Source organism: Colwellia sp. 12G3, from assembly GCF_002836775.1.
Lineage (GTDB): Bacteria > Pseudomonadota > Gammaproteobacteria > Enterobacterales > Alteromonadaceae > Colwellia.
On sequence record NZ_PJAQ01000003.1, the window covers coordinates 1 to 57,671 of the forward strand.

The window sequence follows — 57,671 nt, forward strand, 5'->3', positions numbered from 1 at the left end:
GGCTGCGCTCATGCTTCACTATTTTAGCCAACTACAATTTGCCCCTTAACGGGGGGTTATATTTAGAAACCTAAATCGAGTAAGGATAACTCTTGAAAAAAATCACAAAATCACTCCTCATACCTTTAGCAATATTGTTGCCTTCTCAGGCATTAGCAAATGATAACTTCACTTTCGGCTTGGGTGCTGGCACCTTTTACAGTGGTGTTGGTGTTAATGCCGGTATTCAATCTAAAAGGGATTTGAAATACATCTCTGCTGGTTGTGTTAGCTACTCTTCAATTTACGGTGGTACATGTGGTGTTGGTGTTGGTTGGGTCAAAACGGACTTATTTGACTTTCAAACCCCTAAACATGGTGCAAGTTTATATATTGGCGTCGTTGGGAGTGAGTATGACAACTTTGATCATGAGGCTGTATATGGCGCTGGTTTAGGATATCACTACTTTCTTAGAGGCATGGGAAATCCCGGATTTAATTTTGGTTTTACTCTAGTCGCAGGAAATGAAAAAGATGGTATAGGTGTCGGTGGTATATTTCAGGCTGGTTATCAATTTTAAACATAACTGGCTAATTAATAAGCACAACAAATAGTTGGCTTTTTGTTTCCTGCAACATTTAACCAACTATAATTTTCCGCTTATGTAAGTGTTATTGCTATCGAGAATTGATTTGTATATTAAACATCGAGAAATATTTTTGAAGCATTTAGAGCTTCTTCATAAACTTATCGAAAAAGTTGAAGATAAGTCTGTAAATGAATTAGAGTTGCTTAATGCAAGACTTGTTGATGATATGTTTCCATTAAATGTACAAGCAAAGATCGCAACAAATTTTGCTTTAAGAGCTTGTTGTCCTCTTTCTGGTAAAGAATATAAAGAGTTAGAGGGTGATATTGATAGTTTTTGCGGACTTAAAGCGTATGTTGTAGCCACAATTGATTATATTAATAATTTATCTAGTCCAACATTAGAACAATTAAACCTCAACGTTCAAGACATTGCTGGGTTTAAAGAAATCTCTATGCCAGCTACAGAGTATGTGTCGTCATTTGTGCTCCCCAATTTCTTTTTTCATATCAGCATGGTGTATGCTATTGCAAAGAACAACGGTGTTACAGTTACGAAAGGTGATTTCGATGGAATACACCAGTATCCAAAGGGATTTAGCTGGGAGGCATGACAGCACTAACTAGGCGTTTAAACAGACAAATAACGGTTGGCTGCGTTTGTTCCTCACTATTTTAGTCAACATTAGTTAGCCCTTTATTTGGGCGTTAGGTTATCAAGTATATCCTTGGTTTCCCGCAGAGGTATAAATATGAATGATTACTTTTGGTTTTCGGCTCTGGTAGCTATTAATTCATTGCTAATTTTGGTACTTGCAATGAATGTTTCTAGGCTTAGAATTAAGCATAAAATATCGTTAGGTGATGGCGGTAATAAATGTTTAATGGCTGCAATTCGAACTCATTGCAATGGAGTTGAGCAACTACCAGTTTTTGCAATTGTAATACTCGCTCTTACTTTTTTAAACGTTTCAGTAAACATACTATCTATTTTGGTAATTGGCTTTACTTTAGCGAGGCTTTGCCATGCGTATGGCATGCTATATCAATTATTTTTAGCAAGAAGACTTGGAGCAGGTTTTACTTATATTTTTCAAGTAGCTGCTGCTGTTACCGTTTGTGCCTATTTACTAACCTAACACGAAAATAAACAAGGATAAAAATTACAGTTGGCCAGCGTTCGTGCCGCGTACATTATAGCTAACCACAATTTACCCCTTAGCAAAAAGTTAGACTTTTATATAATTACAGTGAACATAAATATTATGACAAATAAAAATTACAAATTAGAAAAAGTAGGATTTGTATTAGTTTTACTTATGGTTTTGTTACAGGGGTTTTATGGTACTTTTGCTTTCATTGAACCCGCCCTATTTTCTACAGTAAGAGGTACTGAACTTTTTTCGGGTATGGATGCTGATTGGGTAAAAATATATGGCTCACGCACTATTTTTATTACCTTACTTTTTGGTTACCTTTTATATACTCGAAATTATATCGTTTTAATGTGGGGCGCATTATTTGCGATTGTTATGCCAATTACAGATGGACTACTTGCATATGAAGCTCAAGTACCATTTAAGGTTGTTGCTAAGCATATTGCCACTATTGTGTACTTATTAATTATATTCTTTGTCTTAAAAAAGATTATTGCCAACAAGGCCTAACAAAGTAATTAAACGAAAAATTAACCGTTGGCTTTACTCCTTCGTCACTTAATCTAGCCAACTATATTATTGCCTGTTAACAGGGCGTTAGAGTTTTTATCAAGGATGGTGTTCAATTGAAAAATTTAGTTATTCTCATCGTTATTTGTGCCGCTGCTTGGCAGTTCTATTTTAAAGGAAGCACTCTAGTAGAATCAACTCATACCAAAGCTGTATCTGAATTTGCAAACAGTGATGCGATGAAAACATTAGCTAAAGCTAAAGAGATAGCTAAACCTAAAGTCACCTATCAATGCGATGGCCGACAGCATTGTTCTCAAATGAAATCATATGAAGAAGCAAAATACTTTATCCGCTATTGCCCTAATACGAAAATGGATGGGGATGGGGATGGGAATGGTATTCCGCGCGAGAAACAGTTTAATAAGTAGCGGTACTTTCAAACCTCTAACAAGGCAATTAAACGGTAATGATTACCGTTGTCTGGCTCCATTTCACATTTTAGCCAACTACAATTTGTCTCTTATCAAGCGTTAGCCCTTTAGATAAACCATATGATTTTGGAGAGTATTTTGAGTAATGAATGGGACGAGTATGCTGAAGACTGGGATATAGATCCTACGGTTGAAGAGTATGCAAAAAATGTATTTTCAGAGCTTTTAGATAATATCAATATTGATGGTCTATCCGTGCTTGATTTCGGCTGTGGTACAGGGGCATTAACTCAGCTTATTAGTCCTACCGTTAAAAGTATCGTTGCGATAGATCCCTCTTCAGAAATGATAAAGCGTCTGGATAAAAAGGCGCTTGATAACGTATGTTCTATATCTGATTACCTCTCCGAAGAACTTATCGAAAGACTTCCTGAATTTAAAAATAAATTTGATCTTATTGTGGCTTCTTCTGTGTGTGGTTTTCTGCCTGATTATGAGGCAACGTTGAGTTTACTAAAATCACTTCTAAAAAATGGTGGTGTGTTTGTACAATGGGATTGGCTTTCAGAAGATGATTCTTCTGGTAAAGGATTATCTGAAAAACGAGTGAAACAAGCATTTGAAGTAAATCAATTTGTAAATACGAATATATCGAGTCCTTTTGTAATGAATAGCTCAAAAGGTAGCATGCCTGTTTTAATGGCTATTGGCAAAAATGCCTGACAAGCACTTAAACAGGCTTTAGCTTCAGGAATAAAGATGAGTACTAATCATAAGCCAATATTTACATTGCTAATCTGTATTCTTACTATGAGTGTTTCTTTTTACGTTGCTCATCAAATAAATAAACAGGACAAAAAAACATTGCTTTTGCTCCTACATATCTTATGTTAATCAATTATTATTTGCCCGTTATTTAGGTGTTAGCAGAACAATTAAGGTGTATCTTATGGAGTGGTTATCTAGCACTCAATTGAAAGGTAAATTCGTCACACTGGAGCCATTAAACATGTCTCATGTTGAAGGTTTAAAAGAAGCAGTATTAGATGGAGAGTCTTGGCAACTATGGTTTGCTAGTGTCCCCTCTCCTGATGTCATGGGAAAATATGTAGATGAGGCTGTACTTGCTTCAAAGAATGGTGATATAGCGTTTGCTGTAAGATGTAACAGTACAAATAAAATAGTGGGAACAACGCGTTTTTATAATGTAGATGCAAAAAACAAACGAGCAATGTTGGGGTATACATGGTATTCCTCATCAGTAAGGCGAACCCCCGTTAATACCGAATGTAAATTACTTCTACTTACTTATCTATTTGAAACTCACTTGGCATTAGCTGTTGAGTTTAGAACACACTTTTTTAACCACGGTTCTAGAAAAGCCATAGAGAGACTAGGAGCAAAACAAGATGGCATTCTTCGAAGCCATCAGATTTTAAAAAATGGGACGATTAGAGATACCGTTGTATATTCAATAATTAATTCTGAGTGGCCAGCGGTAAAAAGTAATTTACAGAGTAAATTATTCTAGCAAGCTATTAAACAATAACAAAAGGTAGTTAGTTTTTGCTCTTTCGACGCTAATTTTAGGCAACAAGAAGCTAACGCCTGGGCATGAAATAGATCTTACCGAGGCAACTTTATAGCCATACGATTAAAGACAGGTAACACACTAATAAATTAGGTATTATATCCATCGAGGTACTCTTATGATTTTATGGCCATGTATATTAAAACTAGACGGCGATGATGAGCTCATTTATTTAAATTCTGAACCTGATTTCACCTCTGAATGTATAGAGCTGATCTTTACTGAAAATGACTATGTCATAGACTCTTTAGGTTGTACCTATTTAATCGAATCACCGTCAACAAGACTTGAATTAATTAACACCAATAAAGTTTTACTCACTCCTGAGGTCTCTGATTTAATACGACGTCATGAGTTTAAAAAAGCGTCACTTTGCCTTACTAAAATTCACTTTTTAACCGTATCAGCTGCGATTAAATCATTGTCTCATTGAGAATATAAATATAAATATAAAGGTTTTGTATGAAGCGTAGACAATTTATAAAAACCTCGATTGCTATTGGTGCAACGAGCTTGGTCGGTAGTGGTGGGATTTTTTTGTTAGTTGATGACGCGAATAAAGACGAACTTAATATAGTCTCAGCATTGAAAAAATTAGATGTTTTATCGGATAATGAACTTGTGAATACCGGTCCGTGGGAACTATATAAAATATTTACTCATTGTGCACAAAGTGTCGAATATTCAATGTCAAAATTTCCAGAACATAAATCTAGTCTTTTCAAGAGTACCATTGGAAAGTTAGCATTTTCAGTTTTTTCATCTAAAGGTAAAATGACTCATGGGTTAAGTGAGCCAATTCCCGGCTCACCTTCAATTGATTCAAGCCTTGACACTACAGCGGCGTTGAATAATTTGAAAAAATCATTAATTGATTTTAAAAACTATAAAGGAAAACTCGCCCCACACTTTGCCTATGGTGAATTAACAAAAAGTGAGTATGAAATAGCCCATGTTATGCATTTTTATAATCATCTTCAGGAAGTAAAAAGCAAACCAGTAAGCTAGCTAGACTCCTAACCGCTGACTAAGAAGCAACTTTGAGTGTATTAAAGTCACTAAGACAAGAAGATGGGCCGTTGTAAAATAGGATAGGCTTTCAAATGATGATTCATCAGATATGGGGTTGCCGAAGAAGAGGGTTAATCAAAACTAGAAAATTACGTTTATCTATTTTAATCCGCCCAGCTGTATTTTCCGCTTAAACATAGCATTATTTTTTTGTTGAACTTTCTATTTCTTGTATTTGATTCGCTATTTTTTCTGCTTCAGCTGTAATCATTGAGTAAGATTTAATATCACCATTTCGTTGTGCATGCATAGCTTGCTCAAGTTTGGCTTCATAAAGTTTATTTAATTTTTTTACCGGGTCTTTCTTAAATATTGAGAACATTTAGATCACTTATCAGTTGGTTATACAGGCTAATACGTATATAAACGGATTATGGTTTTTATTATTTTCACTTTAAACTAAAAACATGACAATACAATTAAAATGACATGTAACTCTTGCCAAAATTCTACTTCGATTCGCATTATATCCAACAATAACTTAGTCTGCTATTTTGCCGTTAATGTACACGTTAGCCCCCTACTCCCCTTTTTGTTTAAATCGTCGAATGAATTTACCAAGGCTTTTTATCTGGGATTTTGCTTTCCAAATAAAATCAACATTACTAGCACGTTTATCCTTTAAAACAGTGAGTTGGGTAAAGTTTCAGGGGTTCGAATCGAACAAAGAACATGTTAAGATTGTTGTTGCTCAAGGAGCAGTCTGTAGAATGGGTCTTGGTTGGGTATCAATTTTAAATAGTACAAATAATTCAAGGTGACACGCAAAATTTGTCATGCTCATTCATCACTGATTTGAGCAACGATGACTTAGCCCATTAAACTGGGCAGTATATTTAATCAAGAAAAAATTAAATTCATTCACTTAGGAGTATTTATGAAAAAAGAAATAGATAAGCTCGCTTGGCTGTATATTCAAGATGGAAAACTATTGAGCGCTCGATCTAAAAACAAACATTTATTTTATATCCCTGGTGGTAAACGAGAAATAGGTGAATCGGATGAACAAGCATTGGTGCGAGAAATTAAAGAAGAGATTTCTGTCACGTTAATTCCCAGTACAATCAAGTATGCCGCAACGTTTAAAGCGCAAGCAGATGGAAAAAACAATGACACTATTGTAAAGTTAACGTGTTATTACGCTGATTTTCATGGGACTCTATCACCTGATGCAGAGATCGAAGAAATTGATTTTATCAGTTATAAAGATAAACACCTTTGCTCTCTTGGTTCTATTCAAGCTATGGACTGGCTCAAGATTAACCGTTTAATAACGTAGGTAAAAATACCTATCAAAGAATGTAATCTCCATAGCTAGTTTTAGGTAAAGCAAGCGCCTACCCCTGAAATATTTATCCTGTGCACAATAAAATCACAAACTTAATGGTATTGGTATAATTAAACGGTCAAATAATATTTATGAGTATAATTATAGTTTCAGATGTTTTTGGTATTACTCCCTCATTAGTAACACTTAAAGATAAACTAGGCGCTAATACGATTATTGATCCCTACAATGGACAACGTATGGACTTTAAAAATGAAGCTGATGCCTATTCTTTCTTCGTAACCACCGTAGGGCTTGATAGTTACGTTTCAAGAATATTCAACGTATTGGAGTTACTTGACGGTCAAACAACGCTTATTGGTTTTAGTGTTGGGGCTTCCGCTATTTGGCAGTTATCCCTGAGTAATAACAATAATCGCGTTAAGCAATCCTTTTGCTTTTATGGTTCACAAATCAGAAATTTCACTCAAATAGAACCATGTTTTGAAGTGAACTTAATATTCCCTAGAAGTGAACCTCATTTCGATGTATCTGAGCTAATAGAAAAGCTTACAAAAAAGCCAAATGTTAACATAACAAAAGTTGAATACTTGCACGGTTTTATGAATTATCACTCAAGTAATTTCAATGAAACTGGTTACAAAGAACATGTTATTTTATTGCAAAGAATTGCCAGCTAAGCGACTCACTTTAACAACTGACGATTGTACTAAACGCTCCCCTCCTCCCTAACAGCAAGATATTAATCAACATACCGCATTTTTTGTGCGTTTATTCTTATCAAATTCTGTAACCTTATTTAATTTAATTGGTATAAACTGTTAACTTATCAATTCAATTAGAAATATGGATATCTCATGGAAGTTAAAATGTTTTCTAAAATTTTACGACCAAAAATTGGTTTTTTACCTAAATCGGATACCGCAACAGATCACGGTTTAGAAGGTGAGATTAATCTTTGGTTAGCGACACAACCCGATATAAAAATTCAGAATATCACTCAATCTCAAAGTGGCGGTTCATTTCAGCCATCAACAATTGTGATAAGTATTTGGTATAAATAAGGTAGGGAGAGTTGGGGTATCATAAAAGTTGGCAAAATTTTTTTACTCTCAAAAATGCCCCATCGATAAATTAACTACCTGCTTTACTATTTAGGACGTTTTAAAATGATAGAAGTAATAATCCTCGCTATCGCATTAAGTATGGATGCCTTTGCCGTTTCTATTGGATTAGGTGCAACCAAGCAACAAAGTAAAATCGCTCATTTAGGTATAGTAGTGGCTTTATATTTTGGTTTATTTCAAGGATTAATGCCAATTATTGGTTACTTGGGTGGTAAGGGCGTAATCAGTTGGGTTGAGTCTTATACACCGTGGATTGCCTTTTTATTGCTATTCCTTATTGGGGCAAAAATGATTTTTGACTCGTTTTCAGAGGGGATAGAAGAAGATATAAGCAAAATTACTCATCGTGTATTATTAATGCTAGCCATTGCTACCAGTATTGACGCTATGGCCGCTGGATTTAGCTTAACGCTTTTACCCGTAAACCCCTTTATTGCTTGTTTAATTATTGGTGTGGTTACTTTTGCTTTTAGCTGGTTAGGCGTTTTAGTAGGTGCTAAAGGGGGAACATGGTTAGAAAGTAAGGCTGAATTTGTCGGTGGTATCACTTTAATTATGATGGCAATAAAAATACTTATAGCATCATGACTCTATAGTCTGCGAATAAAGATGAAGTAATCAAAAATTGTAATGAGTAACTATGATGAATAAGCAGTTTAGAGAAAGTAAATATCTTAACGAATCAGGGTCTAAGACAGGATCTTGGTATCTCAATCGTATCGATTATTTTCAGTTTCACGGCTACCCTAAAATAACGCAGCATAAGGTGTTGTCATTTGTTGTCGGTATTGTCGCTTTTATTTTATCGCTTAAACTACTGAGCTCAAGCCTCATAATATCAGCGTTACTTATCTATTTAGCTTACGTTTCACTGCTAACATTTTCTTTATTAAGAAGTAAAATTTGTCGCTATAAAGGTTACTTTCTTTATCCAAAGCGTATTATCAAATATTTTAGTGCCTTAGCGGTAACGGTAGATTTAAATGACTTTGATTCTATAGCGACCCTGAACAAAAAGTAAAACACTGAGCTATAGTATACCCGTTCCACTTGAAGATGCTCGTTTCAGGAAACCTGAGCGAATCATAATCAAGGCACATTTTTTGTTAATGGTTATTCCCTTAAAAACAAATGTAACGACGAATATGGTTTGCTCAGGTTTCCCTCGAAGGGCTGGTTTATAAACGCTTTATGCTACGTTATTGATTTCGACAATAGAATAACTATTCTCTTCAATCAATGCCTTGCCTAAAGGCGTTTATAATTCCAGCTGAATCCTGCATCTTCAAGTGGAACGGGTATATGTATCCAATAGGAGGGCTTATTTATGATACCCCGCGAAGTGATCAATTATGTAGAATTACCCGCAAAAAATATTCCCGCAACCAAGGCTTTTTTTGAACGCGCATTTGCTTGGTCATTTATTGATTATGGTAAAGAGTATACTGCCTTTAGCAATTCGGGCATTGAAGGTGGCTTCTTTTTGTCTGAACTTGTTTCAAGTACAGCAAATGGCGCTTGCTTGCTAGTTTTACTGAGCGATGATTTAGAGGCGACAGAGCGACGAGTTAGGTGTGCTGGTGGGACGATTAGCCAAGCTATTTTTTCTTTCCCTGGAGGAAGGCGCTTTCATTTTACTGAGCCTAGCGGCAATGAATTGGCGGTTTGGTCGCCAGTGAAAGCCTATATTGCTTAACGATATAACTTAACTATATAACTTAACTTCACGTTTCATTGTTGACCTTAATTGAAGCAAAAAAGCCACTTGATTAAAACTAATTAATGAAGTGACTTTTATATTTGATGTTTTGGCTGAGTATTTATCGACGTGTGTTTACTTACCTTTACTTATCGGTAAGTTATTACTGGTCCATTCATTGAAGTCACCTGATAAATGATCTAACTGATTAAAACCATTTTTTACCAATACTTGCTTAGCAACTTCTGCTCTTCTTCCTGAACGACAATAAATAACGACTTGGGTATTTTTAGCACCTGACAACTCGGCTAATCGCGCCTCAAGCTCTTTATGTGGAATGTTTACCGCATTAGCTATATGACCTTCTTCGAATTCTTCTACAGTTCTGACATCAAGCACGACAACCTGACTGTCATTTTTCATAAGCTGTTGTAATTGGCTTTGACTAATATCTTCGGCGGCAACTTGCCCTGTAGAAACTAATGCCAAAGCAAGCACTATGGTAGCGGCAATTTTTTTAATGAATATAACTTTCATGTAATGACCTTTATTATTATTTGAATTAACTTATTAACACTAAATACTATACAGTAATGTTAAGAAAACAGCTTAAAATTACTTAGCTAATCGAATGAATCGATTTCCTTTTAGTAAATACCATAATGATAGCACCAAGCAATGCACTTGCACCTGCCATCATAAACGTATTACTCGCACCTTGTCCGTCTAGCCAGAGTACACCAGTAAGATAAGCACCAATGGCACCACCAACACCATACACGCCACCTAAATAAATCCCTTGCCCTCGACTTTGCTGCACCTTAGTAAAATGCGAAGAAATAAATTTCATGCTAGCACTATGATAAATGGCAAAACTAGCTGCATGGCCTAATTGTATTATCGCAAGCCATGCTACTGAGTCAGCAACTACTGGTATTAAGAACCAGCGAATAGCCGTAATTCCTAAGCTAAAGACTAATAAGGCGTTTAACGAAAAGTGTTTAAATAATGTGCCCATATAAATAAAGGCAATAACCTCTGCAACGACGCCTAATGAAATAAATAAACCAACGGCTAATCCGGAGTACTCAAGGTCACGTAAAAACAAAGCAAAAAAGCCGTAATAGGGAGCAAAACTTATTTGTAATAGTAGACCTGCAACAAAGAAACATATGAATCGTCCATCTCGAATTTTCTCAAAGATAGGCGCGGGTTCGCTGGCATTTTGTTTTACTGATTTAACTGGCTCTCTGGCGGTTAAAAGCAAGGTACTGATAAATAAACACACTAAAGTGATAACACCTAATGTGGTAAAGACTTGATAACCCAGTGCACTCATCGCCTCCCCTGCCACTACCGCTAAAACAATAAAGCCTAAACTTCCCCATAATCTAATACGGGCATAGATTTTACTGCTTTGCTTAATCGAGTTTAACGTGTGTACTTCTAATTGCGGTAAGATGGCTGTCCAGAATAAAGTGAACAATGCCAAACAAAAGGTAATTGGCCAATAAAGGGTAAACCAATAAAGTAAGCTAAAACTAATCAGTGCTAACAACGCACCGAGTCGAATAATAAGTAAAGGTTTTCCTGTTTTATCTGCAAGTGTTGCCCATAAGCTTGGTGCAACAATTTTTGTCGCGGTTATGATGGCAAGAATTTCTCCCACTTGACGAGAGCTAAACCCCTGTCCATCAAGAAAAATCGCCAAATAGGGTGAGATTAACCCCAATAAGGCAAAGTAGAAGAAGTAATTCGAAGATAACCGAACAAACATCACGTTAAAAAATACCAACCGTGTAGCCTTATGATGATTAAGAAGTGGAGATATTGATTTAAAAAAATAGGCTGAGTGCTTAAAAAGCACTCAGCCTATTTTATCTGCTTGGTTTTAATTTACGCTTCAATGTTTGGTGTATTACATTTAACATCAGCATTTTGTCCACGATGACGTAGGAAGTGATCCATTAAAGTCAACGCTAGCATCGCTTCAGCAATGGGCACAGCACGTATACCAACACAAGGATCGTGACGACCTTTAGTGATGATGTCAGTCGCTTCACCGGTTAAATCAACCGTTTTACCACTTACGCCGATACTTGATGTTGGCTTAAGTGCTAAATGAGCAATGATTTGCTGCCCTGATGAAATACCGCCTAAGACACCACCAGAATGATTAGTTGAAAAACCTTCGGGAGTAAGCTCATCCCTGTGCTGAGAGCCTTTTTGATTTACTACCGCAAAACCATCGCCAACCTCAACACCTTTTACTGCATTGATACTCATTAAGCCATGGGCAATATCAGCATCTAAACGGTCAAAGATAGGCTCGCCTAAGCCGACAGGTACATTAGTGGCTACAACAGTCACTTTAGCGCCTATTGAGTCTTTTTCTTTGATGATGCCACGAAGGTATTCACCAAGTTGTTCAATTTTAGTTTCATCAGGGAAGAAGAATGGATTATCTTCTACGCTTGCCCAATCAACGGTATTAACATCAAACGGAGTACCATTTGGGCCACTAGCAACAATATCACCAATTTGGGTAACACAGGCTTGAATGGTCATCCCAAATTTTTCAGCTAAATATTTCTTTGCAACTGCGCCAGCAGCAACACGCATCGCGGTTTCACGTGCAGAAGAACGACCACCACCTCGGTAATCACGTAATCCGTATTTTTGCCAGTAGGTATAATCTGCATGACCCGGACGGAAGCTTTGGGCAATATCGCCATAGTCTTTTGAACGTTGGTCAGTATTTTCAATCATTAAGCCAATGGGCGTGCCGGTAGTTTTACCTTCGAATACGCCCGAAAGAATTTTCACTTCGTCTGCTTCTCGCCGTGCTGTGGTATATCGAGAAGTACCAGGGCGACGTCTGTCTAAATCAATTTGTAAATCCGCTTCAGACAATTCAAGTCCCGGTGGGCAACCATCAATAATAGCGCCTAATCCTAAACCATGACTTTCACCAAATGAGGTGACTGTAAATAACTTTCCGAAGGTATTACCTGACATTGAACATTACCGCCTATTAATTTATTTTTAAAATTACGAGTTCTAGCTGTTTTTCGTACTATCTATAGTCCACTGTCCATGTTGAACTGCCGACTTAGATAACTGTTAATTTTTACGTTTATGTTATTTAAGTGCCGCTAAAAACGTTTCTGCATGTTGCTCTAGTTGCGCTTTATTAAGCATAAACACACCATGACCACCGCGTTCAAAGCTTAACCAGGTAAAGTCGACTTCTGGATAAAGCGCTTCAACATGATATTGTGAGTTACCCACTTCGCAAATAAGTATGCCGTCATCATTAAGGTGTAGAGCACTCTCTGCCAAGATAACGCGCACAATATCTAAACCATCCTCACCACAGCCTAAGCCCATTTTGGGTTCATGGGTAAATTCCGCCGGTAAGCTATCAATGTCTTCTTGATCAACATAAGGCGGATTAGTGACAATTAAATCATATTTTTGGGCAACAACCCCAGAGAAAACATCAGATTTAATTGGAATAACTTGTTCACTTAAGCCATGATTTTCAATATTCATTTCGGCAACATTTAATGCATCGACAGATAAATCGACTGCGTCAACTTCAGCATTAGGAAAATAACTCGCGCAAGCAATGGCAATACAACCACTGCCTGTACATAAATCTAAAATTCTTGCCGGTGGATTTTGCTCACTAAAATAAGGGGCAAAGTGCTTTTCAATCAATTCACCAATCGGTGAACGAGGCACTAAAACACGCTCATCGACATAAAAAGGCAATTGCGCGAAATAAGCAAGGTTAGTAATGTAAGCAACCGGTTGTTGTGTTTCAATACGTTGTTCAAAGAGTGCTAGAATATTTTGTTTTTCGTACTCAACTAAGCGACAAGACATGACATCTTCACTCATCTCTTCAGGTAAAGATAAGGCAAACATCACCAAGGTAAGTGCTTCATTCAAAGCATTGTCGCTGCCATGACCATAAAAAAGCTCAGCTTGATTAAACAAACTAGCACCATAACGACAATAATCAGCAATGGTGTGTAACTGCTCTGTAATTTCTACGAAATTAGTATTACTCAATTTATCTTCCTCAAAAGTATTCTTATATTTTGCTGCGTAAACTTGAAACTTATTTGTGAAGCCCTATTTGAGGGCTCCACAACATTAATTGTTATGTATTGGCACTAAAATGTTTTACACTGCATTGATGAAAAACAGCGCCCTAAAATCCAAACTTTCTTCAATAAAAGCCAAAGTTCGTGCGAATATTGAAGCGATCGCGAAAAACGAAAATCAGCAACATAAAATGGCTGAATCATTGCTCAAAACCAATGAACACATTAACGAAGTATTGCCGGATGAAAAACAACTTTTTGCCGATGCTGTTAATCAAGTTAAGCCGCTGGTTATCGACACAGTTCGCTTAATTAAACGTGGCCACAAGTCTAACACTTCCCTAAAAAATGACCAAGAGTATAACAAGTCAAATAAGGCCATCGCACAATTTCATTTTTCAGATGAATTTGAACCTAACTTAAATAAGCAAGGTCCGATGAAGTATGTTCGCGAGGGTGTTGACAGCTTTGAAGTTAAAAACTTACGCCGCGGCCATTATCGACCCGATTTAATTCTTGATTTACATGGCTTAGATCAGCACCAAGCCAAGAAAGAGCTAGCCGCTTTACTTTTTGCCTGTCAAAAAGAACATGCCCAATGTATATGCGTGGTTCATGGTATTGGATCACAGATTTTAAAAAATAAAGTGCCGCATTGGTTAGTACAACATCCTGATGTCATGGCATTTCATCAAGCCCCATTAGAATGGGGCGGAAATGGCGCTATATTGGCATTAATTGAATTAAAAGATAAATATAGCCAGAATTAATTATTAGGAATTAATAGTTAACATAGCTCTATGGGTGAAATCAGACGTTGCAACGTTCCTTGCATTTTCTCAATATCATAATCAATGTGCGCAATGCCTGCCGTAGCAAAAATAGGTGCATTATTCGATTGTGTTAATTGAGCCACTAAGTAGCTAACAAAAGGCATATGAGAGATGATGAGTAAGCTCTGCTCTTGTATCGTAGCATCTGAATTAGTTGTTGCTTGTTGACCTGTTTTTTTCTGTTCTGGCGCTGAAAATTGCTCATTGCACCAACCATCAATGAAGTCATGTACCTGTTTGGCATCGCCAGAGGGTGTAATAAAATCTAGCGTGGTTATAGCAGTTTTCATCATTGATGTTGCAATAGCACATGTTTGTTGCGCTCGAATATAAGGGCTAACAAAAACTTGCGTAGGGTTTATCTTCATTTTTTGCAACCAATTCGCCATCATTTTTACTTCGAATTCACCTTGTGTGGTTAACGCTCTTTGGCTGTCATCACGACTGCCCTGTGCAACAAAGTTTTGCGCTTCGCCATGCCGCATTATATAAACTTGCATTAATTCTCTCGCCGACTACTTATAGATTATGTTCGCGGATTATTTCAATTTCAGCTTTTTTACAACTTTTATTAGCTAAAGTATTGAGTCTAAGTTATTTTTGCGGCTATAGTAATAGAAATGAACTCGCATTAGTAACAACGGTTAAGAATAAATAGGTTTTTTTTATTCCTTTTAGTAATTAAGGAATTGTTTTATCTCCCTGTTAATTTCAGAAACTATCCATATTCCCGTCATACGCTTTGTCGTTTAAAGTGTTCCTAGGAGCCTTAGTGTTGAAGCAAAGTCCCAATGATTCAAAACAATATCAAGCAATTACTCTAGACAATGGTTTACGCGTGCTGCTTATTCATAACGATGAAACCGCTAAATCAGCCGCGGCTTTGGCTGTTAATGTCGGCCACTTTAATGACCCTAGAGATAGGCAAGGTTTAGCGCATTTTTTAGAGCATATGCTGTTTTTAGGGACAAAAAACTTTCCTGATGGCAGTGAATATCAAAAATTTATAAGTCAGCATGGTGGAAATCATAATGCCTGGACTGGCACTGAACATACTTGCTTTTTCTTTGATATTACCGCAACACACTTTTCATCGGCACTAGAGCGATTCAGTGAGTTTTTTATTGCCCCGTTACTTGCTGATGATTTTGTCGTTAAAGAGCGTGAAAATATCGATGCTGAGTTCACATTAAAATTAAAAGATGATATTAGGCGTTTATATGATGTTCACAAAGATACCATTAACCCTAAACACCCTTTCTCTCAATTTTCTGTGGGTAACTTAGATACGTTAGCCGACCGATGTGGGAAAAATATAAGCAAAGAAGTACAGGCCTTTTTTCAACAATTTTATCGCGCAGACTATATGACCCTAGCGCTTGAAGGACCTCAAGAGCTAGACGAACTTAAACGTTTCGCTGAGCAACTTTTCAGTCCAATCCAGCCTGCACAAGCGCCACTGCCTACAATTTCTCAACCTTTATATTTACCCATACATCAAAAAATTAAAATTGATGTCTGCCCGGTTAAAAATGATCATCAATTGATTATCAGTTTTGCTATGGAAAGCATTGATCAATATTACCAAGATAAACCAGAATCTATTCTTGCTTATTTATTAGGGCATGAGGGTGAAGGTAGTATTTTATCGTTACTTAAAAAGCATCAGTGGGCGTTAGCATTAACTGCAGGCTCAGGTATTAACGGCTCTAATTTTAAAGATTTCAATATCAGTATCGCATTAACTGAATTAGGTGAAGGCCATATTAATGAGGTAATCGATATAGTATTAACCTATATCGCTCTGCTAAAAAATACCGAATTAGCAGAACACTATTATCAAGAAAAGCAAAAGATTAGTAAGCTCGCTTTTATTTATCATGAAAAAATGCGTCCACTTGACAGTGTTAGTCAATTAGTCATCAACATGCAGTATTACCCAGAAGAGGATTATATTTTTGGTGATTATGTTATGTCGGGTATGTCTAGAACCAACATCAAAAAATTACTCAGTTACTTACACGTAGATAATATGCGACTCATGCATGTTAGCCAACAGAATAAATTTTCCAAAAATAGCTTTTGGTACCAAGTCCCATACCATGTCACACCTATTACTGAGCAACAATTAGCTCACTGGCGTGGTATTGACAAAACGGACCAATCGCATGTACAAGGCTTGTATTTACCGGACAAAAATCCTTATATTATTGAAGAACCAATAATTTATCACAGTGAAAAAAATAGAGACGCGACTCAGGAAATACCCGTACTTCCTGAAAAAATTATAAATCAAAATGGTTTAGTCGCTTGGTATAAACAAGATCATACCTTTAAAGTGCCCAAAGGTTACTTATATATAGGTATTGATTCACCTTTTGTTGTGGCCAGTGTCGCTAATATTGCTATGACGCGTTTATTTGTCGATTTGTATACAGATACCGTGATTGAAGAAAATTACGAAGCAGAGTTAGCGGGTATTCATTATCATTTATACGCCCACCAAGGTGGCGTAACGGTACAATTATCTGGGTACAGTGAAAACCAACACTTGTTATTAAATAAACTGTTAAAGCGATTAAAGAGCCATCAGGTAACAGAAGATCACTTTAGCTTGTTCAAGCAGCAGTTGGTTAAACATTGGAATAATAATGAAAAAAGTAAATCTATTTCACAGTTATTCGCTACGCTAAGTTCTGTAATGCAACCTAATAATCCTACGAGCAAAGCATTAGCACAAGCACTTAGTCAGGTAAGTTTTAGTCAATATCAGCATTTTACTACGCAACTGTTTCAACAAGTGACATTAGAAGTGCTCATTCACGGTAATTGGCGGATTGATCATGCTCAACAATTATGCGAGACCATTGAGCAAGCTTTTCAAGATAATGTAAACGAAAAATACGCCATGCTGTGCCCCGTAACAGATATGGCGAGTAAAAAAACACTCTTACTGCCCATTATTTTACCTGAGCACGATCATGCTTGTGTTATCTATACAGCGTTTGAGCACAAAGATGATAACTCTGTAGCACTTGCTATGATCACTAGCCATATATTATCACCTTTATTTTTTCAGCAAATGCGCACAGAAAAACAGTATGGTTATTTAGTCGGGGTCGGTTATGTGCCTATTAACAGCTATCCTGGTATCGCTTTTTATATTCAGTCACCCCATTGTGATGCTTTCACCTTAGCACAAGCCATGGATGAGTTTATCAGCGACAGTGTTAGTGTTCTCGATGAGATGGGTGATGAGCAATGGCAACACTTAATGCAGGGTTTAGCGAGCCAACTACAAGAAAAAGATCACAATTTACGTATTAAAAGCCAGCGTTTTTGGGCGGCAATTTGTAATAAAGATGAAGAATTTACGCACAAAGAAAATTTACTCGAAGCGGTTTTAAACTTAACGCTAGCGCAAGTAAAAACATTTGTGAAAAGCAGTTTAGTCAGCGCTTGCCAGCCTGATCGGTTTATTCTGTATTCACAAAGTGACTTGCTCGAACAGGCACAAAAACCTGATGGCGAAACAATCACAGATATTGAAGCCTTTGTTAAAGCAAGCCCGATAAAGTACTAAAAATTAAGGGTTAAAGATCAAAAAAGGCTGTTGAGGTTAATTAAATGGTTACATTTAAAAAGTCTCAACAGCCTTTTTATTATTTTTTTGATTAAACTATACGTCCTGGTTATTTGAATCTAAGCGTAATAACTTTCATCATTTTCAGCCATAGTAACTAAAGCTGCACACGGGGTATAACGTTCACCATGTTGCTCCGCCCATTGACTTAATTGCGCAACCACTGACTTAGCACCAATTTTATCAATATAGCGTAGTGGCCCACCTAAAAATGGTGGAAAACCAATACCGAAGATAGCACCAATATCACCATCTCTGGCATTGCGTACTATGCCTTCATCAACACAGCGTGCCGCTTCATTTAGCATCATGTAAGTACAACGTTTGCTAATTTCTGCTGCTGACAAGCTTCCCATAGGCTTAACACTTAATAAGCTATAGATAGTATCATCCACTAGTTTGTGTCCCGACTTAATCCCCTTAAAGCGATTAAGTAAGGTTTTAGCAAAGCTGTTCTTTTGGTATTGATAAAAGCCTTTGCGTGCTTTTTTACCCAAACGGCCATCAGCGAGTAATTTATCAAAAGCCGCTGGTGGTGAAAAACGATCACCTAAGTCAGCTTGCAAGATTGGACCAATTTTAGCGCCAACGTCAATACCTACTTCATCAAGCAGTTGCATAGGGCCTACTGGGAAACCAAATTTAACCAGCGCTTTATCTATTTTATCAATGGGCTCGCCAGCAAGAAGCAAAATAGCCGCTTCATTCATATAAGGCGCCAAAATTCGATTAACATAAAAACCCGCTTTGTCTTTAACAACAATAGGCGTTTTCCCTTGTTTTTTAGCAAAAGCTACCGTATTCGAAATTGTTTGGTCTGAGGTTTTGTCATGGGGAATTATTTCCACTAACGGCATTTTATCCACCGGTGAAAAGTAATGCAGTCCGATAACATTTTCAGGACGTTTTGCTTTAGCAGCAATTTTTCCTATTGGTAAACTGGAGGTGTTGCTGGCAAAAATAGTTTTATCATTACCGTGGGCTTCAACTTCAGCCACCATGTTTTGCTTCAAAGTTAACTCTTCAAAAACAGCTTCAACAACAATATCAAGGGCTTTAAAACCTGTGTATTCAACACTACCAGTGATCATGGCTAACTGTTTTTGCATTTCACTGTTAAGTAAAAATCGACGTTTAACTTTTTTATTCAGTATTTGATAGCTGTATTTTAATGCTTGGCTAATACCCTTGTGGCTAATATCCTTAACTCTTACAGGAATATTCGCTTTAGTGGCTGTGACAAAAGCAATGCCGCCGCCCATTAAACCACCACCTAAAACGCCTGCTTTTGCTATTTTTGTTGGCATAACATCAGCAACACCCTGCTCTTTTTTCATTGCCGTTGTCGCAAAAAACAACTGACGTAGCTGAGCAGATTCATCACTCATTACAAGATCAGCGAAATGCTCGGCTTCTAATTTGTAGCCATTTTCAGGCGAAAACTCGATACCAGTGCGAATGCAATCAATAATTTTAGCGGGCGCAGGATAATTACCTTGGGTCTTTGCTAGTACCGTTTTTTGCGCTTGTTGATAAACAATATTTCGTCCAACAGCGTTGTTTTCTAACAACTTATCCATTAATCCTTGCTTGCGCTTAGCCTGACTTTTACCGCGTTTTTGCAACGATATTGCCAGTTGCTCTGCAACGTTAAGCAAAACACTGCTTGGCACAACATCATCAACTAAGCCTGATTTAAGTGCTTGTTTAGCGCGTAATTGCTTACCCGTAAGCATCATGTCTAATGATTTTTGTAAGCCAACTAACTTAGGTAAGCGTTGCGTACCACCACTACCAGGCAATAAGCCTAATTGTACTTCAGGTAAACCCAGTGCTGTTTTAGGGTTATCGCTACAAACTCGGGCATGACATGCCATAGCAAGCTCTAAACCACCACCTAAACAGGTACCATCGATAGCGGCAACGATAGGAATAGGCAATTGCTCTAACAGAGAAAAAATTCGTTGCCCTTGACGAGATAGGGCAACAACTTCTTCACGGCTTTGACAAGCATCAAGCATATTAATATCTGCGCCTGCAACAAAAGAGTCTTTCTTACCGCTGCATAACACGATACCCGTAATCGATTTATCGGCTTTAATATCAGCTAGTACTGCATTAATTTGCTCAGCAAACTCCGCTTTAAGCGTATTAACATTTTCGCCAACAACATCTATCACTAAATGAGCGATACCATTATCATGGCGAACTAAAGTAAAGGCACTGTCTGTTGATTTGACTGAAGTAGCTTCATCACTCACTTTTGCTTGGGTAGTTTCAACAACGTCGGTGCTTACGTCAGCATTCTCTTCATTATTGTTTGAATTTGTTTTTTCAGTCATTAATCTGTCTCCAAAATCATTGCTGCGCCTAAACCACCCGCAGCACAAGCCGTAGTTAAACCAACACCACCGCCACGGCGATTTAATTCATTAAGGGTTTGGGTAATTAGTCGAGCGCCCGTTGCCGCGAATGGATGTCCATAGGCTAGCGACCCCCCCATTACATTAAACTTATCCATATCAATATCACCAATCGCTTGATCACGACCAAGGTGTTCTTGAGCAAATTTTCTACTCGCAAACATTTTCATATTTGCTAGTGCTTGGGCTGCGAATGCTTCATGCATTTCAATTAAATCTAAGTCAGCTAAGTTCATACCAGCACGTTGCAACGCAATTGGCGTAGCATAACTTGGACCCATCAACATATCTTGCCAAACATCAATAGCAGCAAAACCAAAACTACGAATATAACCTAGTGGCTTATAACCTAGCTCTTTCGCTCGGCCTTCACGCATTAATAAAATAGCCGCGCCACCATCAGTTAATGGTGTACTTGTTGCAGCGGTTACTGTGCCATGTTTGCGATCAAATACGGGTTTTAATTTAGCATAACTTTCTAAAACAGAATTTTCTCGAATACAGTTATCTTTATCAATAAAGTTTTTATAAGGTTCTGCATGTACCGCCATGACTTCAGCCGCTAATTTACCTTCCTGCCAACTCTGTGTCGCTAGCGTGTGTGATCTATGTGCTAAAGCATCTTGATCATGACGAGATATATTATATGTTTTCGCCATTTGCTCTGCCGTTTGTCCCATAGAAATACCGGTAGAGTATTCTGCTACTGCAGGCGAAACTGGTAATAAGTCTTTTAAACCGAGGCGACTAAGTAATGAAAGCTTTTGACCAAAGGTTCTTGCTTTGGTCAAATCAACTAAGGTGCGAGCAAGATTTTTAGAAACGCCTATTGGTGCGACTGATGATGAGTCAGCACCGCCAGCAATACCCACATCAACGTGGCCAGCCATAATAGATTCAGCAACGTTGACCGTTGATTGAAAACTTGTCGCACAGGCGCGCGAAACACTGTAAGCATCGGTATTAACATTCATGCCAGTACCCAAAACGATTTCACGGGCAATGTTTGGCGCTTCCGGCATTTGTACTACTTGACCAAAGACGAGTTGATCAATTATCGCCGGATCAATGTCGTGTTTTTGCAATAATTCGTTAACAACGATTTTGCCCAAGTCAACTGCTGGTACACCATGAAAAGCCGTTGCTTGTTTAGCAAACGGAGTACGCAAGCCAGCAACGATTGCTATGCGCTCACCCGTAGAAGTTGTTAGTCTTTTTATTGTCATTTATTACTCCACACACTCAGTATTTATAATTCAAATATATTCAAAACCAAGAGGTCTGACCTCTTGAAGCTACCTTGATTTTAACTAACTCTCGAAAAATTTCAATCATTACCTGAGATCAAAAAAAACTAATGACAACTTTTCACACATTATGAATCTAAAGTTCAGATAAATTTTGTTACGTATCACTTGTTTTCTTTCATAAAAACCTTATATAAAATATTATATTAACTTTTCCCTTAGTATAACGGTTAGATAAAATAGTGCTGCTATAGAGTGGCAAGATTAAGTTATCACTAAGTTTCATCTTACAACGACTAATATAAAAAGAATTTATCCCTATGGCAATTGAACATTTTTCTACGTTAAAACAACATTTATCTTCACAAATTATTGGTCAAGAAGCGTTAGTTGAGAATTTGCTTATTGCCCTTTTAGCGAATGGTCACTTAATTGTTGAAGGACCACCCGGTTTAGCAAAAACGCGAGCAGTTAATGCCTTAGCACAAGGATTAGAAGCTGACTTTCATCGAATTCAGTTTACCCCAGATTTATTACCTGCAGATTTAACCGGTACCGATATTTATCGACCAGAAGATGGCACTTTTGTTTTTCAACCCGGTCCTTTGTTTCAAAACTTAGTGCTTGCCGATGAAATTAACCGTGCCCCAGCTAAGGTTCAGTCCGCTTTATTAGAAGCAATGGCAGAAGGACAAATAACCGTGGGCCGTAAAACGTATGACTTACCTGAATTATTTTTAGTCATGGCCACGCAGAATCCTATTGAGCAAGAAGGCACTTACCCGCTGCCTGAAGCTCAATTAGACCGTTTCTTGATGCATATTGAAATAGGCTACCCTGACGCGGAAAGTGAATTAGCAATACTGAAGCTAAATCGTGGTGAAGCGTTAGAATCAAATGCTAATCATGGTGATAAAACTGCAGAGAAAAAAGAAAGTAGCTTACGAACCTTAAGTCAAAGTGAAATTTTTTCTGCGCGTGAACAAGTATTGAATATACATATGGCGCCTTCTTTAGAGAGTTATATCGTTGATTTGATTATGGCGACCCGCCAACCTGAAAAATATGATGATAAGTTAGCTACTTGGCTTGCTTATGGTGCTAGTCCTCGTGCCACCATTGCTTTAGATCGTTGTGCCCGAGCGCGTGCTTGGTTGCATAATCGTGATTTTGTTAGTCCTGAAGATATTCAAGCCGTTTTCCACAATGCGCTTCGACATAGAATTTTATTAAGCTATCAAGCTGAGGCAGAGGGTATTACTGCGAATCAAGTACTTGATCATATTTTAACCCAAGTTGCTGTTGCTTAATTGATAGCTGTTAGTCTTTAGCCGTTATAACGTAGCGTTGTAACGCTAATAACTATCCATCGCAGCACTTACTGTTAAATATAAAATGAGCAAGTAGAGTTACTTTATGTGGTTTAATCGTCAAAAAAAATCGTCTTCAAATAGTTTGGATAATGAGGTTACTCAATCCTTACTCGCTGGCTTATATAGTAATGGCATAGATTTATCGATGCAGGAACTCTTGCAGTACCAAAGTAAAAGCCGCTTGATTGACTTGGCTGGTAAAAAGAATATTCGTGGAAAACAATCGGGTAATTATTTATCCCGTAGTAAAGGCCGTGGCATGGAATTTGACGAAGTTCGTCATTACCAAACAGGTGATGATGTTCGTGCCATTGATTGGCGTGTAACTGCCCGTACAGGTAAAACCCACACTAAACTTTTTAGAGAAGAAATAGAACGACCGGTACTGATTGCCACTGACTTGAGTCAGAATATGCATTTTGGCAGCAAACTTCTGTTTAAATCAGTACAAAGTGCTCATTTAGCAGCATTGGTTGCTTGGCATGCAAAAAGCCGTGGAGATCGTATAGGTGGCTTAGTATTTTGTGATGATCAGCATATAGAACTAAAGCCGCGTAGTCGTAAAGCCGGTGTGTTACATTATTTACATGCGTTAACCACGTTAAACAACCAAAAACAACAGAAGCCAATTGAAGTAAATAATTCCGCATTAGATGATGAAAAATCGTTAAACCAAAGCGTTACAACGCCACAACATCATTTTGATCAACATTGTGCACGACTACGACATCTTGCTAAGCCCGGCTCACTTGTTTACTTGATCACCGATGGTTATGCACTTCGCGATGAAAAAAACGCTCCTCATGCATTAAGACACCTAAGCCAAATTAGTAAACATTGTGAATTAGTTATTTGCTTAATTAGTGACCCACTAGAGCAAGCGTTGCCTGAAAGTAACCTGAAATTAGCAGTAACCATTACCGATGGCCAGAGCCGACAACAGTTAACATTAGGCGATAACAATACCGCAGAGCAATACCAACAAAAAGCGTTTGCACAAGGTGAAAAAATGCAGTTACTGTTGCAATCAGCAGGTGCCCGCGTAATTCACTTTACTGCTGGTGACACCCTAGAGCAGCAATTAAAATATAGTGGGGTCTCTTTATAATGGCTATGACAAACTCTCCGACTTCGCCAGGTCAATCATTACAGTTACACGATATTCATCTACCCGAGCAGGTGAGTAATTACCCTATCGCACCCGGTTGGTGGTTATTGTTAGCACTCATTGTTATGAGTGCTGTGTGGTCTTTTAAGAAATTCAAACAACGTAGACGGTTAAATGCCAGCAAACAACAGGCATTAACAGCACTAGAGCACAACCCTTCGATGAACGCTAAAGAATGCCTTACATTATTGAAATGGGCTGCTATGCAGTACGTTAATCGTCAACAATTAGCTAAGCTTTATGGTGATAATTTTCAGGACTTTTTAAAGAAACAATTACCTGAAAAACATCAAGCGAGCTTTATTGAGTTAAGCACCGCAGCTTTTGAAGCTCAATATCAAGCTTCGCCAACCAAAATAGCAACAGCAACAACCGATATTGATAATGACTGTTTACAAGCCACTAAACTCTGGCTAACGCATGCGCTTCCTATTATGGGACCTCTTGGTATTGTCGAGCCTATGTCTGTTGATAAACCAGCAACCTTTAATAAATTGGTGTCCCAAAAACAAGAACAGGAGTTAAGCGCATGATAAGTTTTGCTTGGCCCTGGTTAATAGCCCTATTACCGCTGCCCTTCATCATCTATTTTTTACCCGCTAAAAAAAGTGCCAACCAGCAAAGCGCACTGATCATGCCTGTGCTTATTAATGTATCAAGTAATTCGGTGAGCGATCAGCAAAAACGCAAAGCGCCGCTGATTGTTTTATCTCTTTGCTGGGGTTTACTGGTACTGGCTATTTGTCGACCACAATGGCTTGGTGAAGCGATAGATATACCGAGTGAAGGCCGCGAAATGATGATTGCCGTCGATCTTTCTGGCAGCATGGAAATAGAGGATATGAGTCTTAATGGCCGTAATGTAAACCGTTTACAGATGCTTAAAGTTGTTCTCGGTGATTTTATCGAGCGCCGAGTGAGCGATCGACTCGGTTTAATATTGTTTGCCGATGATGCTTACATGCAAACACCGATGACCTTTGATAGAAAAACAGTGAAGCAAATGTTAGATGAAAGTGAGCTCAACCTCGTCGGTAGAAAAACAGCTATTGGTGACGCCATCGCGCTCGCAGTTAAACGTTTTGATGCAAAAAAAGAATCTAACAAAGTTTTATTACTCTTGACTGATGGTCAAAATACCGCAGGAAAAATTAGCCCTGAGCAAGCATTAGAGTTAGCGGTGGCAAAGGGGATTACTATCTACACCGTAGGTATTGGCGCCGATGTTATGCTACAGCGCTCACTTTGGGGCACACAACGTATTAACCCTTCAAGTGACTTAGATGAAAAAAGTTTGGCAAGTATTGCCGAAAAAACCGGAGGGCAATATTTTCGCGCCCGAGATAGCCAAGGCATGAGTGAAATATATAGTTTATTAGATAAACTTGAACCTATTGAGCAAGAGCAACAACAAATGCGCCCGCTTAGTGCTTTATATTATTGGCCGCTAGCCTTTGCCGCGTTAGTTTGTTTTATTTATTTACTGAGTTTACATTTCAGCTTCTTATTACCCACTAAAAGCACGAAGACAAACATAGATAAAAGTGATGTTCACGTTATGGGTGGTAAATAATATGTCAGCTCAACAGACAAACTTATTCACTGACTTTAGCCAAGCAGTTAGCGACTTCACTTTGGAAAGTTTTACCTTCGAAGGCTTGGTCAATAATTTCCACTTTATTCGTCCTTGGTGGTTATTAGCCTTTTTCGCATTATTTTTAGTGTTATTTTTATTGAAAAAAATTCGCTATTACCAATCACCTTGGCAGCATTTTTTACCTAGTCATTTAGCGAACGCTTTATTGGAGAATTCGCAGAATCAATCAAGCCAAACAGCGCAATCAGCAAACGTTTCATCACAAACACGATATTGGTTAAAACCTAGTGTTATTGGTTGCTGCATTATATTCGCCCTAGCGGGACCTGCTTGGCAAAAGTTACCGCAACCGGTTTATCAACTAGAGCGTGGCGCTGTACTTATTATGGATATGTCTTACTCCATGTATGCAACGGATGTGAAACCTAATCGATTAACCCGTGCCCGTTATAAAGCCATTGATTTACTCAAGAAGATCAACGAAGGTGATGTTGGTTTAATTGCCTATGCTGGTGATGCCTTTATTATCAGTCCATTAACGCAAGATGTTAAAAATATAGAGTTACTTTTACCTTCACTGTCACCTGATATTATGCCTGTTCCTGGGGCGAATGCCTTGACCGCACTTACCTTAGCGGATCAAACATTGAAAAATGCGGGACATATTAGCGGCGACATTTATTGGTTTACTGATGATATTGATAATGAAGAAATGTCAGATGTTTATAATTGGGCAAACAATAACAATCATAAAGTAAATATTTTAGGTGTGGGAAGTAAAACTGGCGCACCAATAAAACTAACTAGCGGTGAGTTACTCAAAGATAATAGGGGGGCTATCGTCATTCCTAAATTACCTGAAGGTCGACTATCGGCAATTGCTCAGCGTGGCCGAGGCGTTTATCACACCATGACCAATGATGACTCAGACATTAAAAAGCTAACAGCTCACTTAAGCGCTAGCCTTGATGACACCTTAGAGTCCCAGTCATCAAATAATGCAAATGAATCTAAGAGTAAGCAAGCAATGCAGGGTGATCAATACCATGAGCAAGGACCTTGGTTACTGGTCTTCATACTGCCACTGCTCTTAGGTTACTTTCGTCGCGGCACCAGTATATTGGCAATAACCTGGCTAATGCCATTGACCTTGTTGTTTAGTTTCACCACATTTAGCCCTAATAGTTATGCTGCTGAGCCTAGCAACACTCAAACTACTGCCACCTCAACATCTGCTACAGAAGCTGCTATTGCTGAGTCTAATAGCGAATCAGGTGTTAGCAACGTTAGTCAGCTTTGGCAAGATTTATGGCAAACGTCAGACCAACAAGCACAACAGCACTACCAACAAAAAGACTATCAACAAGCCGCTAAGCAATTTGAAGATAGCCAATGGCAAGGCAGTGCCCACTATAAAGCTGGTGACTATGAACAAGCATTACAAGCATTTAAGCAAGGTGATAGCGCTCAAGCACTCTATAACCAAGGCAATTCACTAGCACAGCTTCAAAAAGTTGATGAAGCGATTGAAGCCTATAAAAAAGCGCTAGAAAAAGATCCTAACTTAGACGATGCCAAAGATAATTTAGCAAAACTAGAAGCGCTTAAAAAACAGCAAGAAAAACAAGAACAGCAATCTAAAGGTGACCAAGAAAATCAGGACTCTGAAGATCAGTCAAAAGATGACAAGCAAGAGCAAAAAGATGAACAAGGTGATCAGCAAAATCAGGCCGGTGAAAAGCAATCTCAAGATCAGTCCAAAGATGAGCAGCAACAAAGTAATCCTGATGAAAAAGAAGGCGAACAACAAGACAATCAAGACGATAAGCAATCCCAAGAGGCTAAACAAAAAGAACAAGAGCAAAAAGACAAAGAAGAACAAGCTGCTCAAGCTAAAGAATCTGATGAAGAACAACAAGGCGAAGAAAAGTCGCTAGCTCAACAAGCCATAGACAGCAAAGCTCAAGAAACAGAGCAAAAACACCAACAACTATTAAATAAGGTAACAGACGACCCTTATTTATTATTACGAAACAAAATGCGCCTCGAATACCAAAAACGCCGAAATGAGGGTGCGTCCCAAGGAGTAACTAAAAAGTGGTAAGAAATTTTTCAATGCATTTAACAGCTAAATTACCGTATTATCCCCTGCAGCGTTTTATGCGAACCCTGCTAATTATGGCTACCTTTTTATTGTGCAATAATGCCTATGCTTTATCTAAAGTTACTGCAGTTGTTGATAAAAACCCTGCGATGATTAATGAGTCGATATTATTAACCGTTACTGCTGATGACGATGTTAATCGTAATGCTTTGGATACCAGTCCATTGCTTAGTGACTTTATTGTCGGTCAAACATCGGTTAGCTCACAAACCAGTATGATCAACTTTAAAACCAGCCGTATTACTAAATGGCAAGTCGTTTTAATTGCCCGTAATGCTGGGCAATTTATCATTCCAGCTTTGACCATTGAAAATCAACAAAGTGAGCCGGTAGAATTAACTATCATCGCCACTAAAGATACCGGCAGCAGTGACCAAACTGATATTTTCATTACCAGTGAGTTATCCAGTAATGAAGTTTATGTACAACAATTATTGACCTTATCGATAAAACTACACTTTGCTGTTGAACTTAAAAGTGGCAACTTAACTGAGCCAAGTTTAACGGGCGCTTCCATCGAAAAAATAGGCCAAGATAAGCAGTCTGATAATATTATCAACGGTAAACGTTACCGCGTAATTGAGCAAACCTATGCCATTACGCCTGAGCAAAGTGGTGAATTTACATTGCAAGCTCCACTATTTTCAGGTGAAATATTACAAGCCTCTAAACGCCGTTCGAGTTTTTTGAGTTTTGCCCAAACCACGCCAGTTAGCATTGTAGGCGATGAACTAAATATTATTGTTTTACCTATACCAGCCAACTACCCAAGTAATGCCCAATGGTTACCAACTGACATACTGACGCTGCATCAAGAGTGGCAAGCAGGTAAAGACCAATTTACCGTTGGCGAGCCTATTACACGTACGATAACCTTAACTGCTGCAGGTCTTTCAAAAGCACAATTACCAAAAATTGAAATGAAAAGCAGCCGTGGTTTAAAAATTTATCCTGATCAAGCTGAACTGCATGCTAACCTAAACAGTGACCGATTAGTCAGCCAAAAAGTACAAAACTTTGCCTTAGTACCCAGTGCTGCAGGGGAGTTTTTATTACCTGAAATGAATGTTACTTGGTTCAATACAATAACCAATAGAATTGAACAGGCTACGTTGCCATCACAGACTATTTCAGTACAAGCTGCTGAAGGTACCATAACGGCTAGTTTACCGAGTGACTTTAATGAAAAAACCAGCAGGATTGATCATTCGTCCAACAGTCCTGAAAATTTAGCGGAACAGGCTCATACTGAGAACACTCTAGTATCTGCTCAAGATAAACGTCTGCAATGGCTATTTCTTAGCTTATGGTTATTAACAAGTTTTGCATGGTTTGTTCATATCATTTATTTTAATAAAAATGATGCTACGCGTAGACAATCACGGTCTAAACAAGCAAAACATAAAAATAATTCAAGTAATCAGTATCTCGCCTTATTAGCAGCTTGTAAGAAAAATAATGCCGAGCAAGCGCTGAATTTAATATTGCCTTGGCTTAAGCAATTACTAATGAGTAACAACTCAGAACTAGTAATAAATAACATTGCCCAAGCTCAAGCGATTGTTCAAGAACAAAGCTTTGCCACTGCCCTTAATGATTTACAGCAACATCTTTATGGCAAGAGCGCGACTAATGGCGCACCTTCATGGCAAGGGTTGGCTTTACTCACGGCTATTCAAGTTGTTGAAAAGCAGCAAAATGCTAAAACGAAAGACTATCCGTTCTCCTCACTTAATCCTTAAGCTTTATTTTTAAAGATTTAGACCTGTCTATACTCTATTAAGTGGCTTTATTTTTTGTTCGTTGAACAATTAATTAGGTCACTTAATAAATTTTTTATCAATGATTTACTAAATAATCACTACCCTTTGAAATTAACTTCCTCATGCTAGGGTCTATAAACATATGATGACAAAACAAGTTAGATATGAGGCGCTAGTAAAGGCGCTACACGGTGATTTATATCGCTATGCCTATTGGCTCACCCATGAAAAACAAGTGGCTGAAGACTTAGTGCAAGAAACCTTTCTACGTGCTTGGCGAGCCCTTGATTCATTAAAAGATGAAAAGGCTGCTAAGTCATGGTTAATCACTATTTTAAGGCGAGAGAATGCTAGACGCTTTGAGAGGAAGCGTTTTGATATGAGCGAATATGAAGAAGCCACCATAACAGATACTAAATCAGTGACCACTGAACAAGAGTTAGAGAATCACTGGTTAAGAGACAAAATATCACAACTTCCGCCAGAATACTCAGAGCCCCTTGTACTTCAAGTGCTCGGTGGTTTTAGCGGTGAAGATATTGCCACTATGTTAGATCTGAATAAAAATACTGTGATGACACGTTTATTTAGAGCGAGAAACCAACTTAAAGAAGCTTTAGAAGCAGAGCCCGTAAAACGAGGTATTTACAATGGATGATTTGCAATTTAGACGTGCTATATATGCCGATCCTAATAATCAGGATGCTGACACTATTGCGGCGCAGCAACAAGATCCAAGCAAGAAGCAATTTGCCAAAGAAATTTGTCAATTGGATGAACGTATTAGACAAGCATTACACGTACCTGTGCCCGATGATTTATGTAATAAACTGATTTTACGCCAAACGCTAGCAAGTCACCAAGTACACAAACGTAGAACTCGCGTGCACCTTGCATTAGCAGCATCGGTCGCTATTGTCGGTGGTTTAATGCTTAACTTTATGCAGTTTTCAAGTGCATATAGCAACTTAGGTGATTATGCCCTAGCCCATGTTTATCATGAGCAAGGTAGTATTACTAACAACGCCAGCAACCAAGTTACATTAGCCTCATTAAATAAGAAAATGGCAGCATTTGATGGTAACTTTAGCCAATCTTTAGGTAAGTTACTTTTTGCTGATTACTGCCGATTTGATGGTATGAAAAGTTTGCACTTGGTTTATCAAGGAAGAACGAGCCCTGTTACTGTCTTTGTTGTTCCTAAGAACGATCAACTCAGCTTTACTAATAGCTTTAATGATAAACAGTTCTTTGGTAGCTCTATTGAGTTTAACAACAGTAACATCATTGTTGTTGCCGATAAAAATGAGTCATTAGGACAATGGCAACAAAACATCAGTGAAACGGTGTCTTGGTCTATTTAGCTATTCTACTTAGTGGTTACATATAAGAGCATCACAGCAAAATATTTTACCAACTCACAAAAAAGCCCTGATAGTTACTATCAGGGCTTTTTCTTTATTACTGCAGCAAAGCAACACATTGAGGTTTTATGGACTTGCTTTGCAATTAGCACAGAGCAAGACCTAAAGCCTGCATTAGTTTATAAAGTATTTTCAAATAATTTATAAATACGACGGTATTCATTTAACCAAGAGCTAGGTTGAACAAAACCATGAGGCTCTACGGGGTAAATTGCCGTTTCAAAATCTTGCTTTTCAAGCTCAATCAAACGTTGTACTAGGCGCACTGTATCTTCAAAGAATACATTATCATCAACCATAGGTGCGTTGATTAATAGTGGTCTCTTAAGTCCTTCAGCAAAGTAAATTGGTGAACTACGTTCATACGCAATAGCATCATCTTCAGGGGTGTTTAAGATATTTGACGTATAACCATGGTTGTAATATGCCCAATCTGACACTAAGCGTATTGCTGAGCCAGAAGCAAATAAATCAGGATCAGTGAACATTGACATTAATGTTAAGAAACCGCCGTAAGAGCCTCCATAGGTACCAACACGTTTTTCATCAACATTGGCATTTTCAATAAGCCATTTAACACCGTCACGCATATCTTCAACTTCAGGTTTCCCCATATGACGGTAAATAGCGGTACGCCAGTCACGTCCATATCCAGCAGATGCACGGTAATCCATATCGATAACAACATAACCTTGTTGTACTAACATAGAGTGGAACATAAATTCACGGAAATATCCTGACCAACCCAAGTGTGAGTTTTGTAAATAACCCGCGCCGTGCGTAAACATGACGGCACGGTTTTTCTCTAAGGTTTTATCAAAGTTTTTAGGTAAATATACTTTTGAGTAAATCGGTTCTTTTTGTTTACTTGAAGCAATGGCAACAACGGTAGGTGCAGACCAAGGCATGCTTAAAAACTGCTTTGATACGGTATGCGTGATTCTTTGCGCTTCCTCTGCACTATTCAAGCGCTGAACATAAAGCTCTGGCGGCATAGTAACCGTTGAATGCTCAATTAATAATTTTGATTCATCAGGGCTAATCTCATAATCGTTTTGACCGCCTAAGTCAGTCAATGGGGTGACATTTTTCGCTAAATCAACTTGGTAAATTTCATAAATACCGGGATGCTTTATATTCGCTTTAAAAATGAAACGCTGATTATCTTGCGCTGGGGTAACACTGCTGACTTCAAACTTACCAGACGTTAACTTAACGGCCTTACTGTTTAAGTCTTTATGGTACAAATGCGAATAACCCGACTCTTCAGATAAGTAATAAAGGCTTGTTTTATCATTAGCAAGTAACCAACCAAATTCATTAAAGCTCCAGTTAATCCAAGCATCATCATGTAATTTATGTTGAGTAACAAGTTCATTTTTATCAAAATCAACGGTTGTTAACCAGCGAGTTTTGTTATCCCACGCTTCTAACATTAGCGCTAGATGTTGACCATCACTGCTCCACTTAATCGCGTTGTACATTTGAAGGACATGAATGTGACGTGCTTTTTTCTCTGTCTTATATTTCTTTCCGTCTCGCGCAAAGTTTTCCGCTTTAACGCTTGCTAAAACATCATCATCAAAACCCGGTAAGCTGTCATAACTTAATGCTTGTTGAGTTCCTTTAACTATATCGAGTAAAAAGAGTTGCTCTTGATATTGTCTGTTATTCGCAACACGAGCACGTACTTTTTCAGCCGCAATAACGCCATCTTTAGTAATGTAGTTAGGCATGATATCAGTTTCATCACGACTCGATTTTGCTGACGTAATACTGACTAATAGTTTGTCTCCTGCTGGAGATAAACTTGCGTACACTACACGATTGTCTTTACCAAAATAAAACTTACTATCGTTTACAGCGTTATTTTCAGCGGCAAGACGTTCATTTTTAGTTTGCTTTAATTGAGTATTTCTCTGCTGTAAAGCAATGTAGTCAATTAACTTATGTTGCTCCTTTGCTAAGTAACTTTCAGGTACCGTAACGCCCGCAGGTTTTGCTGACATTTGTAAATTTGCCAGTTCTTTAATTTGACCTGTTTTTAAGTTATGTGCATAAAAAACATTGCCTATTTGATAAGCAATATCGCCGTTAGTCAAAAATAGTGCATTACCCTCTTGGTTTGAGGTAAAGGTAAGCTGTTTTATTGCATTACTGTCGAGTGTTTTTACAAAAACATCGCCATTAAAGGTGTAAACCTTATGAGTTCGCGCTTGATTTAGTTGACCGTTTTTAGCTGCAACTTTATGCTTATTTGACAACGCTACTTGTACAATCTTATTGCTATTTGACAGGTCCAGTGAGTACAAATCACGTAGTGGGTTACCTAATTGCTTTTGCTGATAATAAACAGTGTTACTATCATCTCCCCAATACCAAGACTCAGGCGCACGACCGAACCAATCTGGGTCTGACATTATTTTCTCTAACGTAATAATATCGGTTGATTGTGCATTAGTCGCAACAGCGCCTTGGATTTTATCTGGTACACTAGTATTCATTTGCTCATTAAGCTGAGTATTACTACAAGCTACTAATGACAAACTAAGCACAGCGGCAATAAGTTGTATTTTCATAAAATAAATTCTTATGTTGAGTTCTTTTATTCTTTTATTAAAGAAAGAATGAATGAGGAGTCGCCAAGTTAATCACTACGGTTGGTGGCTCTTGAATTTTTATAAGCCGTTATCCTAATCGAAATGATAAAAAATGTGTTAAATAAATCGACCAATAGCGCTTTATCTGCGGTAAAAACGCGGTAAAATATAATGGTTTACACATACTATCATCATTGGACATATTGTTATGCTTTGCCCTTGCGGTTCTACCTTGTTATTTAATGCTTGCTGCCAACTTTTCATTACACAAAAACAATACCCCAGCACCGCTGAGCAATTAATGCGATCTCGCTTTAGTGCCTATGCAACAAAAAAAGGTCAATATATTTTTGATACCTACGGTGCCACGCCTCAATTAAAGCAATCAGTGACTGAAATTCAGGCATGGGCAGATGAATGTTTATGGTTAGCATTAGTGGTACATCACACCACTGAAAGTACGGTAGAGTTTTCGGCTTATTACGTGGTGGACAATACGTTATGCGAATTACGAGAAAAGTCTAATTTTTCGCTTGAGCAAGGTAGGTGGCGCTATATTGATGGCGACATTACCCTGCATAACGAAATTACTTTTAATAACGGAACTCCCACCATTAAACGCAATGATATTTGCCCATGTAACTACTATTCAACGGCTTGGTCGGCAAAGAAGGGTAAAAAATTTAAACATTGCTGCGCTAAGTAGGCGAGCAATTACAGGTTTCAATAGGTATGATTTAATTAAGTAGTGGTGCTTTAACTACAGACTGTTGAATGCCATCTAGCCATGCCTTAGCATTAAAGGTTAATGGCTGACTAAGTGGCTTATCCGCATTACCTGACACCTGATTTTCTTGAGCTTGTTTATACTTGAGCTGAGTAAATAAGCTAGTATTTTGTAACACTTGGCTTTCGATATGCTTTTTATCATCACGAAATGCCAAAGGTTTTGGCATCATAGCATTAGTTAAATGTATCGTGGCGAGGTCGTTATCAACAATAGATTGTACCTGATTAAATTGTTTAACATCATCCGGTGTTGATAATGCTAATGGCGCTTTTTCAGGTAGATTGAATTGCTTTCTCAATGCGGTGTTTGTAACGTCAGCAACCATTGCCTCTTCTACTTGTGGCAGTAAAAATTGGCTTTGTTCACGAACATCTTCAGTTAGCATCGCCAACATCAAGGAAAAATCAGCTCGGCGGGCTTGTACTACACTTTCATTTAGCTGCTCACCAAGTTGTAACTCGTGAAGTAACACACTAGCAGATGAAAAATCAGTGGCTAATTGCCCTGCACTGTCTTTTACCACGTCATTACTTGGTGAGAAATTATTTGTTGAAAACGGTTGTGAAAGCGCTACTGCCAATGCCCTATTCTCTTATTGATCGATGTCTTGATAAATAAGTTATCGGCTAGAAGTAAAAAACATTTAGCCGATAAAACAATAAATTAAAAATAAATGGTTTTATCGGCTATTTACCTAGTTCAAAGGGTTAATCTAGATGAGTGACTTCTTCGATTAAACTCCCTTATTACGTCAAGTTACTTAGTTTTATTGGCCAAGTTAGTGTAAAAGATGCCCCACCTAATTCACTATCGCCGATAGATGCCTGACCTTGATGCCATTCCATTATGCGAGCGACAATCGCTAAGCCAAGACCAAAACCACCTGTTTCACGGTTTCTCGATTGGTCACCACGAGAAAAAGCATCGAAAATAACTTGTTTAAATTCATCAGACACTCCGTCACCATTATCTTCAACACAAATTTGGCATTGTTCATTTTCTAACGACAGTGTGACCCTCACTTTATCATTACCATATTTTATGGCATTACTAATAAAGTTATTAACTGCTCGATCCATAAAGTGACCATCGCAACAAACATAATCGTCAGGTAAGTTATTAACAAATTCTATTGAACTGATAAATTGATCATGACTAGCTATTTGTAACCTTATTAATTCACTTAGGTTAATTTTGGTGAAATTTATTTCTGGTTTATCATTATCAAAAGCGGCGTAAATAAGCATTTCATTAATCAACTCTTCTAACTCACAAACATCGTTCTTTATTTGTAGCTGATATTTCGCTCTTTTTTCATCATCTTTGAGGGAATCAAGCATCTGCAAGGCAAATTTTGTCCTTGCCAGTGGTGTTCTCAACTCATGTGAAACAGCATTAGTTAATTCTTTATGGGCTTCAATTAAACGCCGAATTCTAGCCGCCATCATATTAAAGGAAGCAAACATAGGCGCTATCATGGTTGACTTTGCTGCTTGTGCTTTACTGTCAAACTGTCCTTGACCAAAGGCACGTGTCGCCTTTTTAAGCTCTTCTAAATCTCGTGACATTGGCCACAACCAAATAAAAATAACCACGCCAAAGGTAGCAAGAATCATAACCCGGTAAGTCGATTTTACTCTTGGCCTAGTCGGCATTTCTAATGGGCCTAAGCTAATAACTGATTCAGAGCCTTTAAGTAAATAATGAATTTCTACCTGATCATCGAAATAATAAATATGGGCATTAGAGTGTGATAAAAAATTATGGTCGGTGTGATCAATGGCTTCGACTTCGATTAAAGATGTTAACTTTAACGGTAATTCCCAACGTTCTGCTGCATCGGCTATTATCTCTTCCCATTCTTCTTCAGGGTGTTTTTGCACATAATCCCCTGTAGCCATCATGAGTGTTTTATAACCGGTATAGGATTCAATATCTTGCTCAAGATACGAAGTCCACACTTCATCAAGTGCCCAAGAAAAAATGATAAATGTGGAAATAATAAAGAAATAAAGATTAAAAAACGAACGACCTAATTTCATCAACGTACCTTATCAAGAAAATTTAATAAAAGTGAGCTTAATAAAAAGGCTTTGTAACTACAATAAGTAAACAAAGCCTTGATATATTTAGTAACTATATTACTACAGTGACATTATGTCAGAGGATTAGCTCCATGCATCAGGAACGAACAAGTAACCTTGACCCCAAATAGTCTTGATTCTAAAAGGGGTATCCGTGCTGTCATGCAATTTTTTACGTAAGCGAGATATACGGACATCAACACTTCTGTCTAATCCATCATACTCACGACCAATTACCGCTTTATAGATATAATCACGGTTTTGTACTTCTCCCGCTTTACCTGCAAGTAACCATAACAAATCAAATTCTTGGCTCGTTAAATCGACATTTTCATCTTGTAAAGTCACTTTACGCGATGCTTTGTTTATATATAAGCCACCACAAGTAATTTCGCCTTTTTCTTCACTTTGATTAGGTAAATCACCACGGCGTAATAAAGCATTTACTCGTGCTAATAATACGCGGGGTTCAACTGGCTTGATAACATAATCATCAGCACCAATTTCTAAACCAAGTACCTGATCAAAATCAGTGCTTTTTGCTGTTAGCATTAATACCGGGCCATTAAATTCTGGACGTAAATCACGACAAACACCGAAACCATCTTTACCGGGCAACATGACATCTAAAATAATAAGGTCTGGAGAAAAAAGCTTTACGCGCTTTGCTACAGTGTCACCACGAAACTCTTGTTTCACATGGAAACCCTCACTCGTTAAGAAGTCAGTGACTAAATCAGACAATTGACGATCATCTTCAACTAATAATATTTTTTTTACGCTTGAGTTACTATCTGCCATTTTCATTTCCTTATTTATTACAGGGTACATATATTGTAATGATACATAACTGTACTAACAGTTTTCTATATTGATTTGCTCATTTAGGGTTAGCTTAAACAAGTTATTACGGTTAAACAATAGGTTCTACCAGTTGTTACGTTTAAATTACATTTTATAACAGGATGTGAAAAATAAAACTTGCGAGACGATAGATAAACACGCAAGATCATTACCTTTATTTACCAAGCAATATATGACGATATTGTTCGCTAAACGCCTTTAGGAATTCTATGAAAATCATCTCTTTTAATATTAACGGCCTTCGTGCTCGTCTTCACCAATTACAAGCGATAATCGATAAACATCAGCCCGATATTATTGGCTTACAAGAAATCAAAGTTCATGATGAAGTTTTCCCATTAGAAGCAGTTGAAGCAATGGGTTACCACGTCTATTTTCATGGTCAAAAAGCCCATTATGGTGTAGCCATGTTATGTAAAAAAGAAGCTGATGTGGTACAAAAAGGTTTCCCAAGTGACGATGATGAAGCGCAAAAACGCATGATTATGGTAACCACTACCAATGAGAAAGGCGAAAAGGTTACCGTCTTAAATGGCTATTTCCCACAAGGGGAAAACATCAGTCACGAAACTAAATATCCCTATAAACGACAATTTTATAAAGATTTGATGACTTACCTTAACGATAACCACACAAATGATGAAAATGTGGTTGTAATGGGCGATATTAATATTTCTCCGCAAGACTTAGATATTGGTATTGGTGACGTAAATAGTAAACGCTGGTTGAAAAGTGGAAAATGTTCTTTCCAACCTGAAGAAAGAGAATGGTTAACAAAGCTAATGGATTGGGGTTTTGTTGATACCTTCCGTATGCTACATCCTGAAACGACTGAGCGTTACTCTTGGTTTGATTATCGCTCGCGTGGTTTTGATGATAATCGTGGTCTTCGCATTGATGTTGTACTAGCGACAAAAGACATGGCAGCACAATGTATTGAAGCCGATATTGATTATGAATTACGCGGTATTGAGAAACCTTCAGACCATGCACCCATTTGGTCAACATTTTCATAAGGTTTATTATTAATGCACACTGAAGAATTAGCTCAATATCGTTGCCCTCTTTGTCAGCAAGCTTTAGTACTGAACGAAAAGAGCTACCGTTGTGAAAATAACCATAGCTTTGACCAAGCAAAACAAGGCTATGTTAATTTATTACCGGTCCAGTTTAAGCATTCAAAAGAACCCGGCGATAACAAAGCAATGGTACAAGCTAGACGGGCATTTTTAGATAAAGGCTATTACCAGCCTTTACTTGACAGCATGTTGACGTTATATCAACAGTATGGCGATAAAAAAGCCGCTGTTTTTGATGCTGGCTGCGGAGAGGGTTTTTATACACATCAACATAAAACTGAGCACAACAGTGTCTACGGCGTAGATATTGCGAAAGAAACAATTAAGATTGCGGCAAAACGTTATCAAGATTGCTTTTTTAACGTAGCAACACTGTCGGATTTACCCTTTGCTGATGAACGTTTTGGCTGGCTTTATAGTGTTTATGCACCCATTTTAGAAAATGAATTTACCCGTATTTTACAAAAAAATGGTTATTTATTAACGGTTACCCCTGCTGATAACCATTTGTTTGAACTTAAATCACTAATATATCGCCAAGCCAATAAACATGACACGGCCAAGCAAGTGATTGAAGACTTAACTTTGGTTGAAGAACAACGTTTAAACTACCCTATGAATTTCTCTGATAGTGACGATGTACTGAATTTATTAGCAATGACTCCTTTTGCTTTTAAAGCCACAGAGGAATTAATTACTCAATTGAAACAGCAAAAACAATTTAGCTGCCAGGCAGATTTTGTTTTACGTTTATATCAAAAGAAATAAGAATAAAAAAGAATGGCTGCACCGACCATTAACTTACGGCAACACTAAAGTAAGTAGCGATACTTATTTTGTTGTCGCATAAGTTAATTGCAAGAGTTGCGCAAGATCGATATAACGCGGTTTATAAGTTGCGAGGTTTACGATAGCATTATCATTTTGATGACCCTTGCTATGCTTTCCTTGTTCAGCGACTTGCTGTTTTACTTTCTCTAAACCATTGCGATACCAAGAAGCCAGAGAGGGTGGTAATAGTTTATCTGCTTTAACACCTGAAAAAACTAATGCCTGTACTGGCAGACTTAATAAAAACAAACCATAAACAAGCGCCTGAGGCAGTGCATTGATTGCATTACTTACAGAGCCTTGACCAAGAGGATAACCTGAGGCGACATAAAGCTGCATAATAACAGTAAACATGGCTAACGCTGGAAAATATCGACAAACAAAGCGCGCACTTTGTACGCCTCGATAATCTTCGAAATAGTGGGTTAACTCAGGCTTGTCTGGCCAAAGAGATAAATATTTTTTGCCCAATTTAATGAGTTGTACAACAGAGATATTCATAAACCTACTATAGCAGGTGGTCCCAATACTCGCTACCATTCAAAATCTTCAAGTACTCTGCAAAATGTATCTTAATTTGTAATGGATCGCTACAAACACCTTCCTATTACGAATAGAAATCATTAAAAATACAATTAAACAGTCTTTTATTGTATTGCATCAATATATACTCAACAGTCAAGCGCTATAATGAACCCGGTATTATTTTGCACATGATTAATTTTGCAACTAATTATTCGATATCTTTTCACTTTTTTAAAAGACAACAGACATGACTCAACAAAAAGCGCAGCGTAAAGACTCTATTAATACTAATGCAATTTTAGTGATCAATTGTGGTAGCTCTTCCGTTAAATTTTCTTTAATAAAGCCAGCAAGTGGTGAAACACTTTTATCAGGCTTAGCGGAATGTTTACTGAGCACTGATGCAAAAGTAACGATCAAACAACAAGGTGATAAAAAGACTTATAAGTTACCTGACCCTTTTGACCATCAAGCAGCACTCTCTGTATTGGTAGTACAATTGCAACAGCTAAATTTAGTCAAAGATATAAGCGCAATCGGTCATAGAGTTGTTCACGGGGGCGAGAAATATTCGCAACCCACATTAATCACTACCGAAGTAGAACAAGCAATTAGCCAATTGGCAAAACTAGCACCATTACATAATCCGGCAAATCTCATCGGCATAAAAGCGTGCCAAGCAGCTTTTGACTGTTTACCCCAAGTGGCTGTTTTTGATACGGCGTTTCATCAAAGCATGCCCGAAAAAGCCTACATGTATGGTCTGCCCTACTCTTTGTATAAAGAACATGGAATAAGACGTTACGGCTTTCACGGAACCAGTCATTACTTTGTTGCTAATCAAGCCGCTAAACAATTAAATAAGCCATTGGCACAATGTAATTTAATTAGTGCACACTTAGGTAATGGTTGTAGTGTTACTGTTATTAAAAATGGCGAAAGTGTTGACACTAGTATGGGTATGACACCTGGCGAAGGCCTGATAATGGGTACTCGGTGTGGCGATCTCGATACCGGTATTATCTTTCATCTAGTCGATAATTTAGGTTATTCAATTAGCGATGTTGATAAATTAGTCAATAAAGAAAGTGGCTTAGTCGGTATTTCTGACTTGAGCAACGACTGCCGTACCTTAGAAAATGCCATGCTAGAAGATAACCATGTGCAAGCAACCTTAGCACTGACGGTTTTTTGTTACCGCATTGCAAAAAGCATTGCTTCATATAGCGCCAGCTTAACGCAATTAGACGGCCTTGTATTTACTGGTGGCATTGGTGAAAACTCAAGTTGGGTGCGTACAGAAATAGTTAAACAATTAGGCCTATTGAATTTTTCACTCGATGAAGAAAAAAATCAAGCTACTCGCTTTGGTGCCTCGGGGAATATTGCCACTAAAAATTCAAGAGCGTGTTGGGTTATTGCCACAAATGAAGAGTTTGTCATTGCTGAACAATCAGCCCAGTTATTAACAAATTTAGCTAAGTAAACGCTTCAAATAAAGAATAAATAGGATTTAATTTATGCCACATAGAATTATGCTAATCCCTGTTGGCTCAGGCGTAGGCTTAACCAGCGTATCGTTAGGTTTATTACATGCTTGTCAACAAAAGGGGATTAAAGTAGGACACTTCAAACCCATTAGTCAACCTTCACGTAACAGTTTAGCTAAAAAAAACAAAACCATTGATGCCATTAGTTTATCTCAAAATAGTACTAGCGTATCGCTTAGTTATGTTGAAGGAAAAATGGGCGATGGTCTTCACGATGTTGTTTTAGAAGAAATTGTAGCCAATTTTAATGCCTTTAAAAAAGATCACGACGTTATTATTATTGAAGGTTTAGTGCCTACACCAAGACAACCGTATGCGGGTCGTATTAATCGAGATGTTGCTCAAGCACTTGGGGCAAATATTGTATTAGTAGCGAGCCCTGGTAATGATAGCGCGGAAGAATTTGAAGACCGACTTGAAGTTAGCGCAGAAACCTATGGCGGTATAAAGAACAAGCACCTCATTGGCTGTGTGATCAACAAGCTCAATTGCCCAGATCAAGAAGAATACGGTTTATTGCCAAAAGAAGAAGAAATAGAACGTGATTTTAATTTAAATCATTGGTTAGATTTATCCATTTTTAAAGGTAGGCATTTTGACTTACTCGGCACAGTTATGTGGGAGATAGATCTCATCGCTCCACGTGTTTGTGACATTAGTAACTACCTTGAAGCTAAAGTACTTAACGCTGGAGATATGGCGCATCGTCGTTTTCGAAGTGTTGCATTTTGCGCCAGAACCGTATCAAACTTGGTGAGCTACTTAGTACCGGGACGTCTTATTGTTACCCCTGGCGATAGAACCGACATTATCATTGCCACCTGTTTATCTGCGCTAAATGGCACAAAATTAGGCGGCTTGATTTTAACAAATGGCTTTGAACCTTCTGAACAGGTTTGGGAATTATGCCAGCAAGCACTTGATGCTGGTTTACCTGTTCTGTCGGTACCCTGGGATACTTGGCAAACATCACGTCATATCATGGGTTTTAATCCCGAAATCCCTAAAGACGATATCCAGCGCCAAGATAAAGTAAAACAACATGTTGCCGATAATTTAAGTAGCGACTGGCTCGAAAGCCTAACCTCTAAAAACAATAGTTATAACCTATTATCGCCACCTGCTTTTAGACATAAATTAACAGAGCTTGCTCGCCAAGCAAATAAGCTAATCGTTTTGCCTGAAGGTACGGATATACGCACGATTAAAGCAGCCGCAATTTGCTGTGAGCGTAATATCGCTCGCTGTCAATTGATTGGTAACAAAGAAGAAATACTACAAATCGCCGAACATCAAGGTATTCATCTACCTGATAATTTGTTAATAACAGACCCCGAGTCTATTAGAGATAATTACGTAGGACCTATGGTCGAACTACGAAAAAATAAGGGCTTAACAGATGTGATTGCACTAGAGAACCTCAAAGATAATGTAGTGTTAGCCACAATGATGTTACAACTCGGTCAAGTTGATGGTCTTGTTTCTGGTGCAGTAAATACTACAGCGAACACCATAAGACCCGCTTTACAATTAATCAAAACAGCTCCTGATAGCTCTTTAGTGTCATCAGTATTCTTTATGCTGCTACCTGATCAAGTACTTGTTTATGGCGATTGTGCTATTAATCCTGAGCCTACCGCAGAGCAATTAGCTGATATCGCCATTCAATCTGCTGACTCTGCAAAAGCGTTTGATATTGAGCCAAGAGTTGCCATGATTAGTTACAGTACCGGTAGTTCTGGTCAGGGTGCTGATGTAGAGAAAGTAACTAAAGCAACGGCAATAGCCAAAGCTAAGCGACCTGATCTCATTATTGATGGACCACTTCAATATGATGCCGCCATTATGGAGAACGTTGCCAAGAAAAAAGCGCCAAACAGCCCTGTGGCGGGTAAAGCGACAGTGTTTATCTTCCCTGACTTAAATACAGGTAACACTACTTATAAAGCAGTACAACGTTCAGCTGACTTAGTCAGTATAGGCCCGATGTTACAAGGGATGAATAAACCCGTTAATGATCTATCTCGAGGCGCATTAGTCGATGATATTGTTTATACCATTGCGCTAACGGCAATACAGGCGACAATGTAACATCGCATGCGGTTGTAGCTTGCTATACCGTGTTTTTTTATTAAACAGAAAATTAAATAACAAGACGGTTAAACTTATTTTTAAGCAGTTTAACCATCTTAAAACTTTATTTTTACAGAGATAACAACTCAACAGTGTCTTTTGATAACTTATCCTATCCAATAACATTTCAAGCCTAGCTAGACAAAAAACGTACTATGATTATTTTCTATATATTTCAGCATCATACACAGTTAACAACGTATTACTCACAATTCTATCCACAGGTTTTGTGGATATAAAATCTCAAGAAAACTATCACTTTTTACGATAAATCACCTAGTAAAACCTTCGTAAACAACAACTTTAGATAACTTCCCTCTAGATCTATGTATTTCAATGCACTAGCATTGAACGAGCTGATGCTAATCTCTATAAATTAAACATCAAAGCAAATATCTAGTGCTATAATTAAGTTAATATATAAATACCAACTGGGCTCATTTATTGACCTATTTGGTCCAACCTTTAAGGACATTAATGTCACAGTTAACACTCAGACTTATTAACGAACATTTTGCCATCCACAGTTTATCCGAGAGTGCGACTATTCCGAGTGAAGTATTTAGCGCGAGTATTTTTTTTATTGCAAAAACCTTCGACGAGATCTCGATTGTTTTACCGCAAAGCATTACGATTGCCAGTGATGAAGTCGAGCTAAATTGGCAAGCTTTAGAAGTAGTTGGTCCGCTAGCTTTTACCATGACGGGTATTTTGTCGAATATCTCTACAGTGTTGGCAAATGAAAAAATTAGTATATTCGCTATTTCTACCTTTGACACCGATTACATTCTAGTGAAAGAAGAATGTATGAATACAGCGATTGAAGCACTACGCGCTAACCAATATCTGGTAATATAGTGGCAAAATTAAATTCAAATAAGCAATAACATTCATACAGGATTACTATGATCACCCTATACGGCATAAAAAATTGCGATACCGTGAAAAAAGCGACTAAGTGGCTTGAAGAAAACAACGTAGCACACCAACTTTATGACTTTAAAAAACAACCGTTAACAACCGAGTTATTAACGCAGTTTGTTAGCCAAAGTGATTGGTCATTATTGTTAAACAAGCGCAGTACAACTTTTCGTAACCTACCTGACGAGATAAAAAACAACTTAACCGATGAAGTCATGTTTAACGCTGTACTTGAGCAACCGACGCTACTTAAAAGACCCCTACTACCACTAAATGGTGAACTCAATCTCGGTTTTAAACCAGACCAATACCAAACTATTTTTGCACAAAAATAATTAAAATCTACATCATTAAAAATTAAGTGAAGGTAATGCTTGTGAGTCAAATCGTACAAAAAAATCAAAGCGACGTTATTGAGCTAGCAATAGAATTAATGTCTAGAGCTTCAGTTACTCCTGAAGATGCTGGTTGTCAAAAACTGATGGCACAGCGGTTAGCAAAGCTCGGTTTTACCAATGAAAGCATGATTTTTGCTGATACCACCAACCTTTGGTCTCGCCGTGACAGCACTAATACAAAGAAAGAAGATGACGTAGTCTTTTGTTTTGCTGGTCACACCGATGTGGTTCCTGCAGGTAATCTTGAACTATGGAATACGCCACCATTTGAGCCAACAATTATTGACGGCATGTTATATGGCCGTGGCGCGTCCGACATGAAGGGTAGTTTAGCGGCAATGATAGTGGCAACAGAGCGTTTTGTTCAAGACCACCCAGATCATCAAGGTTCTATCACTTATTTAATAACAAGTGATGAAGAAGGACCATTTATCAATGGCACCACTAAAGTTATTGATACATTAGAAGCTCGTAATGAAAAAATCACTTATTGTATTGTTGGTGAACCCTCAAGTACCCACGCTGTCGGCGATATCGTAAAAAATGGTCGACGAGGCTCTATTTCGGCTGAAGTAGATATAAAAGGTAAACAAGGCCATGTTGCCTATCCAGAGCATGTGAGAAACCCAATTCACTTAGCGATGCCAGCATTAACCGAATTAAGTGAAGTACAATGGGATCAAGGTAATGATTATTTTCCCGCGACCAGCTTTCAGATTTCTAATATTAGTGCCGGTACTGGTGCTACAAATGTTGTACCTGGCCATATCAACGCCTTATTTAATTTACGTTATAGCACCGAATTAACGGATCAAATTATTGTTGAACAAGTAGAATCTATCCTTGATAAACATCAACTAGAGTATGATATAAAATGGACTTTTAATGGTAAGCCATTTATTACAGAGCATGTTGACTCAGAGCACGGATTTTTAAGCGCCGTTAGCCAAGCAATACTATCGGTGACCGGTAAGGAAACGCAACTATCAACTTCAGGCGGTACATCAGACGGTCGATTCATCGCGCCGACAGGAGCACAAGTCATTGAGCTTGGACCATGTAACGCAACTATTCATCAGGTCAATGAATCAGTTTCTTGTGATGATTTAATAAAGCTCGTTGATATTTACTATCATTGTTTGGTTAATGTTTTATGCACGCATAAAACGAGTAGTTAGTTTTTCTTTTAGTTATTTAATTAGTCATAAGGTTTCATTTAGCAATGCAAACTATCAGTCCAGCTCAATTACTGGGTCAAACCGAAGCTCACTTGCACTATGTCAGTGAACGAGTTGCCATTCATCAAGGTATGAAAGACGCCTTTGAACTTATGGTAAGCGCAGCTAAAGACGATGCTATAGAACTAAAAATTGCCAGTGGTTTTCGATCATTTGATCGACAACTTATGTTATGGAATAACAAGTTTTCGGGGAAAACATCGATTAAGAATAGTGCTGGCGACCTTGTATCTTCAAAACACTTATCTCCACTTGAATTAGTACACAGTATTTTACTTTATTCCGCCCTGCCAGGCGCAAGCCGTCACCATTGGGGTTGTGACATTGATATTTACGCGCCCAATTTATTAGCTAAAGATTATCAGCTACAACTTGAACCATTTGAATACAGTGAACAAGGGCCTTTAGCGAAATTATCCGCTTGGCTTGTTAAACACGCGCACCAGTTCGGTTTTTATTTCCCTTATGCACGTTTTCAAGGCGGCGTTGCCAAAGAGCCATGGCATTTATCTTACTGGCCGTTAGCTCAACAATACCAACAAGCTTTTGATGTTGAATTGTTAACACAAACACTAAATAAAAGCGCCATATTAGGTAAGCAAGCCATTATTGAAAATATAGATGACATTGCAAAGCGCTATATTAACAATGTTTGTAATGCACCAACAAATGTTATACTGCCTAAATAACCTGAACTTCGGATAAGCGAATTTGCCCAATAACGCTATTTAAGCGCCTATCAGCGTTATTTTCACTCCCAATAACCAGTTATTGGTTTGTAAAAATATCTTAATAGACACTTAAATTACGTCACTGGAACTTTAAGTTACTTTGTTCACCTAACTTCAATAAGTTACAAAACTCTTATCCAAACCTCAGGTTAAATAGTCATCCTAGTATACGAATTTTAGCGAATTAACTTCACCAACTTACCAAGAGGCACCCCAATGGATAATTGGTTAGCTATTTTTATGATAGTGATAACAGTCGTTATTATCATAGGAAATTTGAGTACATTTCAAAAAAGCTCAAAGCAACGAATGCGTAAAAAAAGTTTAAACGACCGCGAAGAAACACTACCCAGAACTCATAAAAGTGCTCATAAAATGGATCCTATCGACAAAAAACACCTCAATAAATAGTAAAATTAAGATATAAAAAAACTCCATCTAGTGGAGTTTTTTTATATCTGTAACGTTATATACCCGTTCCACTTGAAGATGCAGGATTCAGCTGGAATTATAAACGCCTTTAGGCAAGGCATTGATTGAAGAGAATAGTTATTCTATTGTCGAAATTAATAACGCAGTATAAAGCGTTTATAAACCAGCCCTTCGGGGAAAACTGAGCAAACCATATTCGTCGTTACATTTGTTTTTAAGGACGCTACATGGATGTAGCTTGCTAGAGAATGCAGGAGCATATTCTCCTGAATAACCATTAACAAAAAATGTGCCTTGATTATGACTCGCTCAGGTTTCCTGAAACGAGCATCTTCAAGTGGAGCGGGTATATACCTAAACCACATGGATATATTTAGGTATATACATTAACTAAATTAATCAATGTTAGAAAACATTTCTAAACGATAAACCTTTTTCTATTACAGGGAAAATTCTTTCTAATGTTTCAAGTGGCAATGGCTCACCGGCAGCATTATAAATGGTTACCGCAGTCTTATGGCCAACTTCGTCAAGCGGTGCTAATACAAATTGATAATTGGCATCATTGACATCAACCACAGGTACATCATCGCCCCAAATACTGTCCCATATACTGGTATCTGGCTTAACAAAGTCTACATAATAAATCTTTTTCTCTTCATTGAGGTCGGTAATAGTAAAGCCATTGTTTTCAAAGAATAATGGCATGTTACCCCATAAATCGTCTAAGCCCATCTCAACTACATAAGCGGGCTCTTCTACATTATTTTTACCTAAAGTCACGAGTTTCTGATTCGCACGAGTTAAGCGATCCGCACGTTGCTGAATACGGTAGTTATAATCAACGGCAGCTATTAACTCATTAAGCATCGCTTTTTCTGCGCGCTGCTTATCAATAGGATCCATTGTTTTACTGCCGCCTTTCTCATCTGTTTGAATAAAATCAACTAATGAAACCCGCAATGAAACACTTCGCCCATGAGGTTTAGCAAGTAATTGGTAACGAAAGCGCAAACTCTTAGAGAATTGAATATCAGTGAAGATCCAACCAACATCAATTTCATTGTGATACCAATCCGACTCTATGATGGCCGTTTTAATACCCTCACGTTTGATACTCGTTTCTTTTAAACTGGTCGCCCCTTCAATAACTTTACTTAAGGTAACTTCCGTATCTTCCTCAATGTACTTATAGGTGATTTTGTCTTCATCTAACTGTTCTTTAACAACCCTTTCGATAAATTCCAATAAATTTTTATCTTCCAATACCTTATCAAACCAAATAATAGCAATACCTGATTCATCAACAACACGTGAAGAGGCAGCAACAGGCATCACTAAAGAAGGTGCTCTTATATCCATGTCCTTACCAACAGGACCTTGATGGTTAATCTTATTGGTGACGAAAAAGTCTTTAGATTGTTTTGGTTTATTTAAATTAGCAGGAATAACGAGATCGTTAGCTTCTGGTTTATGCTGATAATCAAAACTACCTTGTGCTTGTTTATTATTAACAGAACTACAAGCTGTTAGTGATAAGGCTAACAGTGATAAATAAAATGCTCTACAACTCATTAAAACTCCTGTGGCTTAGGTTATTGATAGTCAAAACCCTCTAAGCTCACTAAAAAATACTAAAAAAATTTGATATAAGACAGGGCTAATATTGCGCCCCATGGTACTTGGCTGATTTTACAAACACAAGTTATATGACCACAAAAATGTAAGATGATTCCAACTTTAATCGTGATCAGTTACAATGCGTCTTTCTTGACAACTTAGGCGCAATGAATGTCAAAGTATTTAGTACTAACAGCAATGGGATCGGACCGAACTGGTTGTGTTAGTGAATTAACTAAATTAGCAAGTGAATGTGAATGTAATATATTAGACAGTCGGATGGCCATTTTTGGCTCTGAGTTTACCTTCATTATGTTACTTACTGGTGATACTAGGGCAATTAATAGGGTTGAAGCTAGAATACCTAAACTTGCTCATAGTTTAGATTTAATCACCATGATGAAGCGCACTTCTGGTCACAGAACTTTTGACTTAGTAAAGCATTACCGAGCAGAATATTCTGGCATAGACCAACCAGGCATTCTAAAATCAATGACCGCCTTTTTTGCCACACGTAAAATAGACATATCTTCGTTAAAGTCGGAAATAGATCCGAAAACCAATTATATGAGCGCCAACATATTGTTTGCTTTAACCGAAAAAATTAGTATCGATGAACTAGAGCATGACTTCTTAGAACTCTGTCAACAAACCGATGTACAAGGTTTTATCAAAAAAGCTAATGCTAATTTATTATAATTAGCGTGCCTTTAATAACAAATAAAAGTGACCTTATTATGAATACATTAAACGTTGGTGATACCGCACCACTATTTACCCTAAACAATGAAAACGATGAATCAATATCATTAGCTGATTACCTAGGTAAAAAACAAGTGCTGGTATATTTTTATCCTAAAGCGATGACCCCTGGCTGTACGGTACAAGCACAAGGCTTACGTGATATAAAAACTGAACTTACCCAATTAAACACGGTTGTGTTTGGTATCAGTCCTGATGAAGTAAAACGCTTAACTAAATTCTGCGAACGTGATGAGCTAAACTTCTCACTTTTATCTGATGTTGATCACCAAGTCGCTGATCAATTTGGTGTTTGGGGTTTAAAGAAATTCATGGGTAAAGAATACGATGGCATTCATCGTTTAAGCTTTTTGATTGGTATTGATGGAAAAATCAGTCATGTTTTTAATAAATTTAAAACTAAAGAGCATCATGAAGTTGTTTTAGCTGTATTAAATGAATTAAGTCAGTAGCTTAATAAGTAATAAAAAAGCCCTAAGCTAAGTAATATTAGCTTAGGGCTTTTTTAATGTAAATGAGCGAAGATAGTGAGTGATTTTGCTATTAATTAGTAATAGTAACCATGTAATACCAAGTTGATTAAGTTCTTTCCCACTCAGCGAGAATTAAAAGGCTTAGAGGCAAGGCATTGATTGAGATAATGGTTATTCAGGAGAATATGCTCCTGCATTCTCTAAGAACACCATCCATGTAGCGTCCTTATCAAAATCAATAACGCAGCATGTAAACCTTTTAAACTCGCCCTCTGGGAGCTTTCTCGATGTCCACTAACATCGTTAAGTTTATTTGATTTAGAATGACTAAATCGAAACAAATTTTCCTTGTTATTGAACATCGAGCAGAGCTCTGAGTTGGGAAGAAATTTAATCAAATTGGTATAAATAGAAAATAATTTTTTCAGTAACTTTGTTCAGTGTTAGTGGGGATTACTTAGTACGGTCAGCGAGATAAGCAGCATAGTCTGGAATTTCAATCGCACTTTCTTGAGTCATTAGCGCAGAGTCCATAAGAAAGTTGGCCGTTGATTTATTCGTCGCTACAGGAATATTCCAAACAGCAGCTAATCTTAACAACGCTTTCACATCAGGATCATGGGGTACCGCATCTAACGGGTCCCAGAAAAAAATCATCACATCAATCTCGCCTTCTGCGATTAACGCACCCAGCTGTTGATCACCACCCATTGGCCCGGAAAACAAACATTTTACCGGTAAGCCAATCGCCGAACTTAATAAAGTACCCGTGGTACCGGTAGCAAATAAATGGTGATACTTTAAATCATCACTTCGTTTCTGTGCCCAAGCAATTAAGTCCGCTTTTTTATTATCATGGGCAACAAGTGCCATGCGCTTATGTGCAGGCATCAGCCTTTGGGTGTACATTAATTCCATGTTACTTCCTTTAAACCTTCTCTGATTGGGCTGCAATAGCATCTTCTGATTCAGGTATTGTTGGCCAGGCATTGATTACCGCCTTGACGAGCGTCGCTAGGGGGATTGCAAAAAACACCCCCCAGAACCCCCATAAACCGCCAAAAAATATTACTGCGATTATAATAACAACAGGGTGTAAATTAACGGCCTCAGAAAAAAGTAACGGCACAATAACATTGCCATCCAATGCCTGGATTATTCCGTAAGCAAGCATAACGTAGCCAAACTCACTGCTAAGTCCAAATTGAAAAAGTGCTACCAGCATAACCGGTAGGGTTACAACAGTCGCGCCTACATAAGGAACAAGTACCGACAAACCAACTAAAACGCCAAGTAGTAAGGCATATTGTAAATCAAGGAACATAAAAGCAATCGTTGTTGATGTGCCAACGATAAGAATTTCAATCACTTTTCCACGAATATAATTCAGAATCTGCTGGTTCATTTCTTGGCTTACCTTAATAGCCATACGGCGTTCTTTAGGCAGGAAATGCGTAATACTACTCATTAATTCAGTTTTATCTTTCAAAAAGAAAAATACCATTAGCGGTACAAGAATTAAATAAACCATTAAGGCGACAATGTCAGAAATTGAGTTTAATGAAGCTTTTAATGCCACTTGCCCCCATTCAAGTAAATTATCATTAACCATAACAATAAAACTTTCAATCTGGGAGACTTGCACAAAGTCAGGGTATTTTTCAGGCAAGGTCAATAAATACCCTTGCCCTTGCGTGATCATATGAGGAACTTCTTGCAATAAATTACTGCTTTGTTTCCAAATAATAGGCATTAACCCTAATACAGCCAATAAAGAAAACCCTAAAAAAGTGACTACAACCACTATTGTTGCACTAGAACGGGACATTGAACTATTCATGAGCTTATTTACCGGAAGATCTAATAAAAAAGCTAAAGCTATTGCGACAAATACCGGCATAAGTAAACTACTAAATAAAGCAATAAACAGTGCAATACAGATTAAAATTACGACTAAAGTGACCGCGTGCGGGTCTGAGAATTTACGGGTATACCAATCACTAAATAATTTAAACATAACGACCTATTTTTAATTTTTGCTCAGTTTGATTTGCATGCATTGACCTTTATCTCGACAATGCCACTATCAATTGCATTTTCTCGATAAGAATAGCCCTGTTTATCTAACAATTTTGGAATATCATTTATAGAGCCGATATCATCAATGGTAATTATACATTGATCCCCATCATGCATTTTTTTTAGTAATAAACGTAACTTGACTAAAGGCACAGGACATTTCTCTCCTCTACCATCATATTTATAAATCATATAATATTAAAACTTCGCTTTAGTTTAATTCACTAATTTGCGACAATTAATCCATTGTACTAATTCAAGTTATCATAGCCTACCTCTATGATTAAGTCTTATGTAAATCAACTTATTGCTAGGAATATTAATTAAATGAGTTCATTAAGCCCCAAAGCTAACTTAAAAGAAATTAATGCGTATAAAAAGAAAATTAATTGGGGAGATGTTTCCGCGTTGTATCATCTGTTTTCTTCATCTTTAGGTGATTTAGATGGCATACTCACCCATGGATTTGATAGTCCTTATAAACAGATTTTAAATCCAAACGCCTGGAATTTAGATCTGTTAGGTGCAAGTAAAAGTGCTGATGGTAGTATCCAAGTAAAAAACAAACCACAGATTAGCTTACGGCATGAATTTAATGACATGGGCTACGAGCTGCATTGTTATCCTGTTATTGATGGTGAAATTGTCAGTCAAAATATGATAAATAAAGGCAACTGCCCTTTTAATCAATGGTTACCTGAAAAAATGCAAATGCTCTTTCGTATTAATAGCTTAGTAGCCTTCTCCATCCATTGTTTTCAACAAGGTGATGAAGCCGATATCGCGCTGTTAAAATTCGCGCACTATAAAGTTGAACAATTAATTACATTATTAAGCGAATCTTTCCAAATTATTACGGTCAAAAGTTATAGTATTGCCGAGTTTTATCAAGAAATAGCAAAAAGAAATGGTAATATCCTTACCTAATAAGCCTAAGTAAGCTTAGCCACGCAAGTATATTTCAATTATGACCCTAGGATGTAATATTGTTTAATCTCAAACCCATGCTTACTGCCTTGTTATTAACATTAAGTATTGCTACAGCAACTAGTTTTAATGCTAGCGCCGTTGATACCCATAACAATAAAAATAAATTACCCGATATAGGTATTTCTGGTTTCAGCGTATTATCAACTGATAAAGAGCTACAAATTGGTCAAGCGATGATGCGTCAATTACGTGCTTCACAACCACTCGTGCAAGACCCTGTATTGATTGAATACATAAATCATTTAGGTAATAGCTTAGTGAAAAATGCTCAAGGGGTTAATTATGCTTTTGAGTTTTTCCTGATCAATAATAACGAGCTGAACGCATTCGCCTTTTTTGGTGGCCATGTAGGTATTCATAGTGGCTTAATTACTACGGCTGACACCGAAAGTGAGTTAGCTTCTGTTATTGCCCATGAAATTTCTCACGTTACCCAGCGCCATTTAGCACGTCGCCTCGAATCGCAAAGCCAAACCCAAAGCTTAACCATGGCGGCAATGCTTTCTAGTGTTTTACTTACTTTAGTCAATCCAACGGTTGGCATGGCCGCGCTAACTGCAAGTATGGCGGTAACTCAACAAGCTAGTATTAACTACACTCGTGGTAATGAAAAAGAAGCTGACCGAGTCGGTATTGCCTTGCTAGCCAGTAGTGATTTTGATCCCCAAGGTGCGGCAAGCTTTTTTAGCAAAATGTCTGCGAAATATCGTTATGCTAGCAAACCACCTGCCATGTTACTTACCCATCCACTACCAGAATCGCGTATAGCCGATGCTCGACAACGTGCATTAAATTATCCAGCAAGACCTTTACCTCCAAGTCTAGATTTCGAACTAACTAAAGCTAGATTAAAAGCTCGATACCAAGGCGATGCCAAATCAAATATCAGCTTTTTTAAGCAACAATTATCTAAAAAACGCTACACTATCAAGGCCGCGGCTCAATATGGTTTAGCCTTAGCCTATTTTGAAAACAAACAAACGACTGACGCTTTGCAATTATTAGAGCACTTAAGGTTAAATGATAAAAATAATTTATTTTATGTCGATGCGTTAACTGATGTTTATATAGCAAATAATCAAGCCACTAAAGCGATTAAGATGCTTGAGCAATTAAACTTATTTATGCCTAACAATCAAGTAGTGAGTTTAAACTATGCCAACGCACTCCTCACAGTTAAAGAGTATGATCTTGCAGCACAAATATTACAGGACTTTTTATTAGTCAATCCTGGCAACTTTATCGCTTATGATATATTAACCACATTATATCGGTCTCAAGAGAAAACCGGTTTAATGCATATGAGTAAAGCTGAAGTATTTGCTTTACTTGGGGCATACCCAAAAGCAGTCGATGAATTACAAACCAGTTATACCTTTCTTGAAGAGCAGCCTTTAATGCAAAAAAGAGTGAAGGCCCGTATCTTACAATTACAAGAACAAGAAAATCGTTTAAAACGTTTATAACCTTTTTATTACCGGTAAATTACCAAAGGACAACCAATGTTTACTATCTATCACAACCCTAGGTGCTCTAAAAGCCGCCAAACTTTAGCATTACTTGAAGAACAGGCACAAAAGGTAAACAAAGACATTGCTATTGTTGAGTATTTAAAAACACCTCTGTCTCATGATGACATTAGGCAACTATTAGTACAGCTTGATTGCTCGGCACTTAACATGATGCGTGTAAAGGAAACTGAGTTTTCAGAGCAAAACTTAAAAGGAGCTAATGAAGAAGTACTCATTGACGCCATGGCTAATACACCAAAATTAGTTGAACGACCTATTGTAACCAATGGTAGCAAAGCTATTATTGGTCGTCCTCCTGAAAATGTTTTAGAATTTTTTTAACGATATAATACAGTTAACCCATTAAAATATATAAGCAGTCTTATGAATAAACAAAGAATGACAACGAGTAATTATAAAAAAGTAGCTCTAGCAGGATACTTTTCATTACTCATCTTCATGCCATTATGGCTAATCCTTCTCAGCCCCAGTGAGAGCTTAAGTGTTCCTACTGCTTTGCTGATATTTACCCTGCCATTACTATTTCCATTAAAAGGTATGTTACAAGGCAACCCTTTTACCTATGCTTGGTCTAATTTTATTGTATTAATTTATTTTTTACACAGCTTAACGACACTTTGGGTATTGCCAGCGGACAGAATATGGGCAATATTAGAGTTGATTTTTGCTAGTACGATGTTTTTTGGTGCGACTTATTATGCTAAATTCCGTGGTCAGGAACTTGGTCTGAGCATCCGAAAAAAGAAAAACGATGATTCAGATAATAAATAGCGCTAACTGTTTTGGTTAGACAAATAAGAAGGAAGAAGTAAATGCGTTTAATTATTGTAAATATCTACTTACTAAGCTCATTATTACTCGTCACATTATTAACGGCGTGTAATGGTAATTCTTTTAATGAAACGGATTATCCTGTGAATAGCATAGTACAACTAGATGATACACAAAACATAAACCAAGGCATTGATCTTCTTCTTCATTACCCTACTGACAGCGTCAGCAATATTAGCTGGCAGCAAACTGCTGGAGAGCCTGTCACTATTTTAGCGAAAACAAGTAAAGTTATTTCATTTACCCCTACTGTTGCAGGTGATTACAGTTTTACTGTTAGGTTCACCCTTAATAACGATATTCAACAAACCTTAGCAAAAAGTATTACGGTAAATGAAAGTTACCATAAAGTTACCAATCGTTTATCTCATGCTGCATTAGCTGAAAACAAGGTCTCATTTCGAAGTGAATTACACGAAACGATTGATGTAAATACATTGGTGTGGCAGCAAACGTCTGGACCTAGTGTTAGCTTAACGACAGAAAACACTGACGGCGAATTAGCCATATTTTTTGATGCACCAAATGTTAGCTCTGATACTATTATAGCCTTTAGTGTCACAGCCACTGATGTAGATAACACCAGTACCTATAGTGATCAAGTAGCGGTATTAATAGAGCCGGCTGCATCTATCGGTAGTAATGCTTATTTTTCAGACCGTAAAGCCTCGGTTTTCCCCTATAATAGCAATAGCCCTTATGCTGATAATCTAGTTTCTTGTGTTTACTCTAATACCTTAAGCAGCTCATGTACTTTAGCGAAAACACCACTACTAGCAGAAGAAGTAAAAAGCTCTTCTAGTGCCCCATCAATAGAAAATATTATGGACCGCGTTGTAGTTTCACATCAATGGATGGGCGATCGCTTTAAGGATTTTTTGACCAATAATGATACTAACAACGATATAAAGAACTTGTTAAGAGCAACGACGGCAATCGTTATCTCTTATGATGTGCGCCCTTCATTTTATTGGGCTGCTACAGGCGCCATATATTTAGACGCAGAAAACTTTTGGTTAACTCCTCAAGAGCGAGATACTATTAATGAAGCACCTGATTTTAGGGCTGATTTTGGTAACGACTTACAATTCGTTATGCCGTGGCGCTATGTCAAAGATAATGACTACGCTAGTTTCAGTTACAGTAAATCGTCCCGTGTTACTCGAACAGCATCCGAGGGTTTATTTCGCTTAACATCACTGATGTACCATGAACTCGCTCATGCCAATGATTTTTTTCCAAGTAATGAATGGTATGTACATAATAGCAGCCAACGAGTGCTTGATGCTGCTGTCAGTACAAATTTCGAGTCAGATGAATTGGCTATTACCTTACCATTAGCAAGCCAAGAGATGCGTGACTTAGGGCAAGTGAGTTTTGCTGGTGAGACAGCAAATCAAACACAAAAAAACTACTTGCCAGTCGATATAAAAGGCTTCTTCAGTCCTGATCGTGCCTCAGACTTTTATGCTTACTCAAGTTTACGTGAAGATTACGCCATGTTATTTGAAGAGTTAATGATGCAAAACCGTTTTGCGGTAATACGTGATGTCGCTATCACCAATCAGCCTATAGGTGAAAACATTACAGCGGCAGATTATATGGTCACTTGGGGACAACGTGGCCGCATTGGTGACGATAAATTAAGAGCTAGAGTCCTTTTTAGCGCCAGTCGTGTATTACCTGAATTTGACAGCCAAGTGGCAATGAACTTAGTACCGGCTCCTATTGAAATGGTTGAAGGAGACAGTTGGATTGATAATTTAACCATTAGTCCAAGCGAATCAAGTTTGAGTGATTTAACAAAAAGATTGAGAAGTTATGCTAATCCTGACGAATTTTCTCTTACATCATCAAAAACTGCAGGAGTAGAGCCGGTAAATAACTTTAACCGCTATTATCAAAAACCGTTACCTGCTCATTAGTCCGTATATTACTGAATTACCGTAAACAAGATAATACACGGCACTAAATGATATAATTTATCAAAAGGATAACCCTACAAAAAACGCG

Annotated in this window: 59 protein-coding genes; 42 read left to right on the plus strand and 17 right to left on the minus strand. The window is 37.7% G+C overall.

Annotation, left to right across the window (positions count from 1 at the left end):
• The first annotated feature begins 92 nt into the window (after positions 1–92).
• The 9 genes from CXF71_RS00825 to CXF71_RS00865 all read left to right on the plus strand — a co-directional run bounded on the left by CXF71_RS00825 (position 93) and on the right by CXF71_RS00865 (position 5,268).
• The gene (locus tag CXF71_RS00825) at positions 93–560 is read left to right on the plus strand and encodes a hypothetical protein (protein ID WP_101231101.1); all 468 of its coding nucleotides are present in this window, start codon (positions 93–95) and stop codon (positions 558–560) included.
• Between the two features lie 139 nt (positions 561–699).
• Complete coding sequence (locus CXF71_RS00830) at positions 700–1,182, plus strand: DUF1993 family protein (RefSeq protein WP_157826673.1); 483 nt, start codon at positions 700–702, stop codon at positions 1,180–1,182.
• 138 nt (positions 1,183–1,320) lie between these two features.
• Positions 1,321–1,707 carry an MAPEG family protein gene (locus tag CXF71_RS00835; RefSeq protein ID WP_101231103.1) on the plus strand — a complete coding sequence of 129 codons (387 nt, stop codon included), beginning with the start codon at positions 1,321–1,323 and terminating at the stop codon, positions 1,705–1,707.
• Between the two features lie 126 nt (positions 1,708–1,833).
• Positions 1,834–2,235, plus strand: a complete 402-nt coding sequence (locus CXF71_RS00840; RefSeq protein ID WP_232771327.1) for a DUF4267 domain-containing protein — start codon at positions 1,834–1,836, stop codon at positions 2,233–2,235.
• A 116-nt stretch (positions 2,236–2,351) separates the two neighbouring features.
• Positions 2,352–2,666, plus strand: a complete 315-nt coding sequence (locus CXF71_RS21900) for an excalibur calcium-binding domain-containing protein (RefSeq protein WP_442871909.1) — start codon at positions 2,352–2,354, stop codon at positions 2,664–2,666.
• 141 nt (positions 2,667–2,807) lie between these two features.
• On the plus strand, positions 2,808–3,392 hold the full coding sequence (locus CXF71_RS00850) for a class I SAM-dependent DNA methyltransferase (protein WP_101231104.1): 585 nt from the start codon (positions 2,808–2,810) through the stop codon (positions 3,390–3,392).
• Positions 3,393–3,618: 226 nt separating this feature from the next.
• A complete protein-coding gene (locus CXF71_RS00855; protein ID WP_101231105.1) occupies positions 3,619–4,200 on the plus strand; it encodes a GNAT family N-acetyltransferase in 582 nt (193 codons plus the stop codon).
• Between the two features lie 178 nt (positions 4,201–4,378).
• Positions 4,379–4,693: a DUF4144 family protein gene (locus CXF71_RS00860; RefSeq protein WP_101231106.1), complete on the plus strand. Its 315-nt coding sequence runs from the start codon at positions 4,379–4,381 to the stop codon at positions 4,691–4,693.
• 29 nt (positions 4,694–4,722) lie between these two features.
• A complete protein-coding gene (locus CXF71_RS00865) occupies positions 4,723–5,268 on the plus strand; it encodes a DUF1569 domain-containing protein (RefSeq protein ID WP_101231107.1) in 546 nt (181 codons plus the stop codon).
• A 205-nt stretch (positions 5,269–5,473) separates the two neighbouring features.
• Here CXF71_RS00865 and CXF71_RS00870 read toward each other — a convergent pair whose 3' ends face one another.
• The gene (locus tag CXF71_RS00870) at positions 5,474–5,653 is read right to left on the minus strand and encodes a DUF6435 family protein (protein ID WP_101231108.1); all 180 of its coding nucleotides are present in this window, start codon (positions 5,651–5,653) and stop codon (positions 5,474–5,476) included.
• A gap of 555 nt (positions 5,654–6,208) precedes the next feature.
• On the opposite strand from CXF71_RS00870, the gene CXF71_RS00875 reads away from it, so the two are divergent.
• The 6 genes from CXF71_RS00875 (at position 6,209) to CXF71_RS00900 (ending at position 9,442) form a co-directional block, all read left to right on the plus strand.
• Positions 6,209–6,610, plus strand: coding sequence for an NUDIX hydrolase (locus CXF71_RS00875; protein WP_101231109.1), 402 nt, complete (start codon positions 6,209–6,211; stop codon positions 6,608–6,610).
• Positions 6,611–6,750: 140 nt separating this feature from the next.
• The gene (locus tag CXF71_RS00880) at positions 6,751–7,299 is read left to right on the plus strand and encodes a hypothetical protein (protein ID WP_101231110.1); all 549 of its coding nucleotides are present in this window, start codon (positions 6,751–6,753) and stop codon (positions 7,297–7,299) included.
• A gap of 189 nt (positions 7,300–7,488) precedes the next feature.
• Complete coding sequence (locus CXF71_RS00885) at positions 7,489–7,683, plus strand: hypothetical protein (protein WP_232771328.1); 195 nt, start codon at positions 7,489–7,491, stop codon at positions 7,681–7,683.
• A gap of 105 nt (positions 7,684–7,788) precedes the next feature.
• Positions 7,789–8,334, plus strand: coding sequence for a manganese efflux pump MntP (locus CXF71_RS00890; RefSeq protein ID WP_101231112.1), 546 nt, complete (start codon positions 7,789–7,791; stop codon positions 8,332–8,334).
• A gap of 52 nt (positions 8,335–8,386) precedes the next feature.
• A complete protein-coding gene (locus CXF71_RS00895) occupies positions 8,387–8,767 on the plus strand; it encodes a hypothetical protein (RefSeq protein WP_101231113.1) in 381 nt (126 codons plus the stop codon).
• A gap of 306 nt (positions 8,768–9,073) precedes the next feature.
• Positions 9,074–9,442, plus strand: coding sequence for a VOC family protein (locus tag CXF71_RS00900; protein WP_101231114.1), 369 nt, complete (start codon positions 9,074–9,076; stop codon positions 9,440–9,442).
• A gap of 138 nt (positions 9,443–9,580) precedes the next feature.
• Here CXF71_RS00900 and CXF71_RS00905 read toward each other — a convergent pair whose 3' ends face one another.
• The 4 genes from CXF71_RS00905 to prmB all read right to left on the minus strand — a co-directional run bounded on the left by CXF71_RS00905 (position 9,581) and on the right by prmB (position 13,525).
• Complete coding sequence (locus tag CXF71_RS00905; RefSeq protein ID WP_101231115.1) at positions 9,581–9,982, minus strand: rhodanese-like domain-containing protein; 402 nt, start codon at positions 9,980–9,982, stop codon at positions 9,581–9,583.
• Positions 9,983–10,064: 82 nt separating this feature from the next.
• Entirely contained in the window at positions 10,065–11,222 is a 1,158-nt protein-coding gene (locus tag CXF71_RS00910) for an MFS transporter (protein WP_232771335.1), read from the minus strand.
• A 119-nt stretch (positions 11,223–11,341) separates the two neighbouring features.
• On the minus strand, positions 11,342–12,463 hold the full coding sequence (gene aroC / locus CXF71_RS00915) for a chorismate synthase (protein ID WP_101231117.1): 1,122 nt from the start codon (positions 12,461–12,463) through the stop codon (positions 11,342–11,344).
• 123 nt (positions 12,464–12,586) lie between these two features.
• The gene (prmB, locus tag CXF71_RS00920; RefSeq protein ID WP_101231118.1) at positions 12,587–13,525 is read right to left on the minus strand and encodes a 50S ribosomal protein L3 N(5)-glutamine methyltransferase; all 939 of its coding nucleotides are present in this window, start codon (positions 13,523–13,525) and stop codon (positions 12,587–12,589) included.
• 109 nt (positions 13,526–13,634) lie between these two features.
• Here prmB and smrB point away from each other — a divergent pair, with 109 nt between their 5' ends.
• On the plus strand, positions 13,635–14,330 hold the full coding sequence (smrB, locus tag CXF71_RS00925; protein ID WP_101231119.1) for an endonuclease SmrB: 696 nt from the start codon (positions 13,635–13,637) through the stop codon (positions 14,328–14,330).
• A 17-nt stretch (positions 14,331–14,347) separates the two neighbouring features.
• Here smrB and sixA read toward each other — a convergent pair whose 3' ends face one another.
• On the minus strand, positions 14,348–14,893 hold the full coding sequence (sixA, locus tag CXF71_RS00930) for a phosphohistidine phosphatase SixA (protein ID WP_101231120.1): 546 nt from the start codon (positions 14,891–14,893) through the stop codon (positions 14,348–14,350).
• A 272-nt stretch (positions 14,894–15,165) separates the two neighbouring features.
• Here sixA and CXF71_RS00935 point away from each other — a divergent pair, with 272 nt between their 5' ends.
• Positions 15,166–17,976, plus strand: a complete 2,811-nt coding sequence (locus tag CXF71_RS00935) for an insulinase family protein (RefSeq protein ID WP_101231121.1) — start codon at positions 15,166–15,168, stop codon at positions 17,974–17,976.
• A 119-nt stretch (positions 17,977–18,095) separates the two neighbouring features.
• Here the strand turns inward: CXF71_RS00935 and fadJ are convergent, their stop codons facing one another.
• Positions 18,096–20,378 (minus strand): fatty acid oxidation complex subunit alpha FadJ, encoded by a 2,283-nt coding sequence (gene fadJ, locus CXF71_RS00940; RefSeq protein WP_232771329.1) that lies wholly within the window; start codon positions 20,376–20,378, stop codon positions 18,096–18,098.
• Entirely contained in the window at positions 20,378–21,685 is a 1,308-nt protein-coding gene (fadI, locus tag CXF71_RS00945) for an acetyl-CoA C-acyltransferase FadI (protein WP_101231122.1), read from the minus strand. Before fadI ends, fadJ begins: the two co-directional genes overlap by 1 nt.
• 341 nt (positions 21,686–22,026) lie before the next feature.
• Between fadI and CXF71_RS00950 the strand changes: the two genes are divergently transcribed.
• The 8 genes from CXF71_RS00950 to CXF71_RS00985 all read left to right on the plus strand — a co-directional run bounded on the left by CXF71_RS00950 (position 22,027) and on the right by CXF71_RS00985 (position 31,135).
• Positions 22,027–23,016, plus strand: a complete 990-nt coding sequence (locus CXF71_RS00950; RefSeq protein WP_101231123.1) for an AAA family ATPase — start codon at positions 22,027–22,029, stop codon at positions 23,014–23,016.
• Between the two features lie 106 nt (positions 23,017–23,122).
• Entirely contained in the window at positions 23,123–24,187 is a 1,065-nt protein-coding gene (locus tag CXF71_RS00955) for a DUF58 domain-containing protein (RefSeq protein WP_101231124.1), read from the plus strand.
• The gene (locus CXF71_RS00960; protein ID WP_101231125.1) at positions 24,187–24,780 is read left to right on the plus strand and encodes a DUF4381 domain-containing protein; all 594 of its coding nucleotides are present in this window, start codon (positions 24,187–24,189) and stop codon (positions 24,778–24,780) included. Before CXF71_RS00955 ends, CXF71_RS00960 begins: the two co-directional genes overlap by 1 nt.
• Positions 24,777–25,820, plus strand: a complete 1,044-nt coding sequence (locus tag CXF71_RS00965) for a vWA domain-containing protein (protein ID WP_101231126.1) — start codon at positions 24,777–24,779, stop codon at positions 25,818–25,820. The genes CXF71_RS00960 and CXF71_RS00965 overlap by 4 nt, the downstream gene beginning before the upstream one ends.
• 1 nt (position 25,821) lies before the next feature.
• Positions 25,822–27,948 carry a VWA domain-containing protein gene (locus tag CXF71_RS00970; RefSeq protein WP_101231180.1) on the plus strand — a complete coding sequence of 709 codons (2,127 nt, stop codon included), beginning with the start codon at positions 25,822–25,824 and terminating at the stop codon, positions 27,946–27,948.
• An 11-nt stretch (positions 27,949–27,959) separates the two neighbouring features.
• Entirely contained in the window at positions 27,960–29,750 is a 1,791-nt protein-coding gene (locus tag CXF71_RS00975; RefSeq protein WP_232771330.1) for a BatD family protein, read from the plus strand.
• Between the two features lie 163 nt (positions 29,751–29,913).
• Positions 29,914–30,429 (plus strand): sigma-70 family RNA polymerase sigma factor, encoded by a 516-nt coding sequence (locus tag CXF71_RS00980; protein ID WP_101231127.1) that lies wholly within the window; start codon positions 29,914–29,916, stop codon positions 30,427–30,429.
• Entirely contained in the window at positions 30,422–31,135 is a 714-nt protein-coding gene (locus CXF71_RS00985) for a DUF3379 family protein (RefSeq protein ID WP_101231128.1), read from the plus strand. Before CXF71_RS00980 ends, CXF71_RS00985 begins: the two co-directional genes overlap by 8 nt.
• A gap of 179 nt (positions 31,136–31,314) precedes the next feature.
• Here the strand turns inward: CXF71_RS00985 and CXF71_RS00995 are convergent, their stop codons facing one another.
• A complete protein-coding gene (locus tag CXF71_RS00995; protein WP_101231130.1) occupies positions 31,315–33,774 on the minus strand; it encodes a S9 family peptidase in 2,460 nt (819 codons plus the stop codon).
• Between the two features lie 229 nt (positions 33,775–34,003).
• On the opposite strand from CXF71_RS00995, the gene CXF71_RS01000 reads away from it, so the two are divergent.
• A complete protein-coding gene (locus CXF71_RS01000) occupies positions 34,004–34,501 on the plus strand; it encodes a YchJ family protein (protein WP_101231131.1) in 498 nt (165 codons plus the stop codon).
• A 31-nt stretch (positions 34,502–34,532) separates the two neighbouring features.
• Here the strand turns inward: CXF71_RS01000 and CXF71_RS01005 are convergent, their stop codons facing one another.
• The 3 genes from CXF71_RS01005 to CXF71_RS01015 form a co-directional block, all read right to left on the minus strand.
• Complete coding sequence (locus CXF71_RS01005; RefSeq protein WP_232771331.1) at positions 34,533–35,165, minus strand: VC2046/SO_2500 family protein; 633 nt, start codon at positions 35,163–35,165, stop codon at positions 34,533–34,535.
• Positions 35,166–35,331: 166 nt separating this feature from the next.
• Complete coding sequence (locus CXF71_RS01010) at positions 35,332–36,627, minus strand: ATP-binding protein (protein WP_101231132.1); 1,296 nt, start codon at positions 36,625–36,627, stop codon at positions 35,332–35,334.
• Positions 36,628–36,753: 126 nt separating this feature from the next.
• Positions 36,754–37,470: a response regulator gene (locus tag CXF71_RS01015; RefSeq protein WP_101231133.1), complete on the minus strand. Its 717-nt coding sequence runs from the start codon at positions 37,468–37,470 to the stop codon at positions 36,754–36,756.
• A gap of 272 nt (positions 37,471–37,742) precedes the next feature.
• Here CXF71_RS01015 and xthA point away from each other — a divergent pair, with 272 nt between their 5' ends.
• Positions 37,743–38,549: an exodeoxyribonuclease III gene (gene xthA / locus CXF71_RS01020; protein WP_101231134.1), complete on the plus strand. Its 807-nt coding sequence runs from the start codon at positions 37,743–37,745 to the stop codon at positions 38,547–38,549.
• Between the two features lie 12 nt (positions 38,550–38,561).
• Positions 38,562–39,380: a 23S rRNA (guanine(745)-N(1))-methyltransferase gene (gene rlmA, locus CXF71_RS01025; protein ID WP_101231135.1), complete on the plus strand. Its 819-nt coding sequence runs from the start codon at positions 38,562–38,564 to the stop codon at positions 39,378–39,380.
• A 63-nt stretch (positions 39,381–39,443) separates the two neighbouring features.
• On the opposite strand, the gene CXF71_RS01030 is transcribed toward rlmA, so the two are convergent.
• Positions 39,444–39,944, minus strand: coding sequence for a DUF412 family protein (locus CXF71_RS01030; protein ID WP_101231136.1), 501 nt, complete (start codon positions 39,942–39,944; stop codon positions 39,444–39,446).
• 304 nt (positions 39,945–40,248) lie between these two features.
• Between CXF71_RS01030 and CXF71_RS01035 the strand changes: the two genes are divergently transcribed.
• The 7 genes from CXF71_RS01035 (at position 40,249) to CXF71_RS21475 (ending at position 47,350) form a co-directional block, all read left to right on the plus strand.
• On the plus strand, positions 40,249–41,454 hold the full coding sequence (locus tag CXF71_RS01035) for an acetate/propionate family kinase (protein ID WP_198559798.1): 1,206 nt from the start codon (positions 40,249–40,251) through the stop codon (positions 41,452–41,454).
• A gap of 34 nt (positions 41,455–41,488) precedes the next feature.
• Complete coding sequence (gene pta, locus CXF71_RS01040; protein ID WP_101231138.1) at positions 41,489–43,609, plus strand: phosphate acetyltransferase; 2,121 nt, start codon at positions 41,489–41,491, stop codon at positions 43,607–43,609.
• Positions 43,610–44,128: 519 nt separating this feature from the next.
• On the plus strand, positions 44,129–44,509 hold the full coding sequence (locus tag CXF71_RS01045) for an ACT domain-containing protein (protein ID WP_101231139.1): 381 nt from the start codon (positions 44,129–44,131) through the stop codon (positions 44,507–44,509).
• A 47-nt stretch (positions 44,510–44,556) separates the two neighbouring features.
• A complete protein-coding gene (locus tag CXF71_RS01050; protein WP_101231140.1) occupies positions 44,557–44,907 on the plus strand; it encodes an arsenate reductase in 351 nt (116 codons plus the stop codon).
• Positions 44,908–44,957: 50 nt separating this feature from the next.
• Complete coding sequence (gene dapE / locus CXF71_RS01055) at positions 44,958–46,148, plus strand: succinyl-diaminopimelate desuccinylase (protein WP_442871910.1); 1,191 nt, start codon at positions 44,958–44,960, stop codon at positions 46,146–46,148.
• A 44-nt stretch (positions 46,149–46,192) separates the two neighbouring features.
• Positions 46,193–46,897: a M15 family metallopeptidase gene (locus CXF71_RS01060; protein WP_101231141.1), complete on the plus strand. Its 705-nt coding sequence runs from the start codon at positions 46,193–46,195 to the stop codon at positions 46,895–46,897.
• Between the two features lie 258 nt (positions 46,898–47,155).
• Positions 47,156–47,350: a hypothetical protein gene (locus CXF71_RS21475; RefSeq protein WP_101231142.1), complete on the plus strand. Its 195-nt coding sequence runs from the start codon at positions 47,156–47,158 to the stop codon at positions 47,348–47,350.
• Between the two features lie 426 nt (positions 47,351–47,776).
• Here CXF71_RS21475 and bamC read toward each other — a convergent pair whose 3' ends face one another.
• Positions 47,777–48,946 carry an outer membrane protein assembly factor BamC gene (bamC, locus tag CXF71_RS01075; protein WP_101231143.1) on the minus strand — a complete coding sequence of 390 codons (1,170 nt, stop codon included), beginning with the start codon at positions 48,944–48,946 and terminating at the stop codon, positions 47,777–47,779.
• A gap of 216 nt (positions 48,947–49,162) precedes the next feature.
• Here bamC and CXF71_RS01080 point away from each other — a divergent pair, with 216 nt between their 5' ends.
• Positions 49,163–49,690, plus strand: coding sequence for a glycine cleavage system protein R (locus CXF71_RS01080; RefSeq protein WP_101231144.1), 528 nt, complete (start codon positions 49,163–49,165; stop codon positions 49,688–49,690).
• 38 nt (positions 49,691–49,728) lie between these two features.
• On the plus strand, positions 49,729–50,205 hold the full coding sequence (gene bcp, locus CXF71_RS01085; RefSeq protein WP_101231145.1) for a thioredoxin-dependent thiol peroxidase: 477 nt from the start codon (positions 49,729–49,731) through the stop codon (positions 50,203–50,205).
• Between the two features lie 474 nt (positions 50,206–50,679).
• Here the strand turns inward: bcp and CXF71_RS01090 are convergent, their stop codons facing one another.
• The 3 genes from CXF71_RS01090 to CXF71_RS01100 are packed head-to-tail and all read right to left on the minus strand — an operon-like array spanning position 50,680 to position 52,497.
• Positions 50,680–51,144: a methylglyoxal synthase gene (locus CXF71_RS01090; protein WP_101231146.1), complete on the minus strand. Its 465-nt coding sequence runs from the start codon at positions 51,142–51,144 to the stop codon at positions 50,680–50,682.
• 10 nt (positions 51,145–51,154) lie between these two features.
• Positions 51,155–52,243 carry an AI-2E family transporter gene (locus tag CXF71_RS01095; RefSeq protein ID WP_101231147.1) on the minus strand — a complete coding sequence of 363 codons (1,089 nt, stop codon included), beginning with the start codon at positions 52,241–52,243 and terminating at the stop codon, positions 51,155–51,157.
• Between the two features lie 23 nt (positions 52,244–52,266).
• Positions 52,267–52,497, minus strand: coding sequence for a sulfurtransferase TusA family protein (locus CXF71_RS01100; protein WP_101231148.1), 231 nt, complete (start codon positions 52,495–52,497; stop codon positions 52,267–52,269).
• Between the two features lie 135 nt (positions 52,498–52,632).
• On the opposite strand from CXF71_RS01100, the gene CXF71_RS01105 reads away from it, so the two are divergent.
• The 5 genes from CXF71_RS01105 to CXF71_RS01125 are packed head-to-tail and all read left to right on the plus strand — an operon-like array spanning position 52,633 to position 57,583.
• Positions 52,633–53,232 carry a hypothetical protein gene (locus CXF71_RS01105; protein ID WP_101231149.1) on the plus strand — a complete coding sequence of 200 codons (600 nt, stop codon included), beginning with the start codon at positions 52,633–52,635 and terminating at the stop codon, positions 53,230–53,232.
• A gap of 59 nt (positions 53,233–53,291) precedes the next feature.
• Positions 53,292–54,761: a beta-barrel assembly-enhancing protease gene (locus tag CXF71_RS01110; RefSeq protein WP_232771334.1), complete on the plus strand. Its 1,470-nt coding sequence runs from the start codon at positions 53,292–53,294 to the stop codon at positions 54,759–54,761.
• 36 nt (positions 54,762–54,797) lie between these two features.
• Positions 54,798–55,148, plus strand: coding sequence for an arsenate reductase (glutaredoxin) (arsC, locus tag CXF71_RS01115; RefSeq protein ID WP_101231151.1), 351 nt, complete (start codon positions 54,798–54,800; stop codon positions 55,146–55,148).
• A 42-nt stretch (positions 55,149–55,190) separates the two neighbouring features.
• Positions 55,191–55,598 (plus strand): DUF2069 domain-containing protein, encoded by a 408-nt coding sequence (locus tag CXF71_RS01120; protein WP_101231152.1) that lies wholly within the window; start codon positions 55,191–55,193, stop codon positions 55,596–55,598.
• Between the two features lie 41 nt (positions 55,599–55,639).
• Complete coding sequence (locus CXF71_RS01125) at positions 55,640–57,583, plus strand: hypothetical protein (RefSeq protein WP_101231153.1); 1,944 nt, start codon at positions 55,640–55,642, stop codon at positions 57,581–57,583.
• Positions 57,584–57,671: the final 88 nt, after the last annotated feature.

What these genes read in the sequence shown, in the direction of transcription:
- CXF71_RS01045 (WP_101231139.1), top strand. Translation starts at nt 44,129, where the DNA reads ATGTCACAGTTAACACTCAGACTTATTAACGAACATTTTGCCATCCAC.
- CXF71_RS00865 (WP_101231107.1), top strand. Translation starts at nt 4,723, where the DNA reads ATGAAGCGTAGACAATTTATAAAAACCTCGATTGCTATTGGTGCAACG.
- CXF71_RS00885 (WP_232771328.1), top strand. Translation starts at nt 7,489, where the DNA reads ATGTTTTCTAAAATTTTACGACCAAAAATTGGTTTTTTACCTAAATCG.
- CXF71_RS01050 (WP_101231140.1), top strand. Translation starts at nt 44,557, where the DNA reads ATGATCACCCTATACGGCATAAAAAATTGCGATACCGTGAAAAAAGCG.
- CXF71_RS00900 (WP_101231114.1), top strand. Translation starts at nt 9,074, where the DNA reads ATGATACCCCGCGAAGTGATCAATTATGTAGAATTACCCGCAAAAAAT.
- bamC (WP_101231143.1), bottom strand. Translation starts at nt 48,946, where the DNA reads ATGAGTTGTAGAGCATTTTATTTATCACTGTTAGCCTTATCACTAACA.
- CXF71_RS01060 (WP_101231141.1), top strand. Translation starts at nt 46,193, where the DNA reads ATGCAAACTATCAGTCCAGCTCAATTACTGGGTCAAACCGAAGCTCAC.
- CXF71_RS00835 (WP_101231103.1), top strand. Translation starts at nt 1,321, where the DNA reads ATGAATGATTACTTTTGGTTTTCGGCTCTGGTAGCTATTAATTCATTG.
- CXF71_RS00880 (WP_101231110.1), top strand. Translation starts at nt 6,751, where the DNA reads ATGAGTATAATTATAGTTTCAGATGTTTTTGGTATTACTCCCTCATTA.
- pta (WP_101231138.1), top strand. Translation starts at nt 41,489, where the DNA reads ATGCCACATAGAATTATGCTAATCCCTGTTGGCTCAGGCGTAGGCTTA.
- CXF71_RS01090 (WP_101231146.1), bottom strand. Translation starts at nt 51,144, where the DNA reads ATGGAATTAATGTACACCCAAAGGCTGATGCCTGCACATAAGCGCATG.
- smrB (WP_101231119.1), top strand. Translation starts at nt 13,635, where the DNA reads ATGTTTTACACTGCATTGATGAAAAACAGCGCCCTAAAATCCAAACTT.
- CXF71_RS01125 (WP_101231153.1), top strand. Translation starts at nt 55,640, where the DNA reads ATGCGTTTAATTATTGTAAATATCTACTTACTAAGCTCATTATTACTC.
- CXF71_RS01080 (WP_101231144.1), top strand. Translation starts at nt 49,163, where the DNA reads ATGTCAAAGTATTTAGTACTAACAGCAATGGGATCGGACCGAACTGGT.
- rlmA (WP_101231135.1), top strand. Translation starts at nt 38,562, where the DNA reads ATGCACACTGAAGAATTAGCTCAATATCGTTGCCCTCTTTGTCAGCAA.
- CXF71_RS01030 (WP_101231136.1), bottom strand. Translation starts at nt 39,944, where the DNA reads ATGAATATCTCTGTTGTACAACTCATTAAATTGGGCAAAAAATATTTA.
- fadJ (WP_232771329.1), bottom strand. Translation starts at nt 20,378, where the DNA reads ATGACTGAAAAAACAAATTCAAACAATAATGAAGAGAATGCTGACGTA.
- CXF71_RS00910 (WP_232771335.1), bottom strand. Translation starts at nt 11,222, where the DNA reads ATGTTTGTTCGGTTATCTTCGAATTACTTCTTCTACTTTGCCTTATTG.
- CXF71_RS00860 (WP_101231106.1), top strand. Translation starts at nt 4,379, where the DNA reads ATGATTTTATGGCCATGTATATTAAAACTAGACGGCGATGATGAGCTC.
- CXF71_RS00905 (WP_101231115.1), bottom strand. Translation starts at nt 9,982, where the DNA reads ATGAAAGTTATATTCATTAAAAAAATTGCCGCTACCATAGTGCTTGCT.
- CXF71_RS00980 (WP_101231127.1), top strand. Translation starts at nt 29,914, where the DNA reads ATGATGACAAAACAAGTTAGATATGAGGCGCTAGTAAAGGCGCTACAC.
- CXF71_RS00840 (WP_232771327.1), top strand. Translation starts at nt 1,834, where the DNA reads ATGACAAATAAAAATTACAAATTAGAAAAAGTAGGATTTGTATTAGTT.
- CXF71_RS00875 (WP_101231109.1), top strand. Translation starts at nt 6,209, where the DNA reads ATGAAAAAAGAAATAGATAAGCTCGCTTGGCTGTATATTCAAGATGGA.
- sixA (WP_101231120.1), bottom strand. Translation starts at nt 14,893, where the DNA reads ATGCAAGTTTATATAATGCGGCATGGCGAAGCGCAAAACTTTGTTGCA.
- CXF71_RS01095 (WP_101231147.1), bottom strand. Translation starts at nt 52,243, where the DNA reads ATGTTTAAATTATTTAGTGATTGGTATACCCGTAAATTCTCAGACCCG.
- CXF71_RS01000 (WP_101231131.1), top strand. Translation starts at nt 34,004, where the DNA reads ATGCTTTGCCCTTGCGGTTCTACCTTGTTATTTAATGCTTGCTGCCAA.
- CXF71_RS01015 (WP_101231133.1), bottom strand. Translation starts at nt 37,470, where the DNA reads ATGGCAGATAGTAACTCAAGCGTAAAAAAAATATTATTAGTTGAAGAT.
- CXF71_RS01100 (WP_101231148.1), bottom strand. Translation starts at nt 52,497, where the DNA reads ATGATTTATAAATATGATGGTAGAGGAGAGAAATGTCCTGTGCCTTTA.
- bcp (WP_101231145.1), top strand. Translation starts at nt 49,729, where the DNA reads ATGAATACATTAAACGTTGGTGATACCGCACCACTATTTACCCTAAAC.
- CXF71_RS01010 (WP_101231132.1), bottom strand. Translation starts at nt 36,627, where the DNA reads ATGAAATTAGGTCGTTCGTTTTTTAATCTTTATTTCTTTATTATTTCC.
- CXF71_RS00995 (WP_101231130.1), bottom strand. Translation starts at nt 33,774, where the DNA reads ATGAAAATACAACTTATTGCCGCTGTGCTTAGTTTGTCATTAGTAGCT.
- CXF71_RS00975 (WP_232771330.1), top strand. Translation starts at nt 27,960, where the DNA reads ATGCATTTAACAGCTAAATTACCGTATTATCCCCTGCAGCGTTTTATG.
- CXF71_RS00855 (WP_101231105.1), top strand. Translation starts at nt 3,619, where the DNA reads ATGGAGTGGTTATCTAGCACTCAATTGAAAGGTAAATTCGTCACACTG.
- CXF71_RS00895 (WP_101231113.1), top strand. Translation starts at nt 8,387, where the DNA reads ATGATGAATAAGCAGTTTAGAGAAAGTAAATATCTTAACGAATCAGGG.
- CXF71_RS00960 (WP_101231125.1), top strand. Translation starts at nt 24,187, where the DNA reads ATGGCTATGACAAACTCTCCGACTTCGCCAGGTCAATCATTACAGTTA.
- fadI (WP_101231122.1), bottom strand. Translation starts at nt 21,685, where the DNA reads ATGACAATAAAAAGACTAACAACTTCTACGGGTGAGCGCATAGCAATC.
- aroC (WP_101231117.1), bottom strand. Translation starts at nt 12,463, where the DNA reads ATGTCAGGTAATACCTTCGGAAAGTTATTTACAGTCACCTCATTTGGT.
- CXF71_RS00890 (WP_101231112.1), top strand. Translation starts at nt 7,789, where the DNA reads ATGATAGAAGTAATAATCCTCGCTATCGCATTAAGTATGGATGCCTTT.
- CXF71_RS01120 (WP_101231152.1), top strand. Translation starts at nt 55,191, where the DNA reads ATGAATAAACAAAGAATGACAACGAGTAATTATAAAAAAGTAGCTCTA.
- CXF71_RS00965 (WP_101231126.1), top strand. Translation starts at nt 24,777, where the DNA reads ATGATAAGTTTTGCTTGGCCCTGGTTAATAGCCCTATTACCGCTGCCC.
- CXF71_RS00950 (WP_101231123.1), top strand. Translation starts at nt 22,027, where the DNA reads ATGGCAATTGAACATTTTTCTACGTTAAAACAACATTTATCTTCACAA.
- CXF71_RS21475 (WP_101231142.1), top strand. Translation starts at nt 47,156, where the DNA reads ATGGATAATTGGTTAGCTATTTTTATGATAGTGATAACAGTCGTTATT.
- CXF71_RS01105 (WP_101231149.1), top strand. Translation starts at nt 52,633, where the DNA reads ATGAGTTCATTAAGCCCCAAAGCTAACTTAAAAGAAATTAATGCGTAT.
- CXF71_RS00970 (WP_101231180.1), top strand. Translation starts at nt 25,822, where the DNA reads ATGTCAGCTCAACAGACAAACTTATTCACTGACTTTAGCCAAGCAGTT.
- xthA (WP_101231134.1), top strand. Translation starts at nt 37,743, where the DNA reads ATGAAAATCATCTCTTTTAATATTAACGGCCTTCGTGCTCGTCTTCAC.
- CXF71_RS00955 (WP_101231124.1), top strand. Translation starts at nt 23,123, where the DNA reads ATGTGGTTTAATCGTCAAAAAAAATCGTCTTCAAATAGTTTGGATAAT.
- arsC (WP_101231151.1), top strand. Translation starts at nt 54,798, where the DNA reads ATGTTTACTATCTATCACAACCCTAGGTGCTCTAAAAGCCGCCAAACT.
- CXF71_RS00870 (WP_101231108.1), bottom strand. Translation starts at nt 5,653, where the DNA reads ATGTTCTCAATATTTAAGAAAGACCCGGTAAAAAAATTAAATAAACTT.
- CXF71_RS00985 (WP_101231128.1), top strand. Translation starts at nt 30,422, where the DNA reads ATGGATGATTTGCAATTTAGACGTGCTATATATGCCGATCCTAATAAT.